Here is a 42,873-nt window from a genome sequence, read left to right as displayed (position 1 = left end):
CCTGCGCGGTGGCGGCGGGGATCATCGCCGAGAATGACAAGGCCACGACATCTGCGCCGTAGGCTTCCGCCGCTTCGACGATCTGCTCAGGCGGCGTCTCGGTTCCCAGCGAGAAGCAGCGCGCTCCACCGAGGGTCAGCAGGCATTCCGCCATGAGAAGGCCCAGGGCGTGCGGTTCGCCGGGCACGGTTGTCATCAACACCCGCGGCCGAGCGGCTGCGGGCCGCGGCAGCCCCTCGATCGCCCCGCGCAGGACGCGGACCAGTTGTTCCGTGAAGAGGTGTTCCTCGTAGATGTTCAGCCGGCCGCCATACCAGGCTTCCCCAATCGCGTGGGTCAGGGGCGAAACGCTGTCCTGGACAAAACGGCTGAGGCCCTGCGCGTAGATCGCCGACTGCATGAGGTCGCGCAGCCCGTCGACGTCGTGCCGGCGCAGGCGGTCGAGTGCATCTTCCACCCACACGCCGAGGCTGCCGTCATGAATCCTCCCCGACGCCGGGAAACGTGCGGACAGCGCCTCGAGCGACAGAGGCGCCAGCTTCGCCGGCCGCTCTCCGAGGTCGATCAAGCCTTTCATGAGTCTCAGCTTTTCAACGTCCTCGGTGCTGTAGACGCGATCGCCCGCCGCATCCCGGCAAGGCGCGGGAAAGCCATACCGACGCTCCCACACGCGCAGGGTCTCTTTGGCGACGCCGCTACGACGCTCGGCTTCGCCTATCGAGACCGTCGGGGCCGCGGGGGTTTTGGATAGCGTACTCATCTTGTCCTGGACATTTCTCACTTCGGCTCTAGTTTGTCCAGGACAATAGATCGCAGGAACCGCCATGAACGCCTTTGCGCCCACCGACCTTCCCGACGTCCAGGCCAGCGCCGACCGGCGCGGACAGCCCATTCAGCGCGTCGGCGTGCGCGGTGTGACCCACCCCGTCGCCCTGCTCACCGGGCAAGGTCCCTGCCCCACCGTGGCCGAGGTGGAAATGTACGTCGCCTTGCCGGCCGAGCAGAAGGGCACGCACATGTCGCGGTTCGTCGCCCTGCTCCAGGACCTTAGGCAGCCGCTCGACAGCGCGAGCCTGCCGGCCCTGATGGATGAAATGCTCGACCTGCTGGACGCGGACGGCGGTTACCTTTCGTTCTCGGCGCCGATCTTCCTGACCAAGCAGGCGCCAGTCTCCGGCATTTCCAGTCTCATGGACTACCGCGCGCGCCTGATCGCCGAGCACGTTGACGGCCGCACGACGGTGAGCCTGTCCGTGACAGCGCCCGTCACCAGCCTCTGCCCCTGTTCGAAGACGATCTCGCGGTACGGCGCCCATAACCAGCGGAGCCACATCACGATCACAGCTTCACTGGCGCAGGGAGTCCGCATGCTGCCCGACGACCTGATCCGGATCGCCGAGGACGCCGCCTCCTGCGAACTCTGGGGGCTCCTGAAGCGGGCCGACGAGAAATATGTCACCGAGCGCGCCTATGAGAATCCGAAGTTCGTCGAGGACCTGGTGCGCGACGTCGCGACCCGGTTGTCCGACGACCCGCGCGTGAGCCGCTACGAGGTCTCTTCCGAGAACTTCGAGTCAATCCACAACCATTCTGCCTACGCCTGGATGGAGGGTGCAGGCGCCGCCTAGACCCCTCGCGGCTACTCGGCTGGCAGCGGGCTCGCCGTCTTCGCGGCGGCGGCCAGCTGAGCCTTCCGTTCGCGGCGCCGCGCCGTGAGAATGTGCTCGGTGTAGCCGTTTGGTTGTTCGCGCCCCTTGAAGACGAGATCGAGCGCCGCCTGATAGGCAGATCCGCCTTCGTTGCCGGCCATGGGCGTGTAGTCCGGGTCATCGGCGTTCTGGCTGTCGACCACCTTGGCCATGCGGGCCATGGTCTCGCGCACCTGGGCCTCGGAGCAGACGCCGTGGTGAAGCCAGTTGGCGATGTGCTGGCTGGAGATGCGCAGGGTGGCGCGATCTTCCATCAGGCCGACGTCGTGGATATCGGGCACCTTCGAGCAGCCGACGCCGTGGTCGATCCAGCGGACCACATAGCCCAGGATGCCCTGGGCGTTGTTGTCGAGCTCCTGCTGCACGTCGGCCGGGCTCCAGTTGGACTTGGCCAGCGGCGGGGTGAGCAGTTCGTCCGTGCCGGTCACGGTTCCCGACGCCGCCATCTGAGCCTGCAGGGCCGGGACCTCGACCTCGTGATAGTGCAGCGCATGCAGCGCCGCGGCGGTGGGCGAGGGCACCCAGGCGGTGTTCGCGCCGGCCTTCGGATGGCCGATCTTGGCCTTCAGCATATCGGCCATCATGTCGGGCGCGGCCCACATGCCCTTGCCGATCTGGGCGCGGCCCTGGAACCCGGTCGCCAGGCCGATCTCGACGTTGCGGCGCTCGTAGGCGGGCAGCCAGGGTTCGGCCTTGATGGCGTCCTTGCGGGCGACCGGCCCGGCTTCCATGGCGGTGTGGATCTCGTCGCCGGTGCGGTCGAGGAAGCCGGTGTTGATGAACACCACCCGGTCCTTGGCGGCGGCGATGCAGGCCTTGAGGTTGGCGCTGGTGCGGCGCTCCTCGTCCATGATGCCGATCTTGACGGTGTTGCGGGCCAGCCCCAGAGCGTCCTCGACCAGATCGAACAGGCGGACCGCCAGGGCGACTTCGTCCGGCCCGTGCATCTTGGGTTTCACGACATAGACCGACCCCGCCGGGCTGTTGCGCCGCGCGCCCTTGAGGTCGTGCAGGGCGGCGGTGACGGTGATCAGCGCATCCACAGCGGTCTCGAACACCGGCTCGCCGTCGAAGCGGACCATGTCGGTGGTCATGTGGTGGCCGACGTTGCGGACCAGCAGCAGGCTGCGGCCCTTGAGCGTCAGCGGCTTGCCAGAGGGGGTGGCATAGGTGCGGTCGTCTTCCAGACGCCGCGTCTCGGTCCTTCCGCCCTTCTGGAAGCTGGCGGTCAGGTCGCCCCGCATCAGGCCCAGCCAGTTGCGGTAGACGTTCGTCTTGTCCTCGGCGTCGACGGCGGCGACCGAGTCCTCGCAGTCCTGGATGGCGGTCAGCGCGGCCTCGACCAGCAGGTCGGCGACGCCGGCCGGGTCGTCCTTGCCGATGTTGTGGGTGCGGTCGATCAGGATCTCGACGTGCAGGCCGTTGTGCTTGAGCAGCACGCCGGCGGGCTCATCGGCGTCGCCGCGCCAGCCCGCCAGCTGACCAGGCGTGGCGAGACCGGCTTCCTGGCCGTTCTCGAAGCGGACGTTCAAGTCGCCGTTGATGATCTCGTAGCTGACGGCGTCGGCGTGGCTGCGCAGCGTGAGAGGGGCGATCCGGTCGAGGAACGCGCGAGCGTAGGCGATCACCTTGGCGCCGCGCGTGGGGTCGTAGCCCTTGCCGCCGGTCGGCGGCTCCAGGGCGTCGGTGCCGTACAGCGCATCGTACAGGCTGCCCCAGCGGGCGTTTGCCGCGTTCAGCGCGTAGCGGCCGTTCGAGACGGGCACCACCAGCTGCGGGCCGGCCACCTGGGCGATCTCAGGGTCGACGTTCTGGGTGCCGATCTTGAAGTCGGCGGGCTCGGGCAGGAGGTAGCCGATGCTCTTCAGGAAGGCGGTGTCGTCGGCGACGTCGAAGGGCTGGCCGCGGCGGGCCTTCCAGCGGGCGTCGATCTTCTCCTGCAGCTCGTCACGGCGGCGCAGCAGGCCCACGTTGGTGGGGGTGAAGTCGGCCAGGATGGCTTCCAGCGACGACCAGAAGGCCTGCGGGCCCACGTCGGTCCCGGGAAGCAACTCGGTCTCCACGAAGGACTTCAGCAGGGCGTCGACGACGAGGCGGGGCGTGATGTTCATGGGCCGGACCGGGCTCTTGGAAACTTGGGAACGGTCGCATCATCCCCTGGGGGCGATGCGAAAAAAAGGGCGGCCCGAGACATCCCAGGCCGCCCGTCGGACATGATGAACCGGCGCGCGGGTTACGCGAACTGGTTCATCGTGTTGTGCACGCCGCCGGCCTTCAGGGCCGCTTCGCCGGCGAAGTATTCCTTATGGTCGTCGCCGATGTCGGAGCCCGACATGTTCTGGTGACGCACGCAGGCGATGCCTTCGCGGATCTCCTTGCGCTGCACGCCGGCGACGTAGCCCAGCATGCCCTGGCTGCCGAAGTACTCCTTGGCCAGGTTGTCGGTGGAGAGCGCGGCCGTGTGGTAGGTCGGCAGCGTGATCAGGTGGTGGAAGATGCCCGCGCGCTTGGCCGCGTCCTTCTGGAAGGTGCGGATCCGCTCGTCGGCCTCGGCCGCCAGCTCGGTGGCGTCGTAGTCGACGCTCATCAGGCCGTCGCGGCTATAGGCCGACACGTCCTTACCGGCCGCCTTCCAGGCGTCGTACACCTGCTGGCGGAAGTTGAGCGTCCAGTTGAACGACGGGCTGTTGTTGTAGGCCAGCTTGGCGTTCGGGATGACTTCGCGGATGCGGTCGACCATGCCCGCGATCTGCTCGATGTGGGGCTTTTCGGTTTCGATCCACAGCAGGTCGGCGCCGTTCTGCAGCGAGGTGATGCAGTCGAGGACGCAGCGGTCGGCCCCCGTGCCTTCGCGGAACTGGAACAGGTTGGACGGCAGGCGCTTCGGACGCAGCAGCTTGCCGTTCCGGTTCAGGATCACTTCGCCGTTCTTCAGGTCGGCCGGAGCGATCTCTTCGCAGTCGAGGAAGCTGTTGTACTGGTCGCCGATATCGCCCGGCGTGGTGCTGACGGCGATCTGCTTGGTCAGGCCGGCGCCCAGGCTGTCGGTGCGGGCGACGATGATGCCGTTGTCGACGCCCATTTCGAGGAAGGCGTAGCGCAGGGCGCGGATCTTCGCGAGGAAGTCCTCGTGCGGAACCGTGACCTTGCCGTCCTGGTGGCCGCACTGCTTTTCGTCGGAGACCTGGTTCTCGATCTGGAGGGCGCAGGCGCCCGCCTCGATCATCTTCTTGGCCAGCAGATAGGTGGCCTCCGCGTTGCCGAAGCCGGCGTCGATGTCGGCAATGATCGGAACGACGTGGGTCTCGTAGTTGTCGATCGCGTCGATCAGCTTCTGTTCCTTGGCCTTGTCGCCGGCCGCGCGGGCCGCGTCGAGATCGCGGAACATGCCGCCCAACTCACGGGCGTCGGCCTGCTTCAGGAAGGTGTAGATCTCTTCGATCAGCGCGGGCACCGAGGTCTTCTCGTGCATCGACTGGTCGGGCAGCGGGCCGAAGTCCGAGCGCAGCGCGGCGACCATCCAGCCCGACAGGTAGATGTAGCGGCGCTTGGTGGTGCCGAAGTGCTTCTTGATCGAGATCAGCTTCTGCTGGGCGATGAAGCCGTGCCAGCAGCCCAGCGACTGGGTGTAGTTGGCCGGATCGGCGTCGTACGCAGCCATGTCGGCGCGCATGATGCCGGCGGTGTACTTGGCGATCTCGAGGCCGGTCTTGAAGCGGTTCTGGAGACGCATGCGCGCCACCGACTCGGCGCTGATGCCATCCCAGGGGCCTTCCTTGCTCTTGATGAGCTGGCCCATCTCGATGATGTGGTCTTGGTACGCCATGCGCCGGATCCCCTGGCAGAAAGAGAAGTTGGCGGCGGCGTAACCCGCGGGGCGGGCGCCCGGCGAGAGCGTCCTTGGTCTAGCTGTCATACTTTACAAGATTTCTCTGTAATGTTGTAAAGACTTACACGCCGCGACTTTACAGGAGGCCCGGATGGCTGCCGACCGCCGGCTCTATGTCGGACCCAGCCTGCGGCGCCTTCGCCGCGACCTGGGGCTGACCCAGTCCGACATGGCCGCGGACCTCGAGATCTCACCGTCCTATGTGGCGCTGCTCGAGCGCAATCACCGGCCCCTCAGCGCCGAGCTGCTGCTGCGGCTGGCGCGGACCTACAAGATCGACATGGACGCCCTGGCGGGCGACGCCTCGGCCGACGACATCGCGCGGCTGCAGGCGGTGCTGAAGGACCCGATGTTCGCCGACATCGACCTGCCCAGCCTGGAAGCCGCCGACGTCACCACCAACTTCCCGGGCGTGACCGAGGCCCTCCTGCGCCTCTACACGGCCTATCGCGAGGAACAGCTGGCGCTGGCCGATCGGGGCGTGGCGATCGACGCGGGCCAGCGGGGGGGCGTCGATCCTTCCGATCCGGTGGCGGAGTCGCGGCGGTTTCTGGAGGCGCGGCGCAACAGTTTCCCCAGCCTGGACGATGCGGCCGAGCGGCTGGCCCAGCAGGTGGCTCAGCACGACGGCCTGGCCGGCTACTTCAAGGCCCGCCATGGCCTGCGGGTGCGCCGGCTGCCGCCGGAGGTGATGGTGGGCTCGACGCGAAGGCTGGACCGTCACCGCCGCGAAGTGCTGCTCAGCGACGAGCTGGACAACGCCAGCCAGACGTTCCAGCTGGCGTTGCAGCTGGCCTACCTGGAACTCGAGGACGACGTGGCCGCCATCGCCGCCGACGGCAGCTTCGCCACCGAGAGCGGCGAGCGGCTGACGCGCCGGGCGCTGTCCAGCTACGCCGCCGCGGCCCTGCTCATGCCCTACACCGCCTTCGCGCGTGCGGTGGAGGCGCGGCGCTACGACCTGGAGGCGCTATCGCGGCAGTTCGGGGCCAGCTTCGAGCAGGTGGCCCATCGGCTCACGACATTGCAGAAGCCCGGGCAGGAGCGGGTGCCGTTCTTCTTCATCCGGGTGGACGAGGCCGGCAATATCTCCAAGCGGCTGGACGGGGCGGGCTTCCCGTTCGCGCGGCATGGCGGCGGCTGCCCGCTGTGGAACGTGCACCAGGCTTTCCGCACGCCGCGCCAGGTGGTGACGCAGTGGCTGGAACTGCCGGACGGGCAGAAGTTCTTCTCGGTGGCGCGGACGGTGACCGCGGGCGGCGGCGGCTATGGGAAGGTGCGGGTCGAGCGCGCTATCGCCCTGGGCTGCTCTGCCGAGCACGCGGGGCGGCTGGTCTACACCGACGGCCACCCGCAGGGACCCGAGCACGCGACGCCGATTGGGGTCACCTGCCGGATTTGCCACCGCACCGAATGCACCGCCCGCTCAGCGCCCCCGATCGGCCGTCAGATCCTCCCGGACGACATTCGCCGCACCAGCGCGCCGTTCGGATTCTCGGACAACTAGCTCTTCCATTAGTCTGGCGACGGCCGGCGCCGCGGGCTCTCCGGGACGGGGCGCCGCCTCGAAAACGCCGTACGGCCCGCAAGTCTTCAGATCCCGGTCTGTTTGTCCCTCATGGTTCGGCGCAAGGACTCGCGCGGAGCGGGCCGCCAGGGTCGGCCAGCCGACGTTTCTCCTTGGCGGGACTGGGGATTTCGGGGAAAACCGTCGTTGCAAAGGAGAAACAAGAAAGACATGGCCCCACGTAGCGCCGCGGCGAAGTCCACGGACCGGTTCGAACGCAAGCGTGAGGCGATCCTCGATGCGGCGACCCAGATCCTGAACCGCAAGGGAATCAAAGGCCTGACCCTGGGCGACACGGCCGCCGCGGTCGATCTATCGACGACCAGCGTCACCTACTATTTCAAGCGCAAGGACGACCTGGCGGCGGCCTGCATCACCCGCGGAATCGAGACGCTGCACGATATCGCCGACCTGGCGACCCGGTCGGGCACGCCGGCCGAGCGGCTGCACAACTTCCTGACCCGCTATCTCGACACGCTGGCCCGCGTGACGGCCGGAAAGGCCGCGCCGCTGCCGATCATTTCCGAGCTGCGGGCGCTCACATCGCCGCGGCGCGAAGAGGTGGCCACCGCCTACGGCCGGCTGTTCCGCAAGGCGCGGCAGATCTTCGACCACCCCGACCTCATCTGGATGTCGCGCGGCCGGCGCACGGCGCGCACCCGCATTGTGCTGGAGCAGGTGTTCTGGGGGGGCGCCTGGCTGTCGAAGTACGACCCCGAGGACTATCCGCGCATCCGTGACCGGATGGTCGACATCCTGTTGCACGGCATCGCCACCGAGCGCGACGAATGGGCGCCTGCCGGCATCGACATGGACCAGCTGGCGGCGCGGGACGGCCCCGAGCTGGCGCGCGAGACGTTCCTGCTGGCGGCCACGCGGCTGATTAACCTGCGCGGCTATCGCGGCGCGTCGGTGGACAAGATCTCGGCCGAGCTGAACGTCACCAAGGGCAGCTTCTACCACCACAACGAGGCCAAGGACGACCTGGTGGTCGCCTGCTTCGAGCGCAGCTTCGAGGTGATGACGCGCGCCCAACGGATGGCCATGGAGCTGCCGGGCAGCCAATGGGACAAGGTGTCGGCCTGCGCCGCGGCGCTCGCGGAATTCCAGCTGTCGGACCACGGCCCCCTGCTTCGGACCAGCGCCCTGACCGCTCTCCCGGAACAGATGCGCAAGGTGATGGTCGAGCATTCGAACCGGGTGTCGGACCGTTTCGCCTCGATGATCTCGGACGGCATAGCCGAGGCGTCGCTGCGGCCGGTGGATCCGTTCATCGCCGCCCAGATGCTGAACGCCACCCTGAACGCGTGCGCCGAACTGGGCTACCTAGTCCCGGACGTGCGGCCCAAGGCGGCGGCCTCGGTGTTTGTGCGCCCGCTGCTGATGGGCATCTTCGAGCGGTAGCTGCGCGGAGGTCAGGCGCGCAGGTGGCGATTGCGCGGCCGCCCGGGCCGGCGCTCGGGAAGCGACGGGAGGTCGCCCTCCAGCGTCTTAACGCCGACGCCCAGCCGGGTCGCGACGTCGCTCCGGGCCTCGTCGGGCAAGGCCGCGAAGGCGCGGCGCAGCGCCAGGAGGCATTCGGCGCGGTAGGGCGAGGCCGGCACGCGCCAGGCGACGCCGCAGGCCTGGAAGCAAGCGACGTCTTGTCCTGCCAGGACCGCGTTCAGGTGACCGGTCAGTTCCGGCAGATGGTCGCGCGCTACGAGGGCCAGCAGGGGATCGAGGTCTGCCGGCGCCTCGACGATGTCGGCGGCGCCCGACAGGTCATGGGGGCCGATGCTCCAGAGACGGGCGGTCCACGCCAGCACCGCGGGGGCCGTCTCACGTATCAGGGCGCCTGGCGTCGGATCGCTGGCGAAGTGCCGGAACATGGAGCCGAACAGGCCGAAGTCGGCCTCGCAGGGACGCGGGCCCAGCAGGAAGGGGCGGCTGGCGAGCACCGGCTCCAGTACGGAAAGCACCTCCCCGTAGAGGCGTTCGATGGCCGGGGCCGTTTCGCGGGTGACGCCGTCCCGCGCCAGGAACTCTCGCCGCTGGCGGGCGCGGATGGCCAGGTCGCGGAGCCAGAGGGGGCCCGGAACGTCACGCAGCAGGGTGCGGGCGATCTGACGGCTCATCAGCCGGGCGTCCTCCACGAAGGCCCAGCGATAGTAGAGGGCCGGGCGCCACAGCCACTCGTCGAACGCGTCCTCCAGCAGCAGGCTGATGAAGGCGGCGGCCGGCGCGATGGGGCGCAGGCGCGGTCCTGCTCCCGCATCCTCGAACCGGCTGATGATCGCGGTCGTGTCGGTGAGCCAGCCGCCGTCCGGGGTCTCCAGCTGCGGCATCTGCGCGATCCCGGTGGCGCGGGCGCAGGCGCGGAAGTCGGCCGTGTCCATCTCGACGAACCGGAAGGGGACACCTTTCACCCGAAGATAGGCCTCCAGCTTGCCCGTGAAATAGGACAGCTTCAGGCCGTGCAGCACATGCACGCCGCCGCTCACCGCCGGGCCTTGCGCCGCAAGAGGAGGAATCCGAGCCCGGCCAAGACCAGGGCGACGGCGGCCCCAGCCATGACGGCGATGGAGCCCTTCTGCCGACCGAGAGCGTTCGCCATCAGTTGCTGCTGGGTGGTGTAGCCGGGCGGCAGCTTGGCGACGCCGACCCGGGCCTCGTAGGCGGCGTAGTCCTTGAGCATCTCGCGCAACAGCTCGGGCCGGTCCCGGGCGAGGTCGAGGGTCTCTCCCGGGTCGACGGCAAGATCGTAGAGGCGCCATTGGCCGTCGCCCACCGGCGGCATCACCCGGGTGATCTTGAGGCTTCCGCGGAACAGAGCCGCGTTGCCCGAGACCTCGATGCCCACCGGCTCATGGTCGGCCCGGACGGTCTTCGCTTCGCCGTTCAGGACGGGCCTCAGGCTGCGGCCATCCATGGCCGCGCCGGCCGGGTTGCCCGTGGCGCCGGCCAGGTCGACCAGGGTCGGCGTGACGTCGGTGACGAACACGGGGGCGCCGATCCGGGCGCCGGCCTTCACGCCCGGGCCGGACAGGATCAGGGGCACGCGCAGGCCGCCCTCGGTGGTGTAGAACTTGTACAGTCGGCTTGGCGCCGCCAGGGCGAGCGCCCAGTCGCGGCCGATGAAATTCAGACTGCCCGGCTCCCCCAGCCCGTCCAGCCGCCAGGCGTAGCCGTTGAGGGGCATCCAGATGTTCATGCCGGGCGCATGCACCGGATCGCTGAACTCCGGACCATTGTCGGAGGTGACCACGAACAGCGTGTTGTCCAGCTCGCCCCGATCCTCCAGGTGCCGCATCAGTCGGCCGATGCTGGCGTCCATGGACTCCAGCATGCCGGCATAGACCTCCATGGCCCGGGCGTAGACGGCCCGCTCCTCTGGCGTCAGCGCCTCCCACGCGCGCGCGTCCTGTGGCATGCCGGTGGTGGGCGCGTCGGGCGGTATCAGGCCAAGGGACTTGGCGCGGGCGTTGCGCGCCGCCCGCATCGCCGCCCAGCCCGCGTCGAAGCGGCCCTTGTAGCGATCCGATACCGCCTTGGGCGCTTGGACCGGGATGTGCACCGCCTGGAAGGCCAGGTACGCGAAGAAGGGCTGCGCGCCGGCCGGCTTCTCGTCGATATAGGTCCGCAGGCGGTCCACCAGCAGGTCCGACGAGTAGAACCGCTTGGGCATCGTTGCCGGCTTGCCGTCCTCGAACCAGGGCGCCTCGGTGTAGTAGGGCATGTAGGGCTTGGGGGCCCAGTTGTCGGCGCCGGACGCATCGAGCGCCAGGGACCGATCGAAGCCGTGGCTGTTGGGCAGGGCCCCCTCGCCGTGCCCCAGATGCCATTTGCCGGCCATCAGGGTGCGGTAGCCCTCGGCCTTGAGCCGGTCGGCGATGGTGAGCACGCCGGGCTCGATCTTCAGGCCGTAGCCGCGCTTGTCTTTCTGGGAGGGCGGCAGGATCTCCTCGATGGTCGCCACCCCGGCCCGGTGGTTGTCCACGCCGGTCAGCAGCATGGCCCGCGACGGCGAGCAGAGCGGCGAGGTATGGTAGTTGGTGAACATCGCCCCCGAACGCGCCAGTTGGTCGATGTGCGGCGTGCGGGCCTCGCCGCCGAAGGCGCCAAAGTCCATCAGGGCCGCATCGTCCACCAGGATGAGCACGATGTTCGGGCGTCGGGCGGCCGGCGCCTGCGGGATCGCGCTCGGCGCGACCGCGGTCTGCGACAGCGCCGCGGGCGCCGGGCTCAGGGCGATCAGGCCCGCCAGACTGAAGCCGGCGAGACGGCATCCGATGGCGCAGCGCATGACGTCCCCCGAGATCATTGGCGCGTGATTGTGGCATACATAGTGCCACAAGTCAGCGGTGCGGGCGCGATGGCTAGGCCTTCTGCTGTGGGATCTCGCCTGAGCCCACGCCTGGCCCGGCTTCGGCGGCGGCGACTTCGCCGGCGGCGTCTCGGGCTTTGAGGACCTCAAGGTTCTCCAGGTGCTTCTTGCGGTTGATGGTGTAGGCCGAGATCAGGCCGATGCCGACGGCGTAGAAGCCGACGATCATCGGGATGTAGGCCAGGCCCAGGTTGCGCAGGACCTCTTCGGGCACCTGGCCGGGCCGGGCCTTTTCGCCGAACCCGACGAAGGCCAGGACGCCGGTCGCCACCAGGATGCCGCCGCTGGAGGTGGCCTTGCGCAGCAGGTTGTTGGCCGAAAGCAGCAGGCCCTCGGAGCGGCGGCCGGTCTTCACCTCGGCGTCCTCGACCACGTCGGCTATCAGCGAGGCCAGCAGGATGGCGATGATGCCGGCCAGCGTGGCGTTGATGATCTCCTCGCCGTAGAGCAGCCAGAGCAGTTCAGGCGTGCCGTTGGCGGGGGCGAGGTCCAGCAGACGCAGCGACACGGGCGTGATGTGGACGGCCACCGCGGCGATGAAGGTGAAGATGGCGCCCCACTTCTTGCCCATCCACTTGCCGACGAAGGGCGCCAGGAACACACCGATGAAGCCGCCGACCACGCTCATCGTGGCGAGGCCCGCCAGCTGCCGCTGCGAGAGCTCCCAGAAGTATAGGCCGAAGTAGATCTCCAGCCCGTTGCGGGCGCCGACCCCCACCGCCACGAACATGCTGGCCAGCGCCATGGCGATGAACGAGCGGTTGTTCAGCGTGTGGAACATCTCCACCGCCATGCCCTTGAGCGTGACCGTCCGCGTGGGGGCCTCTGACAGATAGGGGATGCGGTGGGCGGTGCCGAACACCGAGATCAGGATGGTCACGAAGATGATGATCGCGCCGGTCAGCGAGTATCCGAAGTAGCCCTCGCGGGCGAGCACGCCGCCCGTGCCGTCGGGATGCTTCTTCAGGAACCATTCGTAGGCGGCGATGGTCATGCCCAGGCCGCCGGCGACCAGGAAGAAGTGGCGCAGCGCCATCAGGTTGGTGCGCTCGTCGTAGCCCTTGGCCAGCTCGGGCGCGAGGGCCTGGTGCGGCAGCTCGAAGAAGGTGTCGAAGAAGCGCACGGCGAAGATCAGGACCATCAGGTAGAGGCCCAGCGCCTCGTCGGTCCACCCGATGGGCGGGTTCCACAGCATGAAGAAGCAGACCGCATAGGGCAGGGCGGCGGCCAGCATGAACGGGTGGCGGCGTCCCCAGCGCGTCCGGACGTTGTCCGAGATCTGCCCCAGGATCGGGTCGAGCACGGCGTCGAGCAGCAGCGCCATGGCCAGGATGCCGCCCACCATCTGGGGCGGCAGGCCGACCACCTGGTTGTAGAAGATCACCAGGAACGTCGAGAGCGCCCGGAGCTTCAGGTTGGTGGCGGTAGAGCCAACCGCATAGGCCAGCTTGGTGGCGAACCCGAGGCGTGGCGCATCCTGCGCGCCGGCGGCGGCCTTCATTCAACGTTCCTCCCGCGGGGGTCGGCGTAAGCGTCTATGCGCCCATCCGCCGGCCCGAAGGGGTCACGCTAACCCAGGGGCAGCGCCGGCTGTTTTCGCTGCGGACACATTGTCCGGTCGCTGGTGCTCGCGATGGCGCTCGATGTCCTCGGGCTCCTCGTGGTCCAGGTCGCGCAGCTCGGTCCGGGCTCCGGTGGTGGCGCGCAGCAACTCGTCGAGCTTGGCCTGGATGGCCTGGGTGTCGCGATGGGCCGCGCGCTGGATGAACAGGGTCATGAACCACGCGCCCAGCGCGGCGCCGCCGTGCATGTCGAAGCTGCCGGGATCGAAGACCAGCCAGGCGACGACGTAGAGACTGACGGCGACGAAGGCGATGGGCCGGGCGGTGACGACACCCAGCTCGGTGAGAGCGCGACGGAAGAGGTTGGCCATCCGCCGCGAACGCGGGGACAGCCCAGCCTGTTCCGGATCAGCCCGCGACCAGGATCACCTTGCCGACGTGGGCGCCGCCTTCCAGGTGGGCGTGGGCGGCCGCCGCGTCCTCCAGCGGGAAGGTCTTGTCCACCTGCGGCTTGATCTTGCCGGCGGCGATCCAGGGCCACACGACCCGTTCGATCTCGGCGGCCAGGCGGGCCTTCTCGTCGGCGTCGCGCGGGCGCAGCGTCGAGCCGGTGATGACGGCGCGCTTCATCATGATCCGGAAGATCGGGATGTTGAGTTCGGCGCCGCCCAGGGCCGCGATGAAGACGATGCGGCCGCCGGTGTTCAGCGCGTCCAGGTTCTTCGACACATAGTCGCCGCCTACCATGTCGAGCACCACGTCGACGCCGCCCTCGCGCTTGGCGACCTCGGCGAAGTCCTCGGCGGTGACGTCGACCGCCACGTCGGCGCCCAGGGCCAGCGCGGCCTTGGCCTTGTCTGCGCCGCGGCCGGTGGCGATCACCCTGGCGCCGGCGGCCTTGGCCATCTGGATGGCGGTGACCCCGATGCCCGAGGTTGCGCCGTGCAGCAGCAGGGTCTCGCCGGCCTTCAGGCCGCCGTGCTCGAAGACGTTGGCGTAGACGGTGAAGACGGTCTCGGGCAGGCCCGCGGCGTCCTCGAAGCTGAAGCCCGCCGGGATCGGCAGGGCATGGCGCGCATCGACCACGGCGTACTCGGCGTAGCCGCCGCCGCCCAACAGCGCGGTGACCTTTTCGCCCACCTTCCAGCGCCCGGCGGCCACGGCCACCTCGCCCGCGACCTCGAGACCCAGCGTGTCGGGCGCGCCTGGGGGCGGGGGATACATGCCCAGCCGCTGGACGATGTCGGGACGGTTCACGCCGGCGGCGCGCACCTTGATGAGGATTTCGCCCGGCTTGGGCTGCGGCCGCGGAATGCGGACGGGCTTCAGCGCCGAAGCAGGGCCTCGCCCGCCTTCGACGGCGATGGCGGTCATGGTCTCGGCTTCGGTGGAAGAGGTCATGGATCGTCCTGAATCTTGCGTTGTGAGCCCGTAGACGGTCAGATAGCCCTGCAATAGGGGGACGCAAAGGGAGGGTTCGGTATGGATGAACCTGCTGACGTCCGGGTCGGCCGTGGCCAGAGGCTCGTCGAAGCCTGCCGCGAGGACCTCGACCTGTACTCCGTTTCCGAGCTGGAGGAACGCCTGGAGATCCTGGCGGCCGAGCGCGAACGTGTGAGCGCCCAGATCGACAAGAAACGATCAGGCCGCGCCGCCGCCGACGCCCTCTTCGCACCCCGCGCCGGCTGAACACCCGGTGGCATGGCCGTTGCAGCGGCCGGTCATCCGCGACGTTTTCGTTCAGAGCGTGGAAACCACATCCGATGTAGAGTGGGGCCGATGCAGGACACCCTTAAGCCCGACTGGCGCGACGACGTGATCCAGGACTTCGCCAGGTCCGAGCTGTTCGAACGCACCTTCCAGGAAGGCATGGAGCTGGTCGAGGAGACCGCCTCCTACCTCGACGGCGAAGGTCGCCAGGAATCCAAGCTGCTGTCGCGGAACGCCGCCCTGGCGTACGCGGCCGAGAGCATGCGGCTGACCACGCGCCTGATGCAGGTGGCCTCGTGGCTTCTCGTCCAGCGCGCTGTGCGCGAGGGCGATATGGCCCCGGCGGCGGCGTGCGAGGATCGCTACCGCCTCAACGCCGACGAGGTTTCTCGCAAGGACTCCGAGACGGCGCGCAGCGAGCTGCCCCGCGGCCTCACGGGGCTCGCCGACCGCGCCGAGCGGCTCTACGAGCGCGTCCGCCACCTGGACCGCCGCATGTACCTGGACAGCCAGACCGCCGAGCCGGCCAATCCGGTCCTGGGCCAACTGGATCGCCTGAAGAGCGCCTTCGGGGGCTGACGCCCTTTATGGCGGCGGTGCGAAGCGACGCGCTCAGTGCGCGCCGCAGGCGCTGTCTTGTTTAACCACGAACCACACGAACCACACGAACGGAGCCTGCTGCCCGCAGGGCTTGGGTCGTTTTAGCGTGTTCGTGTAGTTCGTGGTCAATCTATCGGCGCTGACGCGCCACCGCGGCTAAAGGCTCGCGTACACGAAAAAACGCCGCGAAGGAGGTCCCCTCGCGGCGTTCTTGAAGCTCAGAAGTTGGCTTTCGCCTACTTGCGCGTGAAGGCGCCGAACTTGGCGTTGAAGCGCGACACGCGGCCGCCGCGGTCCAGCATCTGGTGGCCGCCGCCGGTCCACGCCGGGTGGGTCTTCGGATCGATGTCCAGGTTCAGCGTGTCGCCTTCCTTCCCGTAGGTGGAACGCGTCTTGTACGTGGTGCCATCGGTCATCACGACGGTGATGAAGTGATAGTCGGGATGGATGTCTTGTTTCATCGAACGGACGCCTGACGTATGGAGCGGCCGAATTTGGCCGGCCGCCCGAGAAGGGCGGTGAAATTGGAAGCCGCGCGTATAGAGAAGCGCGGGGCGGAATGCAAGGTACGATGCGATGAGTGAGCCGGCGTCACAGACTTCCGCGGCGAGCGCCGCAGCGGAAGGCCGGCCCAGCGAGGGCCAGGCGCTGGCGCAGAGTCTCGCCGAGAGCGCGGCCAAGCGCGGCAAGAGTCGCAACATCGGCGCCCTGCGACGCCTGGCCCCCTTCGTGGCCGCCCACTGGGGCCGGGGCGCCGGCGCGTTCGTCTTCCTGCTGCTGTCCAGCGCGGCGACCCTGGGCATGTCGGGCGCGATCCGGCTGGTGGTGGACCACCTGACCGACGCGGGACTCTCGGCGGCCGACGTCGACCGGCGCTTCCTGGTGGTGGGGGCGGTGGCCGCGACGCTGGCGATCGCGACGGCCATGCGGTTCTACTTCGTCACCAGCCTGGGCGAGCGCGTGGTGGCCGACCTGCGCAAGGCCACCTACGCCCATATCCTGAAGCTGGACCCGGCGTTCTTCCTGCAGACGCGCACGGGCGAGGTGCTGAGCCGGCTGACCACCGACATCGCCATCGTCGAGACGCTGCTGGCCACCTCGATCTCGGTGGCGATCCGCAACCTGCTGATTCTGGTGGGCGCGCTGATCCTGCTGGTGTTCGTGAGCGCGCACCTGACGGGCCTGGTGCTGCTGACTTTCCCCTTCGTCCTGGCCCCGCTGTTCCTGTTCGGCCGCCGGGTGCGCAAGCTGACCAGCTCGGCCCAGGACCGGTTCGCCGACGCGGTGGGCTCGGCCGGCGAGAGCCTGGATGCGCTGGAGACCGTGCAGGCCTTCGGCCGCGAGCGGGCGGCCGCCGAGCGCTTCGGCGGCGCGGTGGAGACCGCCTTCAAGGCGCAGATGAACCGCATCACCACGCGCGCGATGATGACGGCCGCGGTGATCATCCTGGTGTTCGGCGGCATCGTCGGCGTCTTCTGGCTGGGCGTGCACGCGGGCCTGCGCGGTGACATCAGCTGGGGGGCGCTGTTCCAGTTCGCCTTCCTGTCCGTGATGGCCGCCAGCTCGGTGGGCGCACTGGGCGAGACCTGGGGCGACGTGCAGAAGGCCGCCGGCGCCATGGAGCGGGTGGGCGAGCTGCTGGACGCGCGTCCAGGCGTCGCCGCGCCCGCCAACCCCACGGCCTTGCCGGTCCCGCCGCAGGGCGCCGTGGCGTTCGAGGCTGTGACCTTCGCCTACCCCGGGCGACCCGACGCGCCGGCGCTGAAGGACTTCACGCTGAGCGTGCGGCCGGGCGAGCGGGTGGCGCTGGTGGGGCCATCGGGCGGGGGTAAGAGCACGGTGTTCCGGCTGCTGCTGCGCTTCTACGATCCGCAGGCCGGGCGGGTGCTGCTGGACAGCGTCGACCTGCGCCAGGCCGATCCGGCCGAGGTTCGCGCCCGCATGGCCCTGGTGGCCCAGGAGAGCCCGCTGTTCTCGGGCTCGGCCGCCGAGAACATCCGCTTCGGACGCGATGGGGCCAGCGATGAGGACGTCCAGGCCGCGGTCCGCGCGGCCCAGGCCGAGGGCTTTCTGTCGAGCCTGCCCGAGGGCCTGCAGACCCGGGTCGGCGACCGCGCGCGCACGCTGTCGGGCGGCCAGCGCCAGCGACTGGCGATCGCGCGGGCCCTGATCCGCGAGGCGCCGATCCTGCTGCTGGACGAGGCCACCAGCGCCCTTGACGCCGAGAACGAGCACCTGGTGCAGCGCGCGCTGGACGAGGCGATGCAGGGGCGCACCACCCTGGTGATCGCCCACCGCCTGGCCACCGTCCTGAAGGCCGACCGCATCGTCGTGATGGACGGCGGGCGCGTGGTCGAGGAAGGCACGCACGACGAGCTGGTCGCGAAGAAGGGGCTGTACGCGCGGCTGGCCGCGCTGCAGTTCGAGGCGGCTTAGAGGCTGCCAGTTCCTCCCCCTGCGGGCGAGGACCTAGCCTCGCACCTTCACCGCCAGCCCGGGGAAGTCGCTGAACACGCCGTCGACGCCGGCGGCGTAGAGCGCCTTCAGCACGGCCTCGGCGTCGCCATGGTCGGCGGGCTTGTCGCCGCGCTTCAGCTTGGCCGGCAGGAACTGGTTCTCGGCGCGGACAGTCCAGGGATGGACCTGCAGGCCCGCGGCGTGGGCGTATTCCACCAGCTTGGTGGGCGAACCCAGGCCGCCGTCGACGATCGGCACGACCAGCGGCCACTCCGGGCCCAGGCCGTCGGCGAAGGCGGCGATGGCCTTCAGGTCTTCCGGCGTCTTCGTGGGAACGGCGGCGCCCTCGCGGGCCACCAGCATCACACGGCGCGCCTTGGACATCGTCTTGAAGGTCTTCAGCGGCCCGTCCTCGAAGCACTGGACGAAGACCGGGGCGTCGCGGCGGTCGAGGCCGTTCTTCTTCAGCAGGTCGGCCAGGCGCTTCTCGATCGGCAGGTTGATTCCGGAGAAGTACGTCGGGTGCTTCATCTCGGGGTAGACGCCGATGGTGCGGCCGGTCCGCCTGGTCTCGGCCTTGGCGAAGTCGACCACCTCCTGGAAGGTCGGGATCGTCTCCTGGCCGTCGAACTTCGCGCTGCCGGGGCGCAGCGCGGCCAGGCGCTCGTTGCAGCGCAGGGTCTTCAGTTCGGCCAGCGTGAAGTCCTCGGTGAACCAGCCGTCGATGAGCTCGCCATCGATGCGCTTCATGGCCTTGCGCGCGCGGAACTCGGGCCGGGTCGCGACGTCGGTGGTGTAGCGGATCTCGTTCTCGTGGCGGACCACGAGGTGGCCGTCCTTGGTGACCACAAGGTCGGGCTCGATGAAGTCGGCCCCCTGCTCCACGGCCAGGCGATAGGCGGCCAGGGTGTGCTCGGGCCTTTCGCCGCTGGCGCCGCGGTGGGCGATGACGATGGGCTTCGCAGGCTTTGCGAAGGCGGGCGCGGCGGCGAGCGCCGGGGCGGCGAGACCGGTGGCGGCGAGGGTGCGGCGGGTGATCATGCCGCCATACTAGCCGCTATTTTGCGGCAGTCAGGCGACTGAGCAGCTGCGGGTGCAGATCGAGGTTGCCGGCGCAGATCGAGCCCTTGGTCAGGATGTCGGACCCGCCGTCGGCGTCGGTTACCTTGCCGCCCGCCTCGGTCACCAGCAGCACGCCGGCCGCCAGGTCCCAGGGCTTCAGGTCACGCTCCCAGTAGCCGTCGAAGCGGCCGGCGGCGACCCAGGCCAGGTCGAGCGAGGCGGCGCCGAAGCGGCGGACGCCGGCCACACGCTGGCTGATCTGGTGCAGTTCCTTGAGGAAGGTCGCGTGTTGGCCATGGCCCAGGAACGGGATGCCGGTGGCGAACACCGCCTCGTCCATGTGCTTCCGCGCGGCGACCCGCAGGCGCTTGTCGTTGACGAAGCAGCCCTTGCCCTTCTCGGCCCAGAACGTGTCGTTGGTGATCGGATTGTGGGTCAGGGCGGCCACGACCACGCCCTCGCGCTCGAGCGCGATGTTGATGGCGAAATGCGGGATGGCGTGCAGGAAGTTGGTGGTGCCGTCGAGGGGATCGACGATCCAGCGGTGAGTCTTGTCCGAGCCCTCGATCATCCCGCGCTCTTCGCCCAGGAAACCGTAGCCGGGCCGCGCCTTTGTCAGCGACTCGAACAGCACCTGCTCGGCTTTGAGGTCTGCAGCCGAGACGAAGTCGGCCGGGGCCTTCTTGGCGACCTGCAATTCGGCGAGTTCGCCAAAGTCACGGTTGAGCCCGCGCGCGGCCTTGCGCGCAGCGTCGCTCATCACCTTCAGGAGGGCGGATTGGGTGCTCACGGTTTCAAAAGATCTCGGGCGAAATTGGGCGCGGAACCTAGTGCCGGGGGTCGCCCGGCGCAAGCCGCGTCGCTAAGCTCTACCGCATGCACGACGATGTGACGCGTGAGGCCCGGTGTTTCTGCGGTGGCCTGCGGCTGACCCTCAAGGGCGATCCCTTCTATGTCTCGAGCTGCGCCTGCACTCGCTGCCAGCGGCGGACGGGCGGCTTTTTCGGGGTGACCGTCTATGTTCGGCCCGAACAGATTCTCGAGCGGTCCGGCGAAACGCGGACGTTTCACCTGACCGACGGCTCGACCACCTTCCACCGCTGCGCGCACTGCGGGACCAGCATGTGGTGGGTCCCGGACGGCGAGGATGACGTGATCGGCCTGGCCGGCGGCTGCTTCGTCGGTCAGGGCCTGCCGGCGCCGCAGCGCATGGTGTTCACGGCGACGAAGCACCCCTGGGTGTGCCTGCCGGACGGGTTGCCGACCTTCGAGGACGCGCCGGGCTAACCTCTGTCTGCCAGTCCCGCGGCGATCTCGGCGTTGATCGCCCTTACGGCCGCCCCGGGATCGGCATGGCTCCATACGCCTGCGGAGACGGCCAGGAAGTCGGCGCCGGCGGCGGCGAGGCCGCGGGCGTTGGCCGAGGTGATGCCACCGATGGCGACGCAGGGGACCTCCATCGTCTCCTGCCAGATCGTCAGGATCTCGGGGTCCGCGCGGGCGGGGGCGTCCTTGGTGGTGGTGGGGAAGAAGGCGCCGAAGGCCACATAGTCTGCGCCGGCCTCGGCGGCCTCCATGGCCAGATGGCGGCTGTCATGGCAGGTCACGCCAACCATCCGGTCCTTGCCCACGATGCGGCGGGCCTCGGCGTAGCTGGCGTCGGTTTGGCCGATATGGACGCCGTCGCAACCCAGCTTCGCGGCGAGGTCCGGACGGTCGTTCATGATCAGGGCCACGTCGCGCGCCTGGGCGATGGGCGCAATCACATCGACGGCGGCGGCGATGATGTCGTCGGGCTGGTCCTTGAGCCGGACCTGCAGCGCGGCCACGTCCCCCGCGTCGAGCGCGTGGGCGAGGGTGCGGCCGAACGCGGCCAGGTCGTCCAGGCGCGGCGGGGTGATCAGGTAGAGACGGCAAATCGGCTGGGCCATGGCCCTACCTACCGCAGCAGCAGCCCCAGCGCATAGGCGATCGCGGCGCACGAGGCGGCGCCAGTGACGGCGAGGCCGCCGAACCAGGCCAGCCGCTTCCACAGCGGGGGCAGCGGGGCGTCCGCTTCGGGGGGAGGTTCGATAACGGCCCGCATGGGCTTCACCCTACATCAGCACGCGTCCCCTGCGTTAACCAACTTATGCGAATGACTTGCAAAGGCAGTCGCAAGTTGCTACCTCTCAAGCATCAGCCAGGAGCCGCTCGCGCGTCCCATGTACGTCTGTAACTGCAACGGCATTCGTGAGCGGGAAGTGCGTGCGGCGATCGCGGCCGGTGCGACGCGACCCGCGCTGATCTTCAGGGCCTGCGACTCGGAAGCCCAGTGCGCGCGCTGCGTCTGCGACATGCGCAAGATCCTGCAGGAAGAGCGGGAAACGCTGCGTTACGCGGCCGAGTAGGCTTCGCACGCGCCGGTTTCGGCGAGCGAAAATCATTCGCAGAGTTTTCGGCGGTTTTTTGAGCAACCGCAAATCACTCGCATATATAGGCTTTGACACTGTGCGCCTGCCGAAGGCATTCCGAATCCAGTGATTGGATGGAGGCTCTACGGTGCAAGGCGACAAGGCCATCATAAAGCTGTTGAACGCAGTGCTCACCAACGAGCTGACCGCGGTCAATCAGTATTACCTGCACGCGCGCATGTACGATAACTGGGGTTTCGCGCGCCTCGGCAAGATTACCTATGAAGAGTCGATCGGCGAGATGAAGCACGCCGACAAGCTCATCAAGCGGATCCTGTTCCTGGACGGCCTGCCCAACCTGCAGGACCTGCACAAGCTCTCGATCGGCGAGAACGTGCCCGAGGCGCTGGCGGCGGACCTGGGCGTCGAGGTCGGCGGCCGCAAGACGCTGATCGACGGCATCAAGCTCTGCGAGGACCAGGCCGACTATGTGACCCGCGAGGTCCTGCGCGAGATCCTGTCGGACACCGAAGAGCACATCGACTTCCTTGAGACCCAGCTTTCGCTGGTGAAGAGCCTCGGCGAGCAGAACTACCTGCAGAGCGCCATGGGCGAACTGGCCGAGGGATAGGCGCGCCGCCTTCTCCGCTGGCAGGAGAAGGCATTGCTCGAAGGGCCGCATGCGCCCTACCGTCTCGCCAACGAGAACGCGGCGGGGGATGGGCGTATGGCGGCAGCGGCCGAGGGACAGCCGGCGAAGGCGCAGGGCAATGCGACGGTGGTCGCGGGCGCCTCGGTCGGGACCGTGTTCGAGTGGTACGACTTCTACCTCTACGGTTCGCTGGCCGGCTTCATCACGACCCACTTCTTCTCGGGCGTGAACGAGGTCACCGGCTACATCTTCGCGCTGCTGGCGTTCGCGGCCGGGTTCGCGGTGCGGCCGTTCGGGGCGATCGTGTTCGGGCGGCTGGGCGATCTCTGGGGGCGCAAGAACACCTTCCTGGTGACCATGCTGCTGATGGGCCTGTCGACCTTCGTCGTGGGCCTGCTGCCCAGCTATGAGACCATCGGGATCGCCGCGCCGGCGCTGCTGATCGTCCTGCGCCTGGTGCAGGGCCTGGCGCTGGGCGGGGAGTATGGCGGCGCGGCCACCTACGTGGCCGAGCATGCGCCGCCCGGAAAGCGCGGCCTCTACACCAGCTGGATCCAGACGACGGCGACGGCGGGCCTGTTCCTGAGCCTGGTGGTCATCCTGCTGGTGCGCACCAACATCGGCGAGGAGGCTTTCAAGGCATGGGGCTGGCGCATCCCGTTCCTGGTCTCGATCCTGCTGCTGGGGGTCTCGCTCTGGATCCGGCTGCGGCTGAACGAGAGCCCGGTGTTCCAGCAGATGGTGGACGAGGGGAAGACCTCGAAGAAGCCGCTGACCGAGAGCTTCGGCCAGTGGGGCAACCTTAAGCTGGTCATCCTGGCCCTGCTGGGGCTGACCGCCGGCCAGGCGGTGGTCTGGTACACGGGCCAGTTCTACGCGCTGTTCTTCCTCGAGAAGATGCTGAAGGTGGACGGCGCGCTGACCAACACCCTGGTCGCCGTGGCGCTGCTGCTGGGCACGCCGTTCTTCGTGTTCTTCGGCTGGTTGTCGGACAAGGTGGGGCGCAAGCCGATCATCCTGGCCGGCTGCGTGCTGGCGGCGCTGACCTACTTCCCGATCTTCAAGGGCCTCACCGAGGCGGCGAACCCGGACCTGGCGCATGCGACCAGCCGCGCGCCGGTGATGGTGGTGGCCGATCCGGCGACCTGCCACTTCCAGTTCGACCCCGTCGGCAAGCAGGCCTTCACCACCGCCTGTGACGTGGCCAAGGGCGCGCTGGCCAGCGCCGGCGTCAGCTACATCAACGTCTCGCCGAAGGTCGCGACCGAGCCGGCCTTCATCATGATCGGCCAGACCAAGGTCCCCAGCCTGGACGGGACCGCCATGGCCCCGGGGGAGTTCAAGGCGGCCAAGGAGGCCTGGACCAAGGACTTCGCCGCCCAGCTCAAGGCCGCCGGCTACCCCGCCAAGGCCGATCCGGCCAAGGTCAACAAGCCGATGGTCGTGGGGCTGCTGTTCCTGCTCGTGCTGTACGTGACCATGGTTTACGGGCCGATCGCGGCGGCGCTGGTCGAGATGTTCCCGGCGCGGATCCGCTACACCTCGATGTCGCTGCCGTACCATCTGGGGAACGGCTGGCTGGGCGGGTTCCTGCCGACGACGGCGTTCGCCATGGTCGCCGCCACGGGCAACATCTACTACGGCCTCTGGTACCCGATCTCGGTCGCCGCCTTCACGGCGGTGGTGGGCTTCCTGTTCGTCAAGGAAATGGGCGGCAATCGCATCGAGGACTGATCCCGATCTCGTGCGCGAGGGGAAAGGGGTTCCGAACGGCCGCGGAATGCGCTTTGGCTAGGCCCAGCCCGCCCCGCAACCGGACCGGATCATGCAGACGAAGCTGTACGGCCGCCGGGCGCGGGGGCCCCTCGGACGACTGGTCGCCGGCTTCCGCGAGCGCAGCGGCGTCTTTCCGTCGGCCGGCGTCGGCCTGCCGCTGCCGGCGCGGACCGAGCAGTTCATCGAGTTCTACCTGGCTGAGCCCTACAGGGTGCGCGTGGACGGCGCCGCGCCCGAGCCGACCCCCGAGGCTGTGGTCGTCGGGCCGCAAACCTACCGCCGGGCCGAGATCAACTTCGCCGGCGAGGTGCTGACCTTCACGATCCATTTCCGGCCGACCGGCTTCCACCGGCTGTTCGGGATGGACATGCCCCAGCTGGTCAACCAGGCCGCGCCGCTGCGCGACGTTCTCGGCCCCTGCGGCGACGACCTTCGCTCGGCCGTGTTCGCGGCCCGCGATTTCCAGGAGCGGGCCGAGGCGGCTGAGGCCTGGCTCTACGGGCGACTGGACATCGCCAGGACCGGCGCGGCCGTGGACACGGCGGCCTGGTCCATCGTCCGGTTCGGCGGCGCCCCGCGGATCGCCGATCTGGCGGCAAGGCTGGACCTCAGCGAGCGGCAGTTCACCCGCGCCTTCACCGCCCGCGTCGGCATGGGGCCGAAGCTGTTCGGCCGCATCTCGCGCCTGCACGCCGTGCTGCGCGCGCAGGCGGCCGCTCCCGAGCGGGCCTGGACCGAGCTGGCCCTGGAAGCCGGCTACTTCGACCAGGCCCACTTCATCCGCGACTGCCGCCTGCTGGCCGGGGCGCCGCCGACGGCCCTGATCCGTGAGACGCCGTCGCTTCCGATGCTCAGCACGTCCGATTTTTCCAAGCCGCGTACGGCCTGATCGCGGCACACTCCGGCCAAGGAGTGACGCATGAGTACCGTCGAACGTCTCGCAAGAGCCTATGAAGCCGCCTGGAACGCCGCCGACATGACGGCGCTCGCGGCGCTGAACGCGCCCGAGGTCCATTGGGTCAACGTGGTTGGCATGCACTGGCAGGGCTTCGACGACGTCGCCCGGGCCCACGAGGTCTTCTGCCAGTCCATGTTCAAGGACGCCCCGATCCGCCTGGAGGCGATCGAGAGCGAGGTCGCGCTGCCGGGCGGCGCGCGGGTGGCCGTGATCCGCTGGGCCATGGCGGCCTTTCAGGCCCCTGACGGCCGGGCCTTCCCCGCCACCCGCAGCCGCATGACCCTGGTCCTCGTCCCGCGCGGCGACGACCTGACGATCGCCCACGGCGCCAACATCAACATCGATCCCCTCGCCGAGCCGCACGACCCGATCCGGGCCGGCTGAGTCCCCACAGCAAGGACAGACCCATGACGCCTCGAAGCCTCCGCGTTCTGCGGACGATGACGCTCGCCCTGACGCTGGCCGCCGCCGGACCGGTGCTGGCCGCGCCGCGCTATACGATCACCGAACTGCCGGCCTCGCAGCCTGGCGCCGCCAGCGCAGGGCTGCGCCTGAATCGGGACGGCACGGTGCTGGGCCGGGACGGCGACCGAACCGTGCTGTTCAAGTCGGGCGGCGTCGTCGACCTTACCCCCCTGGCCGGGCCGGGCGGCAGCGTCGGGGCGATCAACGACGCCGGCCATCTGGCCGGGGCGCGGGTGAACGGCTCGGGTGAGACGCGGGTGTTCCTCAACACCCCGGGCGGTACGACCAACTTCGGCTCGCTGGGCGACCCGGGCGAGACCGCCACGGACCTCAACAACAATGACGTCATAGCCGGCACGCTGACGCTCCGGAGCGGCGCCCGCCGCGCCGCCTATTGGAACGCAGGCGGGATCTATGACCTGGGGGTCCTGCCGGACGACCTCAGCAGCGAAGCCGTGGGGATCAACGACGCCGGCCAGATCGCCGGCAACAGCGGCATCCACGGGTTTATCTGGAAAGCCGGCTCCGGGATGACGGACATCGGCGCGCTGGGTGGGCCCGGGGCGGCGACCGTCGTGCAGGGCATCAACAACGCGGGCTGGCTGGCGGGCTTCTCCGAGCTGACGCCGCACGGCCGGGTCAGCGGCTTTGTCTACGACGGCCTGGTCATGAAGCCGATCGGAGACATCGGCCAGCTCTTCCCCTCGCTGAACAGCTTCGCCCGGGCGATCAACGCCGGCGGCGCCGTCGTCGGGGAGTCTCAGCGCGACGACGGGATCTTCTCGGCCTTCGTCTATCGCGAGGGCGCGACCTTCGAGCTGCAGTCCCTGATCGATCCGGTGCTCGGCTGGGATCTGCGCACAGCGCGCGACATCAACGACCGCGGCCAGATCACCGGCTTCGGCTTCGTGAACGGCCGACAGAGCGCCTACCTGCTGACCCCGATCGAGACCAGCGGCGCCGTCCCCGAACCCGGCGTGTGGGCGCTGATGATCCTGGGCTTCGGCGCGGCCGGCGCCAGCCTCCGCCGCCGCCGGCTGGCGGCCTGAGCCCACACAGCAAGGAGACATCCTGTGACGATCCAGCCCCTCCGCGCCCTGCGCACGATGACTCTCGCCCTGACTCTGGCCGCCGCCGGCGCGGGTCAGGCCGCGGCCGCGATCCTTTACACGATCACCGAGCTTCCGGCCTCGCAGGCCGGCGGGTCCAGCGTCGGCTACCGGATAAACAGCAGCGGGACCGTGCTGGGCTTCGACTCCGGACATGCGGCGCTGTTCGCGGGCGGCGGCGTCACCGACCTCAGCCCCCTGGCCGGGCCCAGCGGCCTCGTCCGTGGACTCAACGATGCGGGGTACGTCGTTGGGTATGGCCTTGGTGCGGGCGGCGGGGTGCGCGGGTTCCAGACCGACGCCACGGGGCTCATCCCGCTGCCGTCCCTCGGCTATCGCGTCGACGCGCCGGTGGACATGAACAACGCCGGCGTCGCCGCGGGCAGCATGATCACCCTCCAGGGCCATGAACACGCCGCGATCTGGACCTCCTCCAGCGTGCTCGACTTCGGCGTCATGCCGGGCCAGAGAAACGCGCGGGCTGTGGCGATCAACAACCTGGGCCAGGTGGCCGGCAACAGCGGCCCCCGAGGCTTCACCTGGACCGCTGCCGGGGGCTTCGTCGATATCGGCACGCTGGGCGGCGCCACGACCGTCACCGACATCAACGACAACGGCTGGGTCACCGGCCTCTCGGAACTCGTCCCCGGCGGCGCCACCAGCGCCTTCATCTACAACGGCGCCACGATGAGCGCCTTCGGCCCGATCGGGAAGGTCACGCCGTTCCTGTCGACCCAGCCCTGGGCGATCAATCGGGACGGCGTGGCGGTCGGGGTTTCCCAGCGCGACGACCGGTGGTTCACCGCCTTCGTCCGCCGCGACGGCGAGACCCTGGAGTTGCAGACGCTGATCGACCCGGCGCTGGGGTGGGAGCTGGCCGCCGCCTACGACATCAACGACGCAGGCCAGATCACGGGCGCCGGCTACGTGAACGGGCGGCAGAGCGCGTTCATCCTGACCCCGATCAAGACGACCGGCGCGGTTCCTGAGCCCGGGGCCTGGGCGCTGATGATCCTGGGCTTTGGCGCGGCCGGCGCCAGCCTCCGCCGGCGGCCCGTTGCGGCGTAGCCAAGCCCGCACTTTCAAGGAGACATCCCATGAGCATCCACCCGCTGAACGGGCTTCGGGCCGTCGCGCTCGCCTTAATCCTGGGCGCCGCCGGGGCGGGCCAGACCCTCGCGGCGCCCCTCTACACGATCAAGGAGCTGCCCGACTCGCAGCCGGGCGGCGTCAGCGCCGGGTACCGGATCAACAGTCACGGGGCGGTGCTGGGCTTCGACTCCAGAGGTCCGGCGCTGTTCGCCGGCGGAGGCGTCACCGACCTCAGCGGGCTGACGGTTCGGAACGGCGAAGTCCGCGCGCTGAACGATGCCGGACATGTGACGGGCTATCGACAGGTCGATACAGGCCAGTTCCGCGGGTTTGTCACCACCGACGCCGGCGTCGTGGCGCTGCCGTCGCTGGGCGGACGGTCCGATCAGCCGCGCGATCTGAACAATGCCGGCGTCGTGGTCGGCTCCATGCTCAATGGCGAAGGTCGTAGCCGCGCGGCGGTGTGGACGACGGATGGCGTGACGGACCTCGGCGTCCTTGCGGCGGGCCATCTGCACAGCTCGGCCACCGCGATCAACAACCGCGGCGAGGTGGCCGGGAACAGCGGCGGCCGCGGGTTCATCTGGTCGCAGGCGGAGGGCATGCGGGACATCGGGGACCTCGGCGGCTCGGTCGTCGTCACCAATCTCAACGACGCCGGTTGGGTGATCGGAATGGCGGATTACGGCGACGCCGGACCCACCGCCTACATCTACGACGGTATGACAATGACCCCCTTCGGACCGCTGGGCCGCGGCATGCCCTTTCTCCGGACGATACCCTGGGCGATCAATCTGGCGGGCGTCGTGGTCGGCGAGTCGCAGGACGACAACGGGGACTTCACGGCCTTCGTGCGTCGCGACGCGGAGATGCTGCAGTTGCAAACGCTGATCGACCCGGCGCTGGGGTGGGACCTGAGAGCGGCCTACGACATCAACGACGCGGGCCAGATCACGGGCGAGGGCTTCGTGAACGGCAAGCGCCGCGGCTTCGTCCTGACGCCGATCACCTCGACGGCCGCCGTGCCGGAACCCGGCGCCTGGGCCTTCATGATCCTGGGCTTCGGGCTGGTTGGCGCCGCGGCGCGGCGGCGGACGCGAGGCGCCGTCGCCGGGGCGGTTTGACCGGCTTTTCCATATCCGCTACCCGCATAGGTTGGCGTCGCCCTGAACCCCAGCCGTCCCCTTGGATCGACCGTCCGGCCTCGACGACACCTCACGCCGGGACTGGATCCGGGCCGAGCAGGTTCGCGCGCTTTATCGGGGAAGCCCGGTCGGCGTAACGCTGGGCGGCCTGGCGGCCATTACGCTGGCGGTGTTCCTGGCCCGTGACGGACGCATGGCCGCTGACGCGGCGACCGCCTTCTGCGCCATGACCATCGTGCTCGTGGGCGGCCACCATCTGCTGTGCGCCCGCTTTCGCCGGCGCCAGCCCGCCGACGCCGAATGGCGGCCCTGGGCGCTCGCCTTCACGGTCCTGACCGGCCTGCAGGGCGCCACCTGGATTCCCGGCGCCGTCTGGATGACCTCGCCCACCGACACGGCCCAGGCGGTGATCGTGCTGCTGGTGTCCGGCATGGTGGTTCTGGGCGCCCTGCCGGTGTTCAGCGCCTACCTGCCGGCCTATCTCGCGCTGGCGCTTCCCATCGTGACGCCGCAGCTGGTGGTGGGCCTCTTCCAGTCGTACCCGTTCCATGAGGCGCTCACGGTCCTGACACTCACGTTCCTGGTGGCGGCGCCTGCCCTGGCCGTGGTGGTGGGGCGCCAGTTCGTCAACGGCCTGGAGTTGCGCTTCGAGAACATCCGGCTGATCGAGGATCTGCGCCTGCAGCGCGAACGGGCCGACCAGGCCAACCGCGCCAAGTCCAGCTTCCTCGCCGCCGCCAGCCATGACCTGCGCCAGCCCGCCCACGCCCTTGGCCTTTTCGCCGGCGCCCTGAGCGAGCTGCGGCTGTCGCCGCAGGCGCGGCGGCTGGCGGACCACATCACGGGCTCAGTGCGCGCGCTGGACACCCTGTTCGCCGTGCTGCTGGACGTCTCCCGGCTCGACGCCGGAGTCGTCCAGACCCGGCCCGAGCCGCTGGCCCTCGGCCCGCTGCTCGCCCGCCTCGTCGTGGACTATGCGGCCCAGGCCGCCGTCAAGGGCGTCACCCTTCGGCTGGCGCCCACCTCGCTGGTGACGGTCAGCGACCCGGTCCTCCTGGAACAGGTGCTGCGGAACCTGATCTCCAATGCGGTGAAGTACACGGACGCGGGCGGCGTCGTGGTGGGTGCGCGGCGGCGGGGCGGCAAGGTGGCGATCGAGGTGTGGGACACCGGGCGCGGGATCGCGCCGGCTCACGCCGACGCGATCTTCGAGGAGTTCTACCAGGTCGATAATCCCGAGCGCGATCGCGAGAAGGGTCTGGGCCTGGGCCTGGCCATCGTGCGCCGCATCACCCAGCTGATCGAAGCCGACCTCGACGTCCGCTCGACGCCGGGCCGGGGCAGCGTCTTCCGCGTGACCCTGCCCCGGGGACGTCCGGAAGACCTTCCTGCTCCCGTCCCGCCGCCGATCGCCGTGGGCGCCTTGCGGACCGGCTTCATCGTGGTGGTCGACGACGAGGACGCGATCCAGCGGGCCATGGCGGCGCTCCTGACCCGTTGGGGCCACCGGGTGTTGGCGGCGGGCTCGGCCGCGGAGGCCCTGGCGCGACTGGGCGAAGACGCCACGCCCGACCTGATCATCTGCGACAGCCGGCTGCGGGGCGGCGAAACGGGAGTCGAGGCCCTCCGGCGGCTCCGCGCGGTTTGCGGCGCGGAGATCCCCGCCCTGCTGGTCACGGGGGATGCGACGGCCGCTGCGGCCGACAGCCCGAGCGATCTGGTGCTGCACAAGCCCGTGCCTCACGCCGTCCTGCGGGCGGCCATCGGCCAGCTGCTGCGCGACCGTCAGACGGCCTGACGCCAGGCGATCAGTCCCGAGCCAGGCGGGCCGCTTCGCTGCGGTTGGTGACGCCCAGCAGCCTGAAGATCGCGGTCAGGTGGGCCTTCACGGTCCCCTCCGTCACGCCCAGCCGGTAGGCGATCTCCTTGTTGGACACCCCGTCGCGGATCAGGGCCAGCACCGCCTGCTGCCGGGCGGTGAGGGCGTCCGCGGCGCCGGGGGCCGTGTGCGCCTCTGCGGCGGCCTGCGCCATGAACGGCGGAACATAGACCTCGCCCGACAACACCAGCCGGATCGCCGCCGCGAGGGTCGAGGCGTTGGCCGACTTGGCCACATAGCCCAGGGCGCCCAGGGCGAGGGCGGCGCGCACGTCGGACGGCGCCTCCGAAGACGAAACCACCATCAGCGGCGTCGCGGGATGGGCCGCCACGAATGACGCCACCGCGGACAGCCCCGCCGCATCGGGCATCGTCAGATCCATCAGCACCAGGCTGAGGTCGGCATGACCGGCTGCGAGCGAGAGGGCCGACGCGCAATCGGCCGCCTCCAGCACCGTCGCTTCCGGGGCCAGGCCGCGAAGAACGGCGCTCAGGCCCTCGCGCACGACCGCGTGATCGTCGACCACGAGGAACTTCATCGCGCTGCCCTTCCAGAGTCGCGGCGGCGCATGTCCAGGCCCGTTAGAGGGCGCTACTCGGCGGCGACCTGGGTGATGCCGATCTTGGGCGACAGCTCGCCCGAGGCATAGCGCTTGGCCATGGCCGAGAGCGGGATCGCCTTGATCGACGAGGCGTGGCCGGCGGTGCCGAACTCCTCGAAGCGCTGGATGCAGACCTTGCGCATCGCTTCCTTGGCGGGCTTCAGGTAGCTGCGCGGGTCGAACTCGCCGGGCTTCTCGACGAACACCTGACGGATGGCCGCGGTGATGGCCATGCGGTTGTCGGTGTCGATGTTGATCTTGCGCACGCCGTGCTTGATGCCGCGCTGGATCTCTTCGACCGGCACGCCCCAGGTCTGGGGCATCTCGCCGCCGTACTTGTTGATCAGGTCCTGCAGGTCCTGCGGCACCGAGGACGAGCCGTGCATCACCAGGTGGGTGTTGGGCAGGCGGCGGTGGATTTCCTCGATCACGTTCATGGCCAGGACGTCGCCGTCGGGCTTGCGCGTGAACTTGTAGGCGCCGTGGCTGGTGCCCATGGCGATGGCCAGGGCGTCGACCTGGGTGGCCTTCACGAAGTCCACGGCCTGGTCCGGATCGGTCAGCAGCTGGTCGTGGCCCAGCTTGCCCTCGAAGCCGTGGCCGTCTTCCTTCTCGCCCATGCCGGTCTCGAGGCTGCCCAGTACGCCCAGCTCGCCCTCGACCGAGGCGCCGACCCAGTGGGCCATGTCGACGACGTTCTTGGTGACCTTGACGTTGTAGTCGTAGTCGGCCGGCGTCTTGCCGTCGGCCTTCAGCGAGCCGTCCATCATCACCGAGGTGAAGCCGTACTGGATCGCAGTGGCGCAGGTGGCTTCGTTGTTGCCGTGGTCCTGGTGCATGCAGATCGGGATGTGCGGGTACATCTCGGCCATGGCGTCGATGAGGTGCTTCAGCACCACGTCGTTGGCGTAGGACCGCGCGCCGCGCGAGGCTTGCATGATCACCGGCGAGTCGGTGGCCTCCGCGGCCTCCATGATCGCCAGCGCCTGTTCCATGTTGTTGATGTTGAACGCCGGCACGCCGTAGCCGTGCTCGGCCGCGTGATCCAGGAGCTGTCGAAGCGTGATGCGAGCCATTTCAGATCCCAACCTGTCTCTTACCGGGCCAGAGCGGCCACCCCGGGCAGCTCCTTGCCTTCCATCCATTCAAGAAACGCGCCGCCCGCAGTCGATACGAACGTGAAGTCCGAAGAGACGCCGGCCGCGTTGAGGGCCGCCACGGTATCACCGCCGCCCGCCACCGCCACCAGCTTCCCGGCCTTGGCCAGAGCGGCCGCGTGCTTCGCCGATTCAACCGTGGCCTTGTCGAACGGTTCCACCTCGAAGACGCCGAAGGGGCCGTTCCAGATCAGGGTCTTGGCCGCATCCATCGCCGCCAGCACCTGGGCCAGGGCCTTGGGGCCAATGTCGAAGATTTTCTCGTCGGCCGGGACGCCCGCGGCCAGGTCGATCGTGCGGTTCGGGGCGTTGGGGGCCAGATCCTTCGCCACCACCACGTCCACCGGCAGGAGGACCTTGCAGCCCGAGGCCTCGGCCTTCTTGAGGATTTCGCGGGCGGTGTCGGCCATCTCCTTTTCGCACAGCGACCCGCCGACCTCGGCGCCCTGCGCGTAGCAGAAGGTGTTGGCCATGCCGCCGCCGATGGCGAGGTAGTCCAGCTTGCCGACCAGGTTGTTCAGGAGGTCGAGCTTGGTCGACACCTTGGCGCCGCCGACGATGCCCAGCACCGGCCGCTGCGGATTGCCGAGCGCCGCGTCCAGCGCCTCCAGCTCCTTGCGCATCTGCTCGCCGGCGTAGGCGGGCAGCAGGCGGGCCAGGCCTTCGGTGGAGGCGTGCGCCCGGTGGGCGGCCGAGAAGGCGTCGTTGACGAAGAGGTCGCCATTGGCCGCCAGCGCCTGGGCGAAGTCGGCCTCGTTCTTCTCTTCGCCCGCGTGATAGCGGACGTTTTCCAGAAGCAGGACGTCGCCGTCCCTCATGGCCGCCACGGCTTTCGCCGCATCGTCGCCCACGCAATCGTCGGCGAAGGTCACGGTCGCGCCGACCAGCTTGCTGAGCGGGCCGACGACGGGCTTCAGGCTCATCTCGGGGACGCGCTTGCCCTTGGGCCGGTCGAAGTGCGCCAAAAGGATGGTCTTGGCGCCACCCTTGCGCAGCTTCTCGATCGTCGGCAGCGCGGCGCGCAGGCGGGTGTCGTCAGACACCTGCCCGTCGGCCATCGGCACGTTGAAGTCCACACGAACCAGGGCGCGCCGGCCCTGCAGATCGGCGTCGTCGAGGGTTCGGAAGGTCATCGTCGTCTCTTAGATCAGCGACGCCATGTGGACGGCGGTGTCGCTCATCCGGGTCGAGAAGCCCCACTCGTTGTCGTACCAGCTGAGGACGCGGCCGAGGCCGCCGTCGATCACCTGGGTCTGGGGCAGGGCCACCGTCGAGCTGGCGGGGTTGTGGTTGAAGTCGATCGAGACCAGCGGGTCCTTGGTAACCGCCAGCACGCCCTTCAGCGCGCCGTTGGCGGCGGCTTCGAGGGCCGCGTTGATCTCGGCCGCGGTCACCGACTTGCCGGGGACGAACTTCAGGTCGACCACGGAGACGTTCGGGGTCGGCACGCGGATCGAGCTGCCGTCCAGCTTGCCGGCCAGGGCCGGGATCACCAGGCCCAGGGCCTTGGCGGCGCCGGTGGAGGTCGGGATCATCGACATGGCCGCGGCGCGGGCGCGGTAGAGGTCGCTGTGCAGGGTGTCCAGCGTGGGCTGGTCGCCCGTGTAGGAGTGGATCGTGGTCATGTAGCCACGCTCGATGCCGCACAGCTCCTGCAGCACGTGGGCCACCGGGGCCAGGCAGTTGGTGGTGCACGACGCGTTCGAGATGATCACGTCGTCCTTGGTCAGCGTGCTGTGGTTCACGCCGTAGACGATGGTCTTGTCGACGTTCGTGCCCGGGGCCGAGATGATCACCCGCTTGGCGCCGGCGTCCAGGTGGGCCTGGGCCTTTTCCTTGCTGGTGAAGATGCCGGTGCACTCAAGCGCGATGTCGACGCCCAGGTCCTTGTGCGGGAGCTTGGAGGGGTCCCGCTCGGCGGTGACCTTGATGCGGCCGTGGCCCGCCACCTCGATGTAGTCGCCGTCGACCTTCACCTCGGCCGGGAAGCGGCCATGCACGCTGTCGTAGCGAAGCAGGTGGGCGTTGGTCTCGACCGGGCCCAGGTCGTTGATGGCGACCACCTGGATGTCCTTGCGGCCGTGTTCCACGATCGAGCGCAGGACCAGGCGGCCGATGCGACCGAAACCGTTGATGGCGACGCGGACAGCCATGAGGCGGAGCTCCTTCGAATTTTTGTGTGGCCGGGTTCTTGAGGCGCGAACCCGCGGAGTCAACCCCTGCTCTCCCATAGAGAGCGCGTGGATGACCTTGCGGCGCGGGTGTGCAAGTCCGGCGCCGCGACATGTGTGCCGGTTCGGCGCCCGGTGTGGGGCTACCGACGGGCGGTCGCGGCCAGGGTGGCGACTTCTGTGCGGGTGAGGCGGCGGATATCGCCCACGCGACACTGCTTGGCGCCCGCGGGCGTCGTGACGGCGACCACGGCGCGATCGCCCTCGCAGACCAGGCGGCCGCCGGCCCTCACGCTCAGCTTTTCCGCCGTGTTCAGCGCCTCGCAGCCGTCCGCCAGCGCCATGCCGTAGACCTCGCCGGTCCGGGCCTGGACGTACAGGATGCGGTCGCCGGCGCGGTTCACGCCGGTCAGGGTCTTGCCGTCGAAGCAGCGGCCGGGGTGCGTGTCGGTGTCGGCGGGCCGGTAGGGGCTGTTCGAGAAGCTGAGGACGTTGGGCGGCGTGCCGCTGTCGGGCACGGGTGGGGCTGCCGGGGCGTCCTGGGTGGCGGCCGGGAGGGCGGTGAGGGTGAGCGTGGCCGCGGCGGCGATCAGCAGCGTCTTCACGGGCATCCCTCCGCGATGGTCAGGCCGGCTTGCGGCGCATGGCGCGCTGCTGAAGCAGCACGACCGTGGCGAAAAGCCCCGTCACGCCGAAGATAGCCCACGCCATCTGGTCGATGTCGACCGTAATTGCGGCCATGAGGATCACCAGACCCGCGGCCACGCCGGCCCAGCCGATCCGCAGCATGCCCCGCGTCCAGACGGCGGCGTCGGGCGCGCGCGGGCCGGTCGGCGGACTGGTCTTGGCCGCGAAGTTGCCGACCACCATGAAGAAGACGCCGGTCAGGGCCTCGATGGCGCGGATCTGGATGCTGTCCTTCGGGATGAACCCCACGATCGAGCCCGCCATCCAGGCCTGCACGCCGACGGCCAGGGCGGCGGCCGCCATCAGCGTGATTTCGTTGTAGCGGCGGGTGTCGGGGGCGGCGGTGAGGCCAGGCCGGGCCATCTTGCGCGCCTCCAGCCAGGCGCCCGTCGCCAGCCACAGGGGCATGAAGAAGGCCGCGAACGTGCCCACGTACCAGCGCCCGCTGGGCGCGTCAGAGACCGTCTGCCAGCGCCAGACGGCGACCGCGATGGCGAGCAACAGCATCTCGACGACGGCGGCCATGAGGACGAGTTTCAGCGTACGGCTCATCAGGCGCTCTCCTCTCTGGGTTTGTCTAGCGCGGGCTGTGCGGCCGCGGCCGGGAAGCCGATGCCGAACGAGTCGGCGAAGGCCAGCAGCGCGTCCTCCAGCACCGACAGGCGCAGGCGATAGGTGATGGTCTTGCCCTGCTTGTCGGCGGCGATGAGGTCGGCTTCGCGCAGGACGGCGAAGTGGGCCGACATGGTGGCCTTGGCGACCGGGAAATGGTCGGCCAGCTCGCCCGCCGACATCGGCCGCTCCCGCAGGAGCTGCAGCACCCGGCGGCGGGTCGGATCGGACAGGGCTTTGAACACGCGGTTCATGGACGACATTTAGCTAAACATCGAAATGAAAGTCAAGCGTCCGCGCCTCGTCGATTTTCCCGCCGGGGTCCCTTGCAACCCGACGCGGCGCGCCTACCTCAGCGTCGCGGGCCGGGCCCCTCTGGCGATCGATGGCGATCGCGATGTCGGACCGCACGAGGTGCGATCTGGGTCCGGCATAGTTGGTCCGCGGTTTTTCCGCTCGGCCCCAGGCGCGCCTCCAACACGGAGGAGCACCATGATCAACCAACGCAAACTGTGGCGTCTTCGCGAAGAGCATCGCTGGCTGGAAAGCCGTATCCGGCAGGAACTGCGCCGTCCGCAGCCTGACGCCTACGTCGTGCTCGACCTGAAGCGCCGCAAATTGCGGGTCAAGGACGAGATCTTCCTCGCAGAGGCGGGGCTGGTTCCCGTCCGCGCCTGATCTGGACCGCCAGCCCGGGCCCGCACTGACCCGGACGTCCCCGCGGGCCCGGGCGCACCTCCTGAGGAAAATTTATGATGGAACTGCTCGCGGCGCCCCTTATGGGGACGCCCGTTTGGATGTGGGCGGCCTTCGCCGGCCTCGTCGTCATCCTTCTCGCCTTCGACCTGGGCGTCCTGCACCGCAATCATCGCGAGATCGGCGTGCGCGAAAGCCTGCTGATGTCGGCGGGCTACCTGGCCCTGGGCCTGGGCTTCGGCGGCTGGGTCTGGAGCCAGCTCGGCGATCAGTCGGGTCTCGAGTACGTCACCGGCTTTCTGATCGAGAAGAGCCTGGCGCTCGACAACGTCTTCGTCATCGCCACCATCTTCGCGGCCTTCGCGGTGCCCGCGGCCTACCAGCACCGCGTGCTGTTCTGGGGCGTGCTGGGCGTGATCGTCCTGCGGGGCGTCATGATCGGCCTGGGCGCGGCGCTGGTGTCCAGCTTCGAGTGGGTGCTGTGGATCTTCGCGGCGTTCCTCATCGTGATGGGCGCCAAGATGTTCGTCGCCAAGGCGACGCCGTCCGACCCGCGCGAGAACCCGGTCTATCGCTGGTTCGCCGCCCGCGTGCGGCTCACCGACGGCCTGCGCGAGGAGCGGTTCTTCGTGCGCGAGCCGGACGCCACGGGCCGCCGCGTCCTCTGGGCCACGCCGCTGTTCGCGGCCCTGGTCATGGTCGAGCTGGCCGACGTGGTGTTCGCGGTGGACTCGGTGCCCGCGATCTTCGCGATCACGACCGATCCCTACATCGTCTACACGTCCAACATCTTCGCGATCCTGGGCCTGCGGGCGCTGTACTTCGCGCTGGCCGCCATCGTCTCGCGGTTCGCCTACCTCAAGAAGGCGCTGGCGCTGCTGCTCGTCTTCATCGGCGGCAAGGTGTTCGTCGCCGCAGCGATGGGCTGGGAGAAATTCCCCGCCCACATCTCGCTGGCGGTCACCGGCGCACTGTTGGCGGGCGGCGTCGCCTACTCGATCTGGCGGACGCGGGGCGTCAGCCCGCGACCGGCCTGACCTTGGCGGCGGCTTCGCGGGCGCGTTCGCGGGCCTGTTCGATGTCGTGGGCGCGGGCCAGGGCGACGCCCATGCGGCGTCGCTCGAAGCTCTCGGGCTTGCCGAACAGGCGCAGGTCCGCGCCCGGGACGCTGAGGGCCTCGGCCACGCCCTCGAAGGCGATGCCCTTGGCGTCCATGCCGCCATAGATCACCGCGCTGGCGCCCGGTTCGCGTTGGGTGACGTCGGTGGGCAGGCCCAGGATGGCGCGGGCGTGCAGGGCGAACTCGGACTGGTACTGCGTGACCAGGGTGACGAGGCCGGTGTCGTGCGGGCGGGGGCTGACCTCCGAGAACCACACCTCATCGCCCTTCACGAACAGTTCGACGCCGAAGAGCCCCAGGCCGCCAAGGCTGTCGGTGACCGCCTTGGCGATGTCGCGGGATTTGGCCAGCGCCTGGGCCGACATCGGCTGGGGCTGCCAGCTCTCGACGTAGTCGCCCTTGACCTGGCGATGGCCGATGGGGGCGCAGAAGCTGGTCTCGACGACGCCGTTCGCCATCGAGCGGACGGTGAGCTGGGTGATCTCGAAGTCGAAGTCCACGCGGCCCTCGACGATCACCCGCGGCTGCTCGACCCGGCCGCCTTCCAGGGCATAGCGCCAGGCCGCCGCGATCTGGTTGGGGCTCTCAACGTAGGACTGGCCCTTGCCTGAGCTGCTCATCACCGGCTTCACGAAGCAGGGGAAGCCGGTCACCTCGGCGGCGGCCTTGGCCAGTTCGGCCTCGGTCGAGGCGAAGGCGTAGGCGCTGGTGGGCAATCCCAGCTCCTCGGCGGCCAGGCGGCGGATGCCCTCGCGGTTCATGGTGAGCTGGGCGGCGCGGGCGGTGGGGATGCACACCGCCAGACCGTCCGCCTCGATCCGGGCCAGCTCGTCGGTCGCGATGGCCTCGATCTCGGGAACGATGAAGTGCGGGCGTTCCAGCTCGACGACGGTGCGCAGAGCCGCCGCATCGGTCATGGCTAGCACGTGACTGCGGTGGGCCACCTGCATGCCCGGCGCATCGGGGTAGCGGTCGCAGGCGATGACCTCGCAGCCCAGGCGCTGCAGCTCGATGACCACCTCCTTGCCGAGTTCCCCCGAGCCCAGGAGCATCACGCGGACGGCGGTGGGCGAGTTGGGGGTGCCGAGGCGGGTCATCGGTCTCTCCACATCAAGAACGTCATGGCCGGGCTTGTCCCGGCCACCCAGAAGCGCCGTCGTCAGCCCAAGGCCCGCGGCGGCGCCGTCCAGGACTTCCACCATCGCTTGCGTATCTGGGTCCCCGGGACAAGCCCGGGGATGACGATCCGAAGGGGTGGGCTCTTACAGCTTGGCCTTGGCCGCCGCCGCCACGGCCTCGGCGGTGATGCCGAAGTGGGCGTAGAGGGCCTTGTCCGTCCCGCTGGCGCCGAAGCCGGTCATGCCGATGAAGGCGCCGTCCGAGCCGATGAAGCGGTCCCAGCCCAGGCGCACGCCGGCCTCGACGGCCACCCGGACGTCGGTCTCGCCGATGACGGCGGCCTGGTAGTCGGCCGGCTGCGCCTCGAACAGCTCGAAGCAGGGGACCGAGACCACGCGCGTTCCGATGTCCTGCGCTTCCAGCAGGTCGCGGGCGGCCAGCGCGATCGGCACTTCCGTGCCCGAGGCGAAGATCGTCACCTGGGCGGGCTTGGAGGCGCCGACGAGCTGGTAGGCGCCGCGCGCCGACTGGTTCTCACCCGCGTCGCCGCGGACGCCGGCAGTCTTCTGGCGCGACAGCGCCAGGACGGACGGCGTGGTCTTGGCTTCCAGGGCCAGCTTCCAGCACTCGGCGGTCTCCACCGCGTCGGCGGGGCGGAAGACGTAGAGGTTGGGCATGGCGCGCAGGGACGCCACATGCTCGACCGGCTGGTGGGTCGGGCCGTCCTCGCCCAGGCCGATGGAATCGTGGGTGCCCACGAAGATGCTGCGAACGCCCATCAGCGCCGACAGGCGGATGGCCGGCCGGGCGTAGTCCGAGAACACCAGGAAGGTGCCGCCGTAGGGGATCACCCCGCCGTGCAGGGCCATGCCGTTCATCGCCGCGGCCATGCCGAATTCGCGCACGCCATAGTTCACATAGCGGCCGGCGTAGTCGGGAGCGTCGAAGATCTGGGTGTTCTTGACGAAGGTGTTGTTCGAGCCGGTGAGGTCGGCCGATCCGCCCACCATCTCGGGGATCGAGCCGAAGATCTGCTCCAGCACCGCGCCCGAGTGGACGCGGGTGGCGGCGGCGGTCTTCTCGGCGGCGGCCTTGGCGGCGAAGGCGTCGAGGGCGGCGAAGGCGCCCTTCGGCAGGTCGCCCTTCATGGCGCGCTCGAAGTCGGCCTTCAGCGGCGAGGCGGCCAGGCGGGCCTCCCACGCCTTGCGGGCCTTGGCGCCCTTGCGGCCCGCGGCGCGCCAGGGCTTCAGGACCTCGTCGGGAACCACGAAGGGCTCGTAGGGCCAGTTGAGCGCCATGCGTGTGGCCGCGACCTCGTCCTTGCCCAGGGCCGCACCGTGGACCTTGTGGGTGCCGCCCATGTTGGGGGCGCCCTTGCCGATCACGGTCTTGCAGGCGATCAGCGACGGCCGGTCCTGCTTGACGGCCCAGGCGAGCGCGCGGCGGATCTGGCCCTCGTCGTGGCCGTCGATCCGCTTGGTCACCCAGCCAGCGGCCTTGAAGCGGGCGATCTGGTCGGTGGAGTCCGAAATACCGACGTGGCCGTCGATGGTGATGTCGTTGTCGTCCCAGAGGACGGTGAGCTTGGCGAGCTTCAGGCGGCCGGCGAGGCTGATCGCCTCGTGGCTGACACCCTCCATCAGGCAGCCGTCGCCGGCCACCACCCAGGTCCGGTGGTCGACGAGGTCGGCGCCGAAGCGGGCGGCCAGCTTGCGTTCGGCGATGGCCATGCCGACTGCGGTGGCCAGGCCCTGGCCCAGCGGGCCGGTGGTGGTCTCGACGCCGGGGGTGTGGCCGAACTCGGGGTGGCCCGGCGTGTTCGAGCCCAGCTTGCGGAAGTCCCGCAGGCTCTGCATCGGCACGGCCTTCACGCCGGTCAGGTGCAGCAGGCTGTAGAGCAGCATCGAGCCGTGCCCGGCCGAGAGCACGAAGCGGTCGCGGTCGGCCCAGTCAGGCTTCGCGGCTTCGTACTTCATGAACTTGGTCCAGAGCACCGTGGCGACGTCGGCCATGCCCATCGGCATCCCGGGGTGTCCGCAGGTGGCTGCCTCGACCGCGTCGAGGGAGAGCATGCGGATGGCGTTGGCCATGAGCTGGGTCGGCGCGGGCATGGGCGGCTTTTCTGAGTCTCTGTCTTCCGAGGAATTGCGGGCCGCCTCGCATGCGAGGGGCAGGGGGTCAAGAACGGGGTCAAGAAATGGCCCCAGCACTTCGTGAGACTCACTGGCGCAGGTATACGGGTCGAGACGGCCATCGGAGGATCGCATGAACCCTGGCGAGAGCGCCCTGGACCTGGCGGCCAAGCGGCTGGAGAACGCGCTGCACGTGCTGGAGCAGCGCCTGGCCCAGCGGCTGAAGGCGGCGAGCGACGACGCGGGCGGTCTGTTCGACCATGACCGCTCGATGCTGGCGGCCGAGCTGGACGCCGCCCGGGCCCGAGAACGCGAGCTGGAAGAGGCCGGGGCCCAGGCCTCGGAGGCGCTGGGCCGGGCGATCCAGGAAATCCGCACGGCCCTGAACGGCCAGACGCAGGAGGCTTAGACGCGATGGCTCAGATCAACATCGACGTGAACGGCCGCCCCTACGCCGTCGGCTGCGAGGACGGGCAGGAGCATCATCTGCAGGAACTGGCCAAGATCTTCGACCACCAGGTCCGCCAGGTGAGCCAGGACATGGGCCAGCTGGGCGACACGCGGCTGTTCCTGATGGGGGCGCTGCTGCTGGCCGACGAACTGCTGGATGCGAAGAACCGGCTGGCCGCGCTGCAAGTCGAGGTGGGCCGGCTGCAGGCCGACCGCGCGCGCCTGGAGACGAAGGCGGTGAGTGCGCTGGAAGGCGCGGCGATCAAGATCGAGAAGCTGGCGGCTGCGGGGTAATCCCTGCCCTTCAAGGGCGGGACGCGCGTCGCATCCGCTTCACCAGCTTGCCCAACGCCGGGATCAGCTCACGCTCTTCCGCGCGGCGATAGTCGTGGTCGGCCGGCAGGGCCTCCACCAGCCGGCGGTGGGCGGTTCCCAGGTTGTGGTAGGGCAGGCGCGGCATCAGGTGGTGCAGGGCGTGGTAGCGCAGGCCCACGGGCGCCCAGAGGAACGGCAGCAGCGCCGGCGGCGGCACGTTCACCGAATCCAGGAACTGATCCAGCGGGGCCATGACCTCGCCGTCGTTGTCCCAGCGGTGGGCGACCGCCGTGCGCACCTGATTCAGGAACGTCATCAGGCTGAAGATCACGGCGGCGGTCAGGAACACGCGCAGCGGCGCGACGCCGCTGATCGTGAGCCCGACCAGGGTCCAGCACCACAGCCAGGCGGCGATCTCCTGGGCCAGCCAGGGGGCGCGGTTGGCGCGGTCGAAGTCGTCGCGCGAGAAGTGAGTGTTGATCACCATCCCCGACGCCTTGGCGATGGTGAAGCGACGCACGGCCGGGATCAGGAAGCCCAGCGGCGCCAGCACGCCGAAGCGCAGCAGCGTGCCGACGGGCGCCAGGAGCGCGATGCCCAGGAACACCGCCAGCTCGTGCAGGGGGCGCCGCGCCAGCGGGTGGTATTCCGGGTCGCGGGCCGTGCCGTATCGGTCCTTGGCGTGGTGCAGGATGTGGACGCCCTCGTACAGCAGCGACGGCGTCAGCCAGGGCACGCCGATCAGGACGTTCCACGCGAAGTGGAAGCCCGGCACGTCGTCGCGCTTCAGGTGGGTCAGCTCGTGGATGAAGCTGATGCCGCGGTAGAGGCCCAGGATCGCGACCAGACCGGCCACGACGGTCCAGCCGGGCTGGGCGGCGGTCGCGGCGATCGCGAACGCCAGCCAGGTGACGGCGGCGGTGACGACGAGGTCCAGCCAATAGACCTTGGGATCGGCCCGCGTGAGGTCGCGGGCGATGTCATTGGCCTGGCGGGCCAGGCTCTGCCCGGCCCGTTCACGGGCCTGAATGTCAGCGTGTGCGTTCAAGGGCCCCGATGTAAGGCGAAGCCGGCCGTCGCCCAAGGGGGAATGCGGAAATGCCGCGCTCAGCCGTCGGCGTACGCCGCCCGTTCGAAGGCTTCGAAGGTAGACAGCATGGCCGGGTCGGCGAACGGGAGGAACTGGGCGCAAAGGATGCCCGCCACGCCGCTCGCCGGGTCGGCCCAGTAGTAGCAGTTGGCGAGACCGGCCCAGGCCAGGCTTCCGGCGCGGCGGCCGCCGGGTACGTCGGCCTCGTTGCGCAGGAAGCCCAGGGTGTGGGTCGTGGGCGTTCCGGGCAACGGGCGGAAGTCATGGCTGATCGGCGGAGCGGCGGTCTTGATCTCGCCGGCGGGCCGGTCGCTGTCGGCCTCGCGGAGCCA

General features: G+C 69.3%; 44 protein-coding genes. 20 read left to right on the top strand and 24 right to left on the bottom strand.

Features of this window, described 5'->3' with window-relative positions; genetic code table 11:
* A partial coding sequence (locus EPN98_RS18140; RefSeq protein ID WP_293364331.1) for a MerR family transcriptional regulator occupies positions 1 to 826 on the bottom strand: 826 nt, incomplete at its 3' end.
* Between EPN98_RS18140 and folE2 the strand changes: the two genes are divergently transcribed.
* Complete coding sequence (gene folE2 / locus EPN98_RS18135) at positions 825 to 1,628, top strand: GTP cyclohydrolase FolE2 (protein ID WP_293364330.1); 804 nt, start codon at positions 825 to 827, stop codon at positions 1,626 to 1,628. The two genes, EPN98_RS18140 and folE2, sit on opposite strands and share 2 nt — an antisense overlap.
* Before the next feature lie 11 nt (positions 1,629 to 1,639).
* Here the strand turns inward: folE2 and EPN98_RS18130 are convergent, their stop codons facing one another.
* Together EPN98_RS18130 and EPN98_RS18125 are read right to left on the bottom strand one after the other, a co-directional pair.
* Positions 1,640 to 3,820: a malate synthase G gene (locus tag EPN98_RS18130; RefSeq protein WP_293364329.1), complete on the bottom strand. Its 2,181-nt coding sequence runs from the start codon at positions 3,818 to 3,820 to the stop codon at positions 1,640 to 1,642.
* Positions 3,821 to 3,942: 122 nt separating this feature from the next.
* On the bottom strand, positions 3,943 to 5,535 hold the full coding sequence (locus EPN98_RS18125) for an isocitrate lyase (RefSeq protein ID WP_293364328.1): 1,593 nt from the start codon (positions 5,533 to 5,535) through the stop codon (positions 3,943 to 3,945).
* Positions 5,536 to 5,689: 154 nt separating this feature from the next.
* Between EPN98_RS18125 and EPN98_RS18120 the strand changes: the two genes are divergently transcribed.
* Together EPN98_RS18120 and EPN98_RS18115 are read left to right on the top strand one after the other, a co-directional pair.
* A complete protein-coding gene (locus EPN98_RS18120; protein ID WP_293364327.1) occupies positions 5,690 to 7,105 on the top strand; it encodes a short-chain fatty acyl-CoA regulator family protein in 1,416 nt (471 codons plus the stop codon).
* Positions 7,106 to 7,336: 231 nt separating this feature from the next.
* The gene (locus EPN98_RS18115) at positions 7,337 to 8,569 is read left to right on the top strand and encodes a TetR/AcrR family transcriptional regulator (RefSeq protein WP_293364326.1); all 1,233 of its coding nucleotides are present in this window, start codon (positions 7,337 to 7,339) and stop codon (positions 8,567 to 8,569) included.
* An 11-nt stretch (positions 8,570 to 8,580) separates the two neighbouring features.
* Here the strand turns inward: EPN98_RS18115 and EPN98_RS18110 are convergent, their stop codons facing one another.
* The 5 genes from EPN98_RS18110 to EPN98_RS18090 all read right to left on the bottom strand — a co-directional run bounded on the left by EPN98_RS18110 (position 8,581) and on the right by EPN98_RS18090 (position 14,494).
* A complete protein-coding gene (locus EPN98_RS18110) occupies positions 8,581 to 9,648 on the bottom strand; it encodes a glutathione S-transferase family protein (protein ID WP_293364325.1) in 1,068 nt (355 codons plus the stop codon).
* Positions 9,645 to 11,450 (bottom strand): arylsulfatase, encoded by a 1,806-nt coding sequence (locus EPN98_RS18105; protein ID WP_293364324.1) that lies wholly within the window; start codon positions 11,448 to 11,450, stop codon positions 9,645 to 9,647. The genes EPN98_RS18110 and EPN98_RS18105 overlap by 4 nt, the downstream gene beginning before the upstream one ends.
* Before the next feature lie 73 nt (positions 11,451 to 11,523).
* Positions 11,524 to 13,032 (bottom strand): MFS transporter, encoded by a 1,509-nt coding sequence (locus tag EPN98_RS18100; RefSeq protein WP_293364323.1) that lies wholly within the window; start codon positions 13,030 to 13,032, stop codon positions 11,524 to 11,526.
* Positions 13,033 to 13,095: 63 nt separating this feature from the next.
* On the bottom strand, positions 13,096 to 13,464 hold the full coding sequence (locus EPN98_RS18095) for a low affinity iron permease family protein (protein ID WP_293364322.1): 369 nt from the start codon (positions 13,462 to 13,464) through the stop codon (positions 13,096 to 13,098).
* Positions 13,465 to 13,501: 37 nt separating this feature from the next.
* Positions 13,502 to 14,494: an NAD(P)H-quinone oxidoreductase gene (locus tag EPN98_RS18090; RefSeq protein WP_293364321.1), complete on the bottom strand. Its 993-nt coding sequence runs from the start codon at positions 14,492 to 14,494 to the stop codon at positions 13,502 to 13,504.
* An 81-nt stretch (positions 14,495 to 14,575) separates the two neighbouring features.
* On the opposite strand from EPN98_RS18090, the gene EPN98_RS18085 reads away from it, so the two are divergent.
* Together EPN98_RS18085 and EPN98_RS18080 are read left to right on the top strand one after the other, a co-directional pair.
* Positions 14,576 to 14,782: a DUF1192 domain-containing protein gene (locus EPN98_RS18085; RefSeq protein WP_293364320.1), complete on the top strand. Its 207-nt coding sequence runs from the start codon at positions 14,576 to 14,578 to the stop codon at positions 14,780 to 14,782.
* 90 nt (positions 14,783 to 14,872) lie between these two features.
* Complete coding sequence (locus EPN98_RS18080; RefSeq protein ID WP_293364319.1) at positions 14,873 to 15,382, top strand: DUF1465 family protein; 510 nt, start codon at positions 14,873 to 14,875, stop codon at positions 15,380 to 15,382.
* A gap of 257 nt (positions 15,383 to 15,639) precedes the next feature.
* On the opposite strand, the gene rpmE is transcribed toward EPN98_RS18080, so the two are convergent.
* Positions 15,640 to 15,864, bottom strand: a complete 225-nt coding sequence (gene rpmE / locus EPN98_RS18075; RefSeq protein ID WP_293364318.1) for a 50S ribosomal protein L31 — start codon at positions 15,862 to 15,864, stop codon at positions 15,640 to 15,642.
* A 115-nt stretch (positions 15,865 to 15,979) separates the two neighbouring features.
* Here rpmE and EPN98_RS18070 point away from each other — a divergent pair, with 115 nt between their 5' ends.
* Entirely contained in the window at positions 15,980 to 17,839 is a 1,860-nt protein-coding gene (locus tag EPN98_RS18070) for an ABC transporter transmembrane domain-containing protein (protein ID WP_293364317.1), read from the top strand.
* Positions 17,840 to 17,872: 33 nt separating this feature from the next.
* On the opposite strand, the gene EPN98_RS18065 is transcribed toward EPN98_RS18070, so the two are convergent.
* A complete protein-coding gene (locus EPN98_RS18065; protein WP_293364316.1) occupies positions 17,873 to 18,901 on the bottom strand; it encodes a glycerophosphodiester phosphodiesterase in 1,029 nt (342 codons plus the stop codon).
* Between the two features lie 16 nt (positions 18,902 to 18,917).
* A complete protein-coding gene (locus tag EPN98_RS18060) occupies positions 18,918 to 19,712 on the bottom strand; it encodes an inositol monophosphatase family protein (RefSeq protein ID WP_293364315.1) in 795 nt (264 codons plus the stop codon).
* A gap of 86 nt (positions 19,713 to 19,798) precedes the next feature.
* Here EPN98_RS18060 and EPN98_RS18055 point away from each other — a divergent pair, with 86 nt between their 5' ends.
* Positions 19,799 to 20,209 (top strand): GFA family protein, encoded by a 411-nt coding sequence (locus EPN98_RS18055; protein WP_293364314.1) that lies wholly within the window; start codon positions 19,799 to 19,801, stop codon positions 20,207 to 20,209.
* Here the strand turns inward: EPN98_RS18055 and thiE are convergent.
* Together thiE and EPN98_RS18045 are read right to left on the bottom strand one after the other, a co-directional pair.
* A complete protein-coding gene (gene thiE / locus EPN98_RS18050; RefSeq protein ID WP_293364313.1) occupies positions 20,206 to 20,853 on the bottom strand; it encodes a thiamine phosphate synthase in 648 nt (215 codons plus the stop codon). The genes EPN98_RS18055 and thiE overlap by 4 nt on opposite strands.
* An 8-nt stretch (positions 20,854 to 20,861) precedes the next feature.
* Positions 20,862 to 21,008, bottom strand: coding sequence for a hypothetical protein (locus tag EPN98_RS18045; RefSeq protein WP_293364312.1), 147 nt, complete (start codon positions 21,006 to 21,008; stop codon positions 20,862 to 20,864).
* Positions 21,009 to 21,126: 118 nt separating this feature from the next.
* Here EPN98_RS18045 and EPN98_RS18040 point away from each other — a divergent pair, with 118 nt between their 5' ends.
* The 9 genes from EPN98_RS18040 (at position 21,127) to EPN98_RS18000 (ending at position 30,310) form a co-directional block, all read left to right on the top strand.
* Positions 21,127 to 21,312, top strand: coding sequence for a (2Fe-2S)-binding protein (locus tag EPN98_RS18040; RefSeq protein ID WP_293364311.1), 186 nt, complete (start codon positions 21,127 to 21,129; stop codon positions 21,310 to 21,312).
* Positions 21,313 to 21,463: 151 nt separating this feature from the next.
* The gene (bfr, locus tag EPN98_RS18035) at positions 21,464 to 21,946 is read left to right on the top strand and encodes a bacterioferritin (protein WP_293364310.1); all 483 of its coding nucleotides are present in this window, start codon (positions 21,464 to 21,466) and stop codon (positions 21,944 to 21,946) included.
* Positions 21,947 to 22,042: 96 nt separating this feature from the next.
* Positions 22,043 to 23,701: an MFS transporter gene (locus EPN98_RS18030; RefSeq protein WP_293364332.1), complete on the top strand. Its 1,659-nt coding sequence runs from the start codon at positions 22,043 to 22,045 to the stop codon at positions 23,699 to 23,701.
* A gap of 91 nt (positions 23,702 to 23,792) precedes the next feature.
* Complete coding sequence (locus tag EPN98_RS18025) at positions 23,793 to 24,632, top strand: helix-turn-helix domain-containing protein (protein ID WP_293364309.1); 840 nt, start codon at positions 23,793 to 23,795, stop codon at positions 24,630 to 24,632.
* 30 nt (positions 24,633 to 24,662) lie between these two features.
* Positions 24,663 to 25,085, top strand: coding sequence for an SgcJ/EcaC family oxidoreductase (locus EPN98_RS18020; RefSeq protein ID WP_293364308.1), 423 nt, complete (start codon positions 24,663 to 24,665; stop codon positions 25,083 to 25,085).
* Between the two features lie 23 nt (positions 25,086 to 25,108).
* On the top strand, positions 25,109 to 26,215 hold the full coding sequence (locus EPN98_RS18015; RefSeq protein ID WP_293364307.1) for a PEPxxWA-CTERM sorting domain-containing protein: 1,107 nt from the start codon (positions 25,109 to 25,111) through the stop codon (positions 26,213 to 26,215).
* A 24-nt stretch (positions 26,216 to 26,239) separates the two neighbouring features.
* The gene (locus EPN98_RS18010; protein ID WP_293364306.1) at positions 26,240 to 27,343 is read left to right on the top strand and encodes a PEPxxWA-CTERM sorting domain-containing protein; all 1,104 of its coding nucleotides are present in this window, start codon (positions 26,240 to 26,242) and stop codon (positions 27,341 to 27,343) included.
* Between the two features lie 29 nt (positions 27,344 to 27,372).
* Positions 27,373 to 28,491: a PEPxxWA-CTERM sorting domain-containing protein gene (locus tag EPN98_RS18005; protein ID WP_293364305.1), complete on the top strand. Its 1,119-nt coding sequence runs from the start codon at positions 27,373 to 27,375 to the stop codon at positions 28,489 to 28,491.
* Positions 28,492 to 28,552: 61 nt separating this feature from the next.
* Positions 28,553 to 30,310 carry a hybrid sensor histidine kinase/response regulator gene (locus tag EPN98_RS18000; protein WP_293364304.1) on the top strand — a complete coding sequence of 586 codons (1,758 nt, stop codon included), beginning with the start codon at positions 28,553 to 28,555 and terminating at the stop codon, positions 30,308 to 30,310.
* A gap of 10 nt (positions 30,311 to 30,320) precedes the next feature.
* On the opposite strand, the gene EPN98_RS17995 is transcribed toward EPN98_RS18000, so the two are convergent.
* From EPN98_RS17995 to EPN98_RS17965, 7 genes are all read right to left on the bottom strand, one after another.
* The gene (locus EPN98_RS17995) at positions 30,321 to 30,929 is read right to left on the bottom strand and encodes a response regulator transcription factor (protein WP_293364303.1); all 609 of its coding nucleotides are present in this window, start codon (positions 30,927 to 30,929) and stop codon (positions 30,321 to 30,323) included.
* Between the two features lie 53 nt (positions 30,930 to 30,982).
* Complete coding sequence (gene fba, locus EPN98_RS17990) at positions 30,983 to 32,068, bottom strand: class II fructose-bisphosphate aldolase (RefSeq protein WP_293364302.1); 1,086 nt, start codon at positions 32,066 to 32,068, stop codon at positions 30,983 to 30,985.
* 20 nt (positions 32,069 to 32,088) lie between these two features.
* Entirely contained in the window at positions 32,089 to 33,282 is a 1,194-nt protein-coding gene (locus EPN98_RS17985) for a phosphoglycerate kinase (protein ID WP_293364301.1), read from the bottom strand.
* Positions 33,283 to 33,291: 9 nt separating this feature from the next.
* On the bottom strand, positions 33,292 to 34,302 hold the full coding sequence (gene gap / locus EPN98_RS17980) for a type I glyceraldehyde-3-phosphate dehydrogenase (RefSeq protein ID WP_293364300.1): 1,011 nt from the start codon (positions 34,300 to 34,302) through the stop codon (positions 33,292 to 33,294).
* Between the two features lie 161 nt (positions 34,303 to 34,463).
* Positions 34,464 to 34,925: a DUF6491 family protein gene (locus EPN98_RS17975; RefSeq protein ID WP_293364299.1), complete on the bottom strand. Its 462-nt coding sequence runs from the start codon at positions 34,923 to 34,925 to the stop codon at positions 34,464 to 34,466.
* Positions 34,926 to 34,944: 19 nt separating this feature from the next.
* Positions 34,945 to 35,559: a hypothetical protein gene (locus EPN98_RS17970; RefSeq protein WP_293364298.1), complete on the bottom strand. Its 615-nt coding sequence runs from the start codon at positions 35,557 to 35,559 to the stop codon at positions 34,945 to 34,947.
* The gene (locus tag EPN98_RS17965; protein ID WP_293364297.1) at positions 35,559 to 35,873 is read right to left on the bottom strand and encodes an autorepressor SdpR family transcription factor; all 315 of its coding nucleotides are present in this window, start codon (positions 35,871 to 35,873) and stop codon (positions 35,559 to 35,561) included. Before EPN98_RS17965 ends, EPN98_RS17970 begins: the two co-directional genes overlap by 1 nt.
* Positions 35,874 to 36,111: 238 nt before the next feature.
* On the opposite strand from EPN98_RS17965, the gene EPN98_RS17960 reads away from it, so the two are divergent.
* Positions 36,112 to 36,297: a YdcH family protein gene (locus EPN98_RS17960; RefSeq protein WP_293364296.1), complete on the top strand. Its 186-nt coding sequence runs from the start codon at positions 36,112 to 36,114 to the stop codon at positions 36,295 to 36,297.
* Positions 36,298 to 36,374: 77 nt separating this feature from the next.
* The gene (locus EPN98_RS17955) at positions 36,375 to 37,352 is read left to right on the top strand and encodes a TerC family protein (protein ID WP_293364295.1); all 978 of its coding nucleotides are present in this window, start codon (positions 36,375 to 36,377) and stop codon (positions 37,350 to 37,352) included.
* On the opposite strand, the gene purT is transcribed toward EPN98_RS17955, so the two are convergent.
* Both purT and tkt read right to left on the bottom strand, forming a co-directional pair.
* Positions 37,333 to 38,532, bottom strand: coding sequence for a formate-dependent phosphoribosylglycinamide formyltransferase (purT, locus tag EPN98_RS17950; protein ID WP_293364294.1), 1,200 nt, complete (start codon positions 38,530 to 38,532; stop codon positions 37,333 to 37,335). The genes EPN98_RS17955 and purT overlap by 20 nt on opposite strands.
* A 165-nt stretch (positions 38,533 to 38,697) precedes the next feature.
* Positions 38,698 to 40,665 carry a transketolase gene (gene tkt / locus EPN98_RS17945; RefSeq protein WP_293364293.1) on the bottom strand — a complete coding sequence of 656 codons (1,968 nt, stop codon included), beginning with the start codon at positions 40,663 to 40,665 and terminating at the stop codon, positions 38,698 to 38,700.
* Between the two features lie 154 nt (positions 40,666 to 40,819).
* Between tkt and EPN98_RS17940 the strand changes: the two genes are divergently transcribed.
* The gene (locus EPN98_RS17940; RefSeq protein ID WP_293364292.1) at positions 40,820 to 41,095 is read left to right on the top strand and encodes a DUF4164 family protein; all 276 of its coding nucleotides are present in this window, start codon (positions 40,820 to 40,822) and stop codon (positions 41,093 to 41,095) included.
* A 5-nt stretch (positions 41,096 to 41,100) separates the two neighbouring features.
* Complete coding sequence (gene zapA / locus EPN98_RS17935) at positions 41,101 to 41,430, top strand: cell division protein ZapA (protein WP_293364291.1); 330 nt, start codon at positions 41,101 to 41,103, stop codon at positions 41,428 to 41,430.
* 10 nt (positions 41,431 to 41,440) lie between these two features.
* Here zapA and EPN98_RS17930 read toward each other — a convergent pair whose 3' ends face one another.
* Entirely contained in the window at positions 41,441 to 42,499 is a 1,059-nt protein-coding gene (locus EPN98_RS17930; protein WP_293364290.1) for a fatty acid desaturase, read from the bottom strand.
* Positions 42,500 to 42,558: 59 nt separating this feature from the next.
* Positions 42,559 to 42,873: hypothetical protein (locus tag EPN98_RS17925; protein WP_293364289.1), on the bottom strand; the 315-nt coding region annotated here is incomplete at its 5' end.

Origin of the sequence: Phenylobacterium sp. (assembly GCF_004299445.1) — a bacterium.
Taxonomy (GTDB): domain Bacteria; phylum Pseudomonadota; class Alphaproteobacteria; order Caulobacterales; family Caulobacteraceae; genus Phenylobacterium.
Note: the sequence above shows the minus strand (reverse complement) of the source record. Positions and strands in the feature narration are given on the sequence as shown.

Coding starts and splice junctions, on each gene's coding strand:
- EPN98_RS17965 (WP_293364297.1), bottom strand. CDS start 35,873: ATGAACCGCGTGTTCAAAGCCCTGTCCGATCCGACCCGCCGCCGGGTG.
- zapA (WP_293364291.1), top strand. CDS start 41,101: ATGGCTCAGATCAACATCGACGTGAACGGCCGCCCCTACGCCGTCGGC.
- EPN98_RS17940 (WP_293364292.1), top strand. CDS start 40,820: ATGAACCCTGGCGAGAGCGCCCTGGACCTGGCGGCCAAGCGGCTGGAG.
- EPN98_RS17985 (WP_293364301.1), bottom strand. CDS start 33,282: ATGACCTTCCGAACCCTCGACGACGCCGATCTGCAGGGCCGGCGCGCC.
- EPN98_RS18105 (WP_293364324.1), bottom strand. CDS start 11,450: ATGCGCTGCGCCATCGGATGCCGTCTCGCCGGCTTCAGTCTGGCGGGC.
- EPN98_RS18020 (WP_293364308.1), top strand. CDS start 24,663: ATGAGTACCGTCGAACGTCTCGCAAGAGCCTATGAAGCCGCCTGGAAC.
- EPN98_RS18025 (WP_293364309.1), top strand. CDS start 23,793: ATGCAGACGAAGCTGTACGGCCGCCGGGCGCGGGGGCCCCTCGGACGA.
- EPN98_RS18095 (WP_293364322.1), bottom strand. CDS start 13,464: ATGGCCAACCTCTTCCGTCGCGCTCTCACCGAGCTGGGTGTCGTCACC.
- EPN98_RS17955 (WP_293364295.1), top strand. CDS start 36,375: ATGGAACTGCTCGCGGCGCCCCTTATGGGGACGCCCGTTTGGATGTGG.
- EPN98_RS18100 (WP_293364323.1), bottom strand. CDS start 13,032: ATGAAGGCCGCCGCCGGCGCGCAGGATGCGCCACGCCTCGGGTTCGCC.
- EPN98_RS18030 (WP_293364332.1), top strand. CDS start 22,043: ATGGCGGCAGCGGCCGAGGGACAGCCGGCGAAGGCGCAGGGCAATGCG.
- tkt (WP_293364293.1), bottom strand. CDS start 40,665: ATGCCCGCGCCGACCCAGCTCATGGCCAACGCCATCCGCATGCTCTCC.
- EPN98_RS18045 (WP_293364312.1), bottom strand. CDS start 21,008: ATGCGGGCCGTTATCGAACCTCCCCCCGAAGCGGACGCCCCGCTGCCC.
- gap (WP_293364300.1), bottom strand. CDS start 34,302: ATGGCTGTCCGCGTCGCCATCAACGGTTTCGGTCGCATCGGCCGCCTG.
- EPN98_RS17970 (WP_293364298.1), bottom strand. CDS start 35,559: ATGAGCCGTACGCTGAAACTCGTCCTCATGGCCGCCGTCGTCGAGATG.
- EPN98_RS18055 (WP_293364314.1), top strand. CDS start 19,799: ATGCACGACGATGTGACGCGTGAGGCCCGGTGTTTCTGCGGTGGCCTG.
- thiE (WP_293364313.1), bottom strand. CDS start 20,853: ATGGCCCAGCCGATTTGCCGTCTCTACCTGATCACCCCGCCGCGCCTG.
- EPN98_RS17995 (WP_293364303.1), bottom strand. CDS start 30,929: ATGAAGTTCCTCGTGGTCGACGATCACGCGGTCGTGCGCGAGGGCCTG.
- EPN98_RS18115 (WP_293364326.1), top strand. CDS start 7,337: ATGGCCCCACGTAGCGCCGCGGCGAAGTCCACGGACCGGTTCGAACGC.
- EPN98_RS18080 (WP_293364319.1), top strand. CDS start 14,873: ATGCAGGACACCCTTAAGCCCGACTGGCGCGACGACGTGATCCAGGAC.
- EPN98_RS18090 (WP_293364321.1), bottom strand. CDS start 14,494: ATGACCTCTTCCACCGAAGCCGAGACCATGACCGCCATCGCCGTCGAA.
- EPN98_RS17960 (WP_293364296.1), top strand. CDS start 36,112: ATGATCAACCAACGCAAACTGTGGCGTCTTCGCGAAGAGCATCGCTGG.
- folE2 (WP_293364330.1), top strand. CDS start 825: ATGAACGCCTTTGCGCCCACCGACCTTCCCGACGTCCAGGCCAGCGCC.
- EPN98_RS18040 (WP_293364311.1), top strand. CDS start 21,127: ATGTACGTCTGTAACTGCAACGGCATTCGTGAGCGGGAAGTGCGTGCG.
- fba (WP_293364302.1), bottom strand. CDS start 32,068: ATGGCTCGCATCACGCTTCGACAGCTCCTGGATCACGCGGCCGAGCAC.
- EPN98_RS18015 (WP_293364307.1), top strand. CDS start 25,109: ATGACGCCTCGAAGCCTCCGCGTTCTGCGGACGATGACGCTCGCCCTG.
- EPN98_RS18065 (WP_293364316.1), bottom strand. CDS start 18,901: ATGATCACCCGCCGCACCCTCGCCGCCACCGGTCTCGCCGCCCCGGCG.
- EPN98_RS18130 (WP_293364329.1), bottom strand. CDS start 3,820: ATGAACATCACGCCCCGCCTCGTCGTCGACGCCCTGCTGAAGTCCTTC.
- EPN98_RS18120 (WP_293364327.1), top strand. CDS start 5,690: ATGGCTGCCGACCGCCGGCTCTATGTCGGACCCAGCCTGCGGCGCCTT.
- EPN98_RS18070 (WP_293364317.1), top strand. CDS start 15,980: ATGAGTGAGCCGGCGTCACAGACTTCCGCGGCGAGCGCCGCAGCGGAA.
- rpmE (WP_293364318.1), bottom strand. CDS start 15,864: ATGAAACAAGACATCCATCCCGACTATCACTTCATCACCGTCGTGATG.
- purT (WP_293364294.1), bottom strand. CDS start 38,532: ATGACCCGCCTCGGCACCCCCAACTCGCCCACCGCCGTCCGCGTGATG.
- EPN98_RS18005 (WP_293364305.1), top strand. CDS start 27,373: ATGAGCATCCACCCGCTGAACGGGCTTCGGGCCGTCGCGCTCGCCTTA.
- EPN98_RS18125 (WP_293364328.1), bottom strand. CDS start 5,535: ATGGCGTACCAAGACCACATCATCGAGATGGGCCAGCTCATCAAGAGC.
- EPN98_RS18085 (WP_293364320.1), top strand. CDS start 14,576: ATGGATGAACCTGCTGACGTCCGGGTCGGCCGTGGCCAGAGGCTCGTC.